The following is a 55,969-nucleotide window of genomic DNA, read 5'->3' as shown; positions in this document are numbered from 1 at the left end:
CGCCCTGCTGGTCACACTGTACAAATAAATTCAACTCAATCAGAAAGCCCGCCGTGAGTGCATCCAAAATCTTCCGCTTTTTCCTGACCATGCTGCTGCTGGCCGCCGCCCTGTGGATGGGACGCTCGGCCTGGGACCACTACATGGAATCCGCCTGGACCCGCGATGGCCGCATCAAGGCCGATGTGGTCACCATCAGCGCCGACGTCGCCGGCACCGTCACCGACGTGATGGTGCGCGATAACCAGCTGGTCAAGCAGGGCGACGTGCTGTTCGTGGTCGACAAGGCCCGCTACCAGAGCGCGCTGGTGCAGGCCAACGCCGTGCTGGCGTCGCAGCAGGTGGAGAAAGGCCGGCGCAGCAAGGAAGCCAATCGCCGCGCGGGGCTGGACAATTCCATCATCTCGGCCGAGAGCAAAGAGACGGCGGAATTCGCAGTCGGCACGGCGGCGGCGCAGTACCAGGCCGCGCTGGCGGCGCGCAACCTGGCGGAGCTGAACCTGGAACGCACGGTGGTGCGCGCGCCCGTCACCGGCTATGTCACCAACCTGAACGTGCACGCGGGCGACTTCGCCGCCGTCGGCGCGGCCAAGCTGGCGATGATCAACAGCGCCTCGTTCTATGTGGTCGGCTATTTCGAGGAGACCAAGCTGCCGCTGCTGAAGGTGAACGACGCCGTCGAAGTGCACCTGATGAGCGGCGCGGCCCAGCTGCAAGGCCATATCGAGAGCATCGCCCACGGCATCACCGACCGCGACGCCAACACCGGCCGCGAGCTGCTGGCCGACGTCAACCCGACCTTCAACTGGGTGCGGCTGGCGCAGCGGGTGCCGGTGCGCATCCACATCGACCAGCAACCGAAGGGGCTCGAACTGGTGGCCGGCACCACCTGCACGGTGGTGATCCACGGCTAAGGATATTTAGTTGTCGTTGACAACCAGAATTCAAGGATGCATTATTTGGTTGTGATTGACAACCAAATGATGCATATGCCAGTTCCAGCCGCTACGCTGCTACGTGAGATCGTCCGTCTGTATGTGCGCGACCAGCGCAAGCAGGCCAAATGTGGCGACGGCGCCTCGACCGTGCAATGCCATGTACTGACCGAATTGTTGCGGGAGGAAGGGTTGCCGCAGCAGGCGCTGGCTGAACGGCTGGGCCTGGACAAGGGCTGGATCAGCCGCGCCGTCGATACGCTGGTGACGGAGGGCTGCATCTCGAAACAAGCCAGTGAGCAGGACCGCAGAAGCGTCGTGCTGTCCCTGACGCCGGCGGGCCGGACCCGCGCCCGGCAGCTGGAACAGCAGTTGAACGATCACGCCGCGCAGTTGCTGGCACAGGTATCCCAAGACCACCACGCGCAAGTGCAAGAGTCGCTGCGACTGTTGCTGAACGCTCTAACGCTTGCGCCGACCGACCGGGCCGAGTGCGGTGCAACGGCCTTGCGGCCGGCGACCCGCCGCGACTGGCCGCAGATCAAGCGCATGCTGCTGGAAGAAGGTTTGCCGCAGGACGGGGCGCAAGAACACCTGGCGCAGTTTGTGGTCGGCGAGTCCGACGGCAAACTCGTATGCGCCGGCGGCCTCGAAGTGTACGGCGTCAACGCGCTGCTGCGGTCCGTAGTCGTCAAAGCCGGATCGCGCGACCAGGGCTGGGGCAGGCAATTGCTGACGTGTTTGACGGAACAGGCTTCCGGGCTAGGCGTCACCACCCTGTATTTGCTGACGACTACCGCAGCATCCTATTTTTCAAACCTGGGGTTCGTCGTGGTTTCCCGGAAGCGCATCCCCGATCAGTTGTATCAGTCCCACGAATTTCAAGGAGCCTGCCCCGCCAGCGCGACCGCCATGAAGATGCTTACTAGCGCGCGCCGGCGGCGTCGATGATGGCGCCGCTGACGTAGGACGATTGTGGGCTGAGCAGCCACAAGATCGTCTCGGCGATTTCCTCCGGCTGGCCGCCGCGCAGCATCGGCACGTTGGACTCCAGCCGCGCCACGCGGCCAGGGTCGCCGCCGCTGGCGTGGATATCGGTATAAATCATACCCGGGCGTACGCAGTTGACGCGAATGCCTTCGGCCGCCACTTCCTTCGACAGGCCCAGCGTCATCACGTCGATGGCGCCCTTGGACGAGGCGTAATCGATGTAGACATTCGGCGCCCCATGCCGGGCCGCGCCGGACGACAGGTTGACGATGCCGCCGCCCTGCCCGCCATCGGCGGTCGACATGCGCTTGACCGCCTCTTTGCAGCACAGGAAGTAGCTGATCACATTGGTGGTGAACACCCGCTGCAGGCGCTCCACCGACATCTCGGTCAAACGACACTGCTGCTCCAAGATGCCGACGTTGTTGACCAGCGCCGTCAGCGGCCCCAGTTCCTCGTCGATGGTCTCGAACAAACGCTGCACGTCGGCCTCCACGCTGACGTCGGCCTGCACGGCGATCGCCTCGCCGCCCTCGGCCACGATCTGCGCGCGCAGCTGCGCGGCCGCCTGCGCGTCGCGCAGGTAGTTGATGCACACCGCGTAGCCGCGCCGGCTCGCCATCAGCGCCGTCGCCGCGCCTATGCCCCGGCTGCTGCCGGTGACCAGTATCACTTGTTTCATCGTATGCCTTGTCACAGAAAAAAGCCCGCTGCTGCGGGCTGGTGTCATGCTTATTTTTCCGGGCTGACGTGGGTCAGCGCGTAGCCGACATGCTCCCACCAATGCTCGCGCGAGTGCACGGTGCGCAGGCACTTCTTGTCGAGCTCCCCCTTGAAGACGGGATCGGCGCACTGCTTGGTCATCAGCGCGTTGCGCTGGTTCTCGGCATTGCTCAACGCGATCAGCAGCCAGACGATGAAGCCCAGCGCCAGCACCGCCACGCTCCATGCCACGTGGTTGATGTAGGCCCATTCGAACAGGGTCTCGATGACCGGCGAGGATTCCTTGTAGATCTTCATGACCTCGCCCTCGGCAGCCTTGCGTTCATCGCTGATTTCTTTCATATCGTTCCTTACTTCTTGGCGGCGCGTTCCTGGGCCGACTTGGCAACCAGGCTATCCATCACCGCAAACATGGCGGCGTGCGCCTCGGGGACCGTCGCCAGGCCGTGGCCGGCGATGGCTGGCGAGGTCGTATAGTGACCATCGATCACCAGGGCCGGGGCACTGTCGAGTTTATACTGGTTTGCCACCTGCACGCCACGTTTCATCTTCGTTTGGACCGCGAAGGAGTTGAAAAATTCCAGATATTTGGCCTTGTCGACGCCATTCTTGACGACGAAGTCCAGGATGGACTGGTCGGTGTTGAGGCGGTTGTGCTCGACGTGCACGGCGTGGAAGAACTTTTCGTGCAGGCCGTTGCCCAGCGCGTTCATCGCTTCCAGCGTGAAGAAGGCCTTGGCTTGCGCATCCTCGCCCAGGTGCATGCGGCGGAACACGATCTTGTCTCCCTGCTTCTTGACCCAGCCCGCCAGCGGCGTTTCGAGCGCGTTGCAATGCGGGCAGTGGTACATGAACACTTCCAGCACTTCGACCTTCTTGCCGGTGTCCGGGCGGCTGGCCGCGTCCAGCGTGGTGAAGTCAACGCCGTTCTTGAAATCGGCGGCATGGGCGCCGGCGGCGGCGGCCATGAAGGCGGCGGTGGCAATCAGGGGGCGCAGCAGGCTCAGAAAACGCATAACAGTCCTTCAACAAGGTGAGTGGCAAACGCCGCGAGATTACCACCTTTTCCACGCTGTGCAAATGTCGGCGGAGTTAAGCCTCAGGGCCGGCGCCGGCGCGCCGTCTCCAGCCGCTCGCACAGCATGGCGACGCCGTCGGCGATGCGCGGCGTGGCGCGCACCAGCTGTTCGCCGTCCAGCATGAACAGGTTGCCGCGCTGGACCGCCAGCATGCCCTTGTACTGCTTCCAGATATTGATGCCGGATTCAGCGTCGTGCTGGTCGCCGCCGAAGATGGCTTCCGGGTTTTCCTGCAATACCGCCTCGGTGCTGACGGTGGGCGCCGGCACCTTGAGCGCGGCGAACACGTTCTGTCCGCCGCAGACGCGGATCGCGTCGCTGACGATGTGCTCACCGCTGAGGGTGAAGATCGGCTTTTCCCAGATTTGATAGAACACCCGCACCGTCGGCCGTTGCGCGTAGCTGGCCGACAGCTTGGCGATCCGCTGGCGGTAGTCCTGCGCCGCCTTGTGCGCGGCGGCCTCGGTGCCCATCAGCTGGCCCAGGCGGGTCAGACTGGTGGCCACCTGCTCCAGCTTTTGCGGATCGCTGTAGAAGATCGGGATGCCCAGGCTTTTCAGCTGCTCCAGCTGGCGCGCGGTGTTCCCGCTCTTCCACACCACCAGCAGGTCCGGGCGCAGCGCCAGCACGTGCTCCATGTCGATGGTGGCGTCGCTGCCGACCTGCGGGATGCGCTTGGCCGCTTCCGGGTAGTCGCTGTAGTTCATTACGCCGACCACGCGCTCGCCGCCACCGGCCGCGAACAGCAGCTCGGTGATGTGCGGCGCCATCGAGATGATGCGCTGCGCCGGCTTGGCGACGGCGACGCTGTTGCCGGCGTCGTCCTGCACCGTGACGGCGGCCTGCGCGCAGGCCGCCGTGCAGGCCAGCGCCAGCGCCAGTACTAGCGGCGAGGCCTGGCGAGCGGTCGTGGTCATGGCGCGCATCAGAACTCGTAGCGGGCCGACAGTTTCAGCTGGCGGCCGTCGGCGGTGTAGATGCCGCCCTGGATGCCCTTGTCGCAGCTGAAGGCTTGCGAGAAGTAGCGCTTGTCGGCCAGGTTCAGGCCCGACACCGCGAACTCCCATTGGCCCAGCTTGCGGGCATAACGCGCGTCCAACGTGGTGTAGGAAGGGATCTGCGCCGGGCACTTGTTGTCGAAGTCCGCGCCGTTGCGCTGGCTGTCGACCCACTGTGCGCCGACATCGGCGGTGTGGCCGCTGGCCAGGGTCCAGCTCAGGCGCGCGGTCAGCGTGTTCTTCGGCACCAGCACCATCTCCTTGCCGTTGTTGACGCCTTCGGTGAACTTGGCGTCCACGTGCTGGTAGTGCGCGGTCAGGTTCCAGGCGGCGTTGATGCGCTGCTCGGCGTCGATCTCGAAGCCTTCGCGGCGGGTCGGCGCCAGGTTGGTGTTGGCGTAGATCGTCGGATCGAAGAAGATCTCATTGGTCAGGTTGTGGCGGAACACGCGGCCGGTGATTTTCTGCGCGGCGGCACCATAGCTGACGCCCAGTTCCAGGTCGTGCGACTGCTGCGACAACAGCGGCTTGTTATAGTCAGGCGTCAGCGCGTTTTCATCGGAGTTGGCGACGCGGTAGCTTTGGCCGGCCTTGCCGTAGACGGTCAGGTGCGCCACCGGCACGTAACTCGCTTGCAGTTCCCACGCGTTCAGGCCTTGCGTCACCTTGTAGGCCTTGCTGCCAAAGCCGTTCAGCGGATCGCTGAAGTCTTTGTTGAATATCTCGCGGCGCACGCCGGCCGAAACGCGGCCTTCATGGGCGGCGTCGAAACGCAGTTCGTCACGGACGTACAGGGCTTTCGAGTGCTGCGTCGCATCGGCTGCGGAATACATGGCACTGGTGGTGGCGGTGCGGTTCCAGACGGTCCAGTCGAAGCCGGCCACCATCTCGTTCAGCAGGCCGCCGATCTCGCCCAGGCGACGCACGCGCGGCGAGAACTGGGTTTGCTTGCTATCGTAGGTGGTGACCGACGGCGGGCCGCCGAAGTTGTAAGCCGACTCCACCGTCTTCTTGCGGTACGACAGGTCGGCCGCCAGGTCGTAGGCGCCGATGCGGCGCTGGCCGAAGGCGGTGAGGCGGTCGCTATCGAGCTTGGCGTAATCGTCGGGCGTGCTGGCCTTGCGCGGATTGGCCTTGTAGTCGTCCTCGCTCAGCGAACCAGGAAGGCGCATGTCCTGGCGCGCGCCTTCGTAGCGGAAGCCCGCGCGGCCGGCGTTGTCGAACCATTGCGCGCCGCCGCTGAAGTGGGTGTGCTTGAATTCGTTGTTATCGCGGTAGTTGTCGGTGCGCTGGGTGTCCAGCGTGGCGTCGGCGGCGAAGCCGTCCCAGGCCTGGAAGCCGGAAACGCGCGCTTCGCCCGCGCGGAACTGGCCGCCCTCGACGAACACGCTGCCGCGGCGGCTGTTCTTTTCCGGGCGCTTGGTGACGATGTTGATCACGCCGCCGGTGGCGCCGTCGCCGTACAACACGCTGGCGCCGCCGCGCGTGATTTCGATGTGGTCCACGGTGTCGATCGGAATGGTCGACAGGATGGCGTTGCTCAGTTCATTTTCCGACAGGCGCACGCCATCCAGCACGATCACCATATTCTGGCTGCTGTTGGTGCCGAAGCCGCGCAGGTCCAGGCTGAAGTCCGGGCTGCCGTCCAGGCTTTGGCGGCCGTACACGCCGCCCACCTTGCGGATGGCGGAGTTGACGTCGTTGGCGCCGGCGCGCTGGATGTCTTCGGCCGTGATGACGACGGCGCCGATCGGCGTCAGCGCCGCGTTGGCGTCGAAGCGCGAGCCGGTGATGACGATGGGCGCGAGCACCTCGGAGATCTGGGCGGCGGCGGGAACGGCGGCGGTAAAGCACAGGGAGACGGCGGCGGCCAGCAGGCGCGGTTGGAAGGCGGAGGATTGCATGTCAGGTCATTTTCAAAAGAGACATCCGCCCGCGTCCCCGCAGGCTGGAAGTGTACGGAAGCCGCGCGGGCTTCCCCCTGTCTGGCCGATATCCGGGCTGGCAAGGCTGAACAAAGCCTCGCGTTACCGTTGCGGGGGCAGCACACCTTGGCCGTCGCGCCGTGGGCGCGGGCGGCCTTATGTTTCCCGTTTAACTGCACATGTGAGCACATGGGCAAGCACCAGAACCCCGGCATTATACGCGCGCGCCCCGGATCATTAACTTTTTAGATAGGACCTATCTACATTTCGTGCATTGATTGCAACGGCTACGGTCCTTATAGTGAGGTCATACTCATACCGGAGCTTTGCCATGAATCTGTTGCCAACCTATTTCCTGTCCCACGGCGGCGGCCCGTGGCCGTTCATGATGGACCAGGTGGGTCATCTGTACGGCCAGCTGGACGCCTCGCTGCGCGACATCCCGCGCCAGCTCGGCGTGACGCCGAAGGCGGTGCTGGTGATTACCGCGCATTGGGAGGAACGTGATTTCATGCTGTCGTCGTCGGCCAAGCCGACTATGATCTACGACTACGGCGGCTTCCCGCCGCATACCTACGAGGTGCGGTACAACGCACCGGGTTCGCCGGAGCTGGCGGCGCAGGTCCGGCAGCTGCTCGACGCGGGCGGCTTCCCGGCGCAGCTGGACGCGCAGCGCGGCTTCGACCACGGCACCTTCAGCGCCATGTACCCGATCTATCCGAATGCGGATGTGCCCATCGTGCAGCTGTCGCTCAAGCGCGGCCTCGATCCTTTGACGCATCTGGAAGTGGGCCGTTTGCTGGCGCCCTTGCGTGAGCAGGGGGTGCTGATCGTCGGCAGCGGGCTGAGTTACCACAACCTGCGCGCTTTCAACGCCCAAGGCGCGGCGGCCTCGCACGCCTTCGACGGCTGGCTGCGCGCGACCATGGCGCTGCCGCCGCAGGAGCGCGCGGCGCGCTTATTGGAATGGGAGCAGGCGCCGGCCGCGCGCATGGCGCATCCGCGCGAGGAGCATTTGCTGCCGCTGATGGTGGCCTTGGGCGCGGCGGAGAACGACGCGGCGACGGTCCCGTACCATGAAGAAGCGTTCATGGGATCGCTGGCCGTGACCAGCTTCCGCTTCGGCTAGTCCGCAGCTAGTACCAGCTCAGGTGCCGCGCTTGCCGTTGGCGTAGTCGGCGGCCTTGGCGGCGGCGATGGCGGCTTTCTCGGCGTTCTTGACGGCCATCTCGGCATCGTGCACCTCCAGCCGCCCCTTGCGGCTGGCCGGCGTCTCCAGCGAGATGCGGCCCAGGATGCCGCTGCGGTAGTCGCCCAGGAAGGTATGCGACGCCTTCTCGAAATCGAGGTCGCCGCCCTTCTGGCGGAAGCCGCGCTTGGCCGCCACGCCCTCCACCACCGCGATGCCGTCGAAGCTCTCGATGTCCTTGAAGCCGTAGCGCGCCACCAGCAGCTGCGGGTAGTACTTCAGCATCTCGTCGGCCAGGAACACCGCCACTTCCTCTTCGATCAGCGCGTTCGAGCCGATCGCGTGGCTGGCGGCCAGCATCAAGCCGTCGCTCGGCAGCGCGATCTTCGGCCACAGCATGCCCGGCGTGTCGACCAGGATGGTGTTCTTGTCCAGGTAAAGCTTCTGCTGCTGCTTGGTCACCGCCGGCTCGTCGCCGACCTTGGCCACCTTGCGCTTGAGCAGGGCGTTCATCAGCGTCGACTTGCCGACGTTGGGTATCCCCATGATCATGATGCGCAGCGGCTTGGTCGGCACGCCGCGGTGCGGCGCCAGCTGCTTGGCCAGTTCCGGCACGCGGGTGACGTCGGCCGGCTTCTTGGTGGTCATCGCGAACGCGGTCACGCCTTCCTGCGCGTTGTAATAGGCCACCCAGGCCGCCGTGGCGGCCGGATCGGCCAGGTCGATCTTGTTGAGGATCTTCAGGCACGGACGCTGGCGGAACTTGCGCAGCTCCTCCACCATCGGATTGGTGCTGGCCTCGGGCAGGCGCGCGTCGACCACCTCGATCACCAGATCGGTGTTCTCCATCTGCTCGGCCGCCTTTTTCTTGGCGGCGTTCATGTGCCCTGGGTACCATTGTATCGACATGCTCTGACCTTCAAAATCGTTCTGACAATCCGCTATTTTACCTGCTGGCTCGACTAGACTTCGGATATCATGAGGCGCTTTTCCTTTTTCCTGACCATATAAACAATATTATTTCTCCACCGGAGTGCTGAAGATGAGCATAGCTGCACCGTCCAACCCCAAGGAAATCACCGTTCGCGGGATTATCCTGGGCATACTGATTACGCTGGTCTTCACGGCGGCTCAGGTCTACCTGGGACTGAAAGTGGGTCTGACTTTCGCCACCTCGATCCCGGCGGCCGTCATCTCGATGGCGCTGCTGAGCGCCTTCAAGGATGCCACCATCCAGGAAAACAACATCGTCCAGACCATCGCCTCGGCCGCCGGCACGCTGGCCTCGGTGATCTTCGTGCTGCCTGGCCTGCTGATGATAGGCTGGTGGGCCAAGGTGCCGTTCTGGCCGACCTTCGGCGCCTGCGCCATCGGCGGCGTGTTGGGCGTGATGTACACCATGCCGCTGCGCCGCGCGCTGGTGTCGCAGTCCGACCTGCCCTACCCGGAAGGCGTGGCCGCCGCTGAAGTGCTGAAGGTCGGCATGGCCTCGCGCGCCGGCGCCGCCGAAGGCAAGGCCGGCCTGTGGGCCGTGATCTGGGGCAGCGTCGCTTCGGCGGTGTTCGCCGCCGGCGCCGCCGTCAAGCTGATGGCCGGCGAAGTGGCGATCTACTTCCGTACCGGCTCCGGAGCGACCGGCATCGGCGCATCGAGCTCGCTGGCGCTGATCGGCGCCGGCCACCTGATGGGCATCACGGTCGGCATCGCGATGCTGGCCGGCCTGGTCATCGCCTGGGGCATCATGGTGCCGTTGATGACCTCCCTGAGCCCGGCCGCCGCCGGCGTCGACGCCGCCACCCACGCGCTGGGCATCTGGTCCAAGGAAGTGCGCATGATGGGCGCCGGCGTGATTGGCATGGCCGCGATCATCACGCTGGCCGGCCTCGCCAAGCCTATCTTCGGCGGCCTGAAGTCGGCGATGGAATCGGCCCGCAAGGCCAAGCTCAATGGCGGCGTGCTCGATCGCACCGAACAGGACTTGCCGATCTTCGTGGTCGGCCTGGTCACGCTGCTGTCGATGGTGCCGGCCGGCTGGTTGCTGGCCAGCTTCCTGCAAGGCGGCCCGCTGGCGTCGTTGGCGTTCCCGCTGGTGGCGGTCGGCATCGGCTACATCCTGGTCGCCGGCATGTTCGCCGCCGCCGTCTGCGGCTACATGGCGGGCCTGATCGGTTCCTCGAATTCGCCGGTGTCCGGCATCGCCATCCTGACCATCCTCGGCGCCGCGCTGAGCGTGGGCATGGTCGGCCGCAGCATCATGGGTCCTGAAGTAGCCCAGGCGCTGATTGCCTACGCGCTGTTCGTGACCACCGTGGTGCTGGCCGTGGCCGTGATCGGCAACGACAACCTGCAAGACCTGAAGACCGGCCAGCTGGTCGACGCCACGCCGTGGAAGCAGCAGGTTGGCCTGCTGATCGGCGTGGTCGCCGGTTCGTGCGTGGTGCCACCGGTGCTGGAGCTGCTCAACCATGCGAACGGCTTTGTCGGCGCGCCCAATCTCAATTCGATCTCGGACCAGCCGCTGGCCGCGCCGCAGGCGTTGCTGATTTCGACCCTGGCCAAGGGCGTCATCGGCGGCCAGCTGCGCTGGGACCTGCTGGGCTACGGCGCGCTGGTCGGCCTGCTGCTGGTGGCGATCAACTTCGCCTTGAAGAAGTCCAGCAACGGCAAGTACTCGCTGCCGCCGCTGGGCGTGGGCCTGGCGATCTACCTGCCGAGCGCCGTGATCACGCCGGTGTGCATCGGCGCCGTGGCCGGCTACCTGTTCGACCGCGCGATGGAGCACAAGGTCGGCGGCGACACCGCCAAGCGCCTGGGCGTGCTGGTGATGTCCGGCTTCATCGTCGGCGAGAGCCTGTTCAACGTCGCGCTGGCCGGCTTGATCGTCGTCTCCGGCAAGGGCGAGCCGCTGGCCATCGCCAACTCGCTGAGCGAGGCGCAGGCCATGATCGTCGCGCTGATCCTCGGCATCGCCATGGTGTGGGGCTTGTACCGCTGGTCGGCCAGGAGCGGCCGCAACGTCGCCGCCTGATTCCGCAAGCCGCGCAACACCCAACGCCCTGCCGCCCGGCAGGGCGTTTTCATTTTAAGGGCGGATTCCATGCCGCCAGTATAGGCACCGGGTCCCAAAATCGGCGCGTGCGGCATTCGTGCTCGTTTGCTTGTCTCGTTCTGTCTCGTTTTGACTCGTTTGAACTTTGTGCGGCGCACAAGGTCTAACGAGACAGAACGAGACAAGACACGACACAACGCGCAAGGAGAACGAGCATGAATGCCGCAAGGACCTGTGAACTGCCACCCGCTGCATACTCCGAACTGGAAAATTTCCTGTGCAACAGCGGCAGCACGCTGTCGCCGCTGGAGGCGACCATCATCGCCATCCGCGAGTGGATGGAAAACAGCCGCGCGGCGGCGGCTCCGCTGCGCGGCTATCAATGGAAGCTGCTGTTCATTCCAGAAAAGAGCCGCTTGCGCATGAGCTACGAAGGCGAGTCGTACTACGCCGAAGTGGTCGACGAGGAAATCATCTTCCGGGGCGATGCCGTGTCACCGCGCCAGATGGCCGTGCAGATTGCAGGCGATGGCCGCAACGCGTGGCGCGACCTGTGGATACTGCTGCCCGGCGAAAAAAACTGGGCCAATGCCGCCCGCCTGCGCAACCAGCTGCAACAGCACGCCGCCAGGCAGCCCCTGTCCGCCGCCGACGCCATGACCGTCGCCGCGAAATCGATGAGCGATGCCCTGAACACCGCCTTAGCGCTGGTGGAACACGCCAACCATCAATCGCAAAACACGCTGGAGCGCCGTCTACCCCGCTATCGCCGCGAATACGACCAGCTGACCGACGATCACTGACAGGCAGCACGACGCAGATCTGCGCTCACAGGTCGGCCAGCGCCTTCACATGCGCCACCACGCTGCGCCCCAGCGCCGACAGGTTGTAACCGCCTTCGAGGCAGCTGACGATGCGGCCCTTGGCGTACAGCCGGGCCACCTCCATCACCTGCTGCGTCATCCACGCATAATCGGCTTCCACCAGGCCCATGCCGCCGATGTCGTCCTCGCGGTGGGCGTCGAAGCCGGCCGAGATGAAGATCATCTCCGGCTGGAACGCGTGCAGCGCCGGCAGCCATTGCTCCAGCACGATCTGGCGCACGGCGTCGCCCTTGGTGTGGGCCGGCACCGGCACGTTGACCATGTGCGCGCTGATCGGCTCCGGCTCGGAGTACGGATAAAACGGATGCTGGTAGAAGCTCACCATCAGGGCGCGCGGCTCGTCGAGCAGCGCCTCCTCGGTGCCGTTGCCGTGGTGGACGTCGAAATCGACCACCGCCACCCGCGCCAGGCCGCGCGCGTCGAGCGCGTGCTTGGCCGCCACGGCGACGTTGTTGAACAGGCAGAAGCCCATCGGCTCCACCGGCCGCGCATGGTGGCCGGGCGGACGCACCGAGCAGAAGGCGTTGGCGATCTCGCCGTCGATCACGGCGTCGGTCGCGGCCACGGCGGCGCCGGCGGCGCGCTGGGCGGCGCGCCAGCTGTAGTGGTTGAGCGAGGTGTCGCCGTCGATCGGATAGCTGTCGCCCGGCGCCGGCACGTTGTCGCGCACGATGGCGATGGCGTTGCGGCTATGGTTGCGCTCCAGGTCCGCGATCGCCACCAGCGGCGCCTCGCGGTGCTCCAGCAGGTCGTGGATGTGCGAGCCGATCAGCTGGTCGGCAATCGCTTGCAGGCGGGCGGGGGACTCGGGGTGCCACTCGCCCATGTCGTGGCGGGCGCAATCGGGATGGCTGTAAATGGCTGTGGTCATGTGGCGGATGTCTGCTGCTTGTAGGCGCTAATCTACCATAGATATCGCACAGGCCTCCAGCGCGAGATGGACAAAAAAACAATTGCCGAATATCATTGCCGATTATTTAACAACAAAGGTCATGCATGGCAGGTTATCCTTTCTTCCGCTCCCTGGCGCTGGCCTCGGCCGCGCTGCTCAGCCTTGACGGCCACGCCGCCGACGCCGCCCCGGCCGTCGCCAGCTTCTTCGACACGCCCCAGGTCAGCCAGGCGTCGCTGTCACCCAAGGGCGGCTACGTGGCCATCACCACCATGCTGGCTGGCGGCGTGCAGGCGCTGGCCGTGCGCGACACCACCGACCTGACCAAGGTGAGCGTCGTGGCCAAGACCGCCATCGAGCGCGCCGCCATCACCAGCATCCACTGGATCAACGAAAACCGCATCGGCTTCACGGTCAAGAACCTGGACAACGAATTCGAGGGCAACCTCGACGAGTTCGCCATCGACCGCAACGGCGACAACCGCGTGCACCTGATCGCCGGCAACTGGGGCCACCAGCAAAAGCAGCTCGGCAGCAATATGGTCAACCGCACCCTGACCGCCGAATACGCCTACCACGGCGTCACCCACGACGGCTCGGACGACATCCTGGTCGAGCGCTACATGTGGAACAATACCGATCTGGCGCCCGACCATTCGCGCCTGATGCGCCTCAACACCCGCACCCAGTCGCTGCGCAGCGCCTTCGAAGGCACCCAGCCGCCGGCGGTCCATGCCTGGCTCACCGACGGCAACGACGTGCCGCGCGTGGTCACCTCGCAAGTCAAGGGCCACTGCATCGCCTCCTACCGCAACGTCGACGACACCAGCTGGACCGAGATCAGCAATGGCGTCTGCTACCAGGACCAGCGTTTCGTGCCGCTGTTCTTCGACGGCGCCGACACGCTGTATGTGCGCGCCAACTACAAGGGCTACGCCGCGCTGTTCCGCTACAACCTGAAGACCATGAAGATGGACGCCGAACCCTTCGTCGAAACGCCGGGCTACGACTTCAACGGCGGCCCCGAAGTGGACCGCGTCACCAGGAAGCTGCTCGGCATCCACCTGCGCACCGACGCCGGCACCACCGCCTGGCTGGACCCGGTGATGAAGGCCGAGCAAGCCAGGATCGACGCCGCCCTGCCCGGCACCATCAACACCGTGCACTGCGCGCAGGACTGCGCCGCCAGCCCGGTGCTGCTGATCGCCTCCAACTCCGACCGCCAGCCGCTGCAATTCATCCTCTACACCCGCGCCACCGGAACCCTGGTCGGCCTGGGCGGCACCCATCCCGACCTCAAGCCGGCCGAAATGGGCCGGCGCAGCTTCCACCGCTACGCCGCGCGCGACGGCCGTTCGATCCCCGTCTACGTGACGCTGCCGGCCACCAAGGCCAGCGGGCCGCAGCCGGCCGTGGTGCTGGTGCACGGCGGCCCCATGTCACGCGGCGGCTCGTGGGAATGGGACGCCGAGGCGGCCTTCCTGGCCTCGCGCGGCTATGTCGTGATCCAGCCGGAATTCCGCGGCGGCACCGGCTTCGGCGCCGACCATTTCCGCGCCGGCTGGAAGCAATGGGGCGGCACCATGCAGGACGACCTGGCCGACGCCGCGCGCTGGGCCGCCCAGCAGGGCTGGGCCGATCCCCAGCGGGTGGCCATCATGGGCGCCAGCTACGGCGGCTACGCCACGCTGATGGGCCTGATCAAGGACCCGGCCGTGTTCCGCTGCGGCGTCGAATGGGCCGGCGTGACCGACATCAAGCTGCGCTTCACCTCCACCCAGTCGGACGCGTCGAAGGAAAACCTGGGCTACAGCATGCGCCTGCTGATCGGCGACCCCGACAACGCGGCCGACGCCGCGATGATGCGCCAGAACTCGCCGCTGCTGCGCGCCGCCGAGCTCAAGCAGCCACTGCTGATGGCGCACGGCTTGAAGGACCTGCGCGTGCCGATCGAGCACGCCAAGAGCTTCGCCGCCGCCGTCAAGGTCCACAACCCGAACGTGACCTCCATCATCTACAGCGATGAAGGCCACGGCTGGCGCCACCCGGAAAACAACATCGCCTTCTGGCAGCAGGTCGAGACCTTCCTCGACCGCAATCTGAAGCACGCCGAATAGCCGACCCGGCCGCATGGTATCGCCTGGGCAGTTTCTCGCATAGAATCTGTACAGCGCTCAACTCCCATCGATACCATGTACACAAAACTGCACGCCGTGGCCCGGCAGGTCGGCAGCATCATCGTCGGCAAGGAGCTGCACATCCGCCAGGCCCTGACCTGCCTGCTGGCCGGCGGCCACCTGCTGGTCGAGGACGTGCCTGGCGTGGGCAAGACCACCCTGGCGCACGCGCTGGCGATCTCGCTGGGGCTGCGCTTCAACCGCATCCAGTTCACCAGCGACCTGCTGCCGGCCGACGTCCACGGCATCTCCATCTACGAGCGCGAGCAGAACGGCTTCGTGTTCCACCCCGGCCCCATCTTCACCCAGGTGCTGCTGGCCGACGAGATCAACCGCGCCACGCCCAAGACCCAGTCCGGCCTGCTGGAGGCGATGGAAGAGCGCCAGGTCAGCGCCGACGGCGTCACCCGGCCGCTGCCGGAACCGTTCTTCGTCATCGCCACGCAAAACCCCACCCACCAGATCGGCACCTTCCCGCTGCCGGAATCGCAGCTGGACCGCTTCCTGATGTGTCTGTCGCTGGGCTACCCGGACGCCGCCGCCGAACGCGCGCTGCTGATGGGCGAAGACCGCCGCGTGCTGCTCAAGGCCCTGCAACCGGCGATGGCGCCGGCCGAGCTGGCCGAAGCGCAGCTGGCGCTCAAGCGCATCCACGCGGCGCCGGCGCTGATCGACTATGTGCAGGCGCTGGCCGCCGCCTCGCGCCAGAACGGCCTGTTCGCCGAGGGCATGAGCCCGCGCGCCGCCATCGCGCTGCTGCAGGCCGCGCGCGCCTGGGCCGCGCTCGAGGGCCGCGACCACGTGCTGCCGGAAGACGTGCAGGCGGTGCTGGTGCCGGTGTGCGCGCACCGGCTGCGGCCGCTGAAATCGGCGCACGGCGTGGCGCTGGCCAGCCGCGACCTGGTGCTGCAACTGCAAAAGTCGGTGCCGGTCTAGGCCGCCATGAACGGCCCGCTGCAACCGCTGCATGCGCTGTATCGGAAAGCGCGCGACAAGTGGCTGTTCCAGCTGGGCGCCAGCGAGCCGGGCGAAGTCACGCTGACGATGCGCCGCGTGTTCATCGTGCCGACCCGGCCGGGCCTGGCCTTCGCCGGCCTGTTGCTGCTGATGCTGATCGGCGCCCTCAACTACAACCTCGGCCTGGGCTTCGCGCTGACCTTCTTTGCCGGCGCCTGCGCCGTGGCCGACATGGTCCAGACCGCCAGCAACCTGGCGCGCCTACAGCTGTCGCCCGGCCGCGCGCAGGCGGTGTTCGCCGGCCAGGAGGCGCAGTTCGAACTGCAGCTGCACAACCGCAGCAAGCTCGATCGCTACGCCGTCTGGCTGGGCTTCCAGGCCGACGGCGAACCGCGCCAGGTCACAGACATCCCGGCCGGCGGCGCCAGCGCGTTGCGGCTGTCGGCCGCCACCAGCGAACGCGGCTGGCTGGAGGCGCCGCGCATCCGCCTCGTCACGCGCTTCCCGCTGGGCCTGTTCCGCGCCTGGAGCTACTGGCGGCCGGAGCTGAAGGCGCTGGTGTATCCGGCGCCCGAGTTCCCGCCGCAGCCGCTGCCGTCCAGCGGCGCCGCCAGCGAGGATGGCCACGGCACCGTGGGGCTGGATAATTTCGCCGGCATCCGCAGCTACCAGCCGGGCGACCCGATGCGCCACCTGGCCTGGCGCCAGATCGCCCGCCACGATCCGGCGCTGGGCGGGCAGCTGGTCACCAAGCATTTCGACGGCGGCGCGGTGGCCGAGCTGTGCCTCGACTTCGCCGAACTGCCCCTGTCGATGGACCTGGAGCTGAAGCTGTCGCGCATGACGCGCTGGGTGCTGGAGGCCGAGCAGCGCGCCCTGCCCTACACCTTCCGCCTCGCTCAGCACGAATACGGCCCGGCGCTGGGCGACGCCCACCAAGCCGCCTGCCTGCGCGCGCTGGCGCTGTTCGGCATGGAGGGCAAAGCATGAGCGCCGCCTTGCCGCCGCCAGCCGGCGCCGGCCCGCGCGCTCGCCTGGCGCTGCGCCTGACCCGCGACAAGTCCGACACCTTGCTGTTGCTGGCCGCCGCGCTGATGGTGCTGGCGCCTCACTTCGACCACCTGCCGCTGTGGACCAGCGCCGTGGTGTGCGGCACGCTGCTGTGGCGCGCCGCCATCACCTGGCGCGGCAAGCGCATGCCGCCTCTGTGGCTGCTGCTGCCGGTCTCAGTGGCCGCGATGGCCGGCGTCTACCGCAGCTACCACACGCTGCTGGGGCGCGACGCCGGCGTCGCCATGCTGGCGCTGCTGCTGGCCTTCAAGCTGCTGGAAATGCGCGCCAGGCGCGACCTGTTCGTGGTGATCTTCCTCAGCTTCTTCGTGCTGCTGACGAATTTCTTCTACTCGCAAACCATGCTGACCGCGCTGTGCATGGGCGCCACCCTGATCGTGCTGCTGACGGCGCAGCAATCGTTCCAGTACACCGGCGCCGTGCCGCCGCTGCTGCAGCGCCTGCGCACCGCCGCCAAGACCGCGCTGCTGGCGGCGCCGCTGGCGCTGCTGATGTTCGTCGGTTTCCCGCGCATCCAGGGGCCGCTGTGGGGACTGCCGGGCGACGCCCACAGCGGCCACACCGGCATCTCCGACAGCATGGCGCCGGGCACGCTGTCGTCGCTGGCGCAATCGGACGCGGTGGCCTTCCGCGTGCGCTTCCTCGACAAGATGCCGACGCAGGACCAACTGTACTGGCGCAGCATCGTGCTGGGCGACTACGACGGCCGCACCTGGACCCGCGTGCCGCGCCGGCGCGGTCTGCAACGCCTGGACGTGGGCATCGCCACGCGCGGCCAGCCGCTGCGCCACGAAATCACGATGGAGCCCACCAACACCCGCTGGCTGGCGGCGCTGGAACTGAGCGGCCCGACACTGTCGCTGCCCGGCTACCGCGTGCGCGACACCGACGAACTGGAATTTTTCACCAGCGAACCGGTCACGCAGCGCGTGCGCTACGACGCCCAGGCCTGGACCGTTTTCCGCGTGCAGGCCGACGAGCAGCCGCAGCGCATGGCGCGCTGGACCGAACTGCCGTCCGGCTTCAACCCGCGCACGCTGGCGCTGGCCCGCACGCTGCGCCAGACCGCGGCCCCGTCGGCCGCCGCCAACGCCCCGCTGTCCGCGCGCGAAACCGCCGGCGCCGCGCTGCAGGCGATGCAGCGCTTCCACGACGGCGGCTACGTCTACACCCTGCAACCGCCGCTGCTGGGCCGCGACGCGGTCGACGATTTCCTGTTCGGCAGCAAGGCCGGTTTCTGCGAACACTACGCCGGCGCCTTCGTGGTGCTGATGCGCGCCATGGGCGTGCCGGCGCGGGTCGTGACCGGCTACCAGGGCGGCGAACTGAATCCGGTGGACGGCTACCTGACCGTGCGCCAATCCGACGCCCACGCCTGGGCCGAATTCTGGACGCCCGGCGCCGGCTGGCGCCGCGTCGACCCGACCGCCGCCGTCGCCCCCGAACGCATCGCCCACAACTTGGCGCAGGCGCTGCCGCAGCCGTCCGGATTCGGCCTGGGCCCCTTGCTGAACCTGCAAAACGACCCCAATTCGTGGCTGGGCAAGCTGAGATTCAACTACGCCGCGTTGAATAATGCTTGGAATCAATGGGTCCTGGATTACAATCCAGAGAGGCAGCGAGGTTTCCTTGAAGAACTAAGCTCGGCCTTCGCCAACTGGCGCAGCGCACTCGGTGCGGCGCTGGTGTGCGGCCTGCTGTACGGGCTGTACTGGCGGCGGCAACAGCGGCCGCTGGCGCCGCTGGACGGGCTGTACCACCGTTTTTGCCGGCAGCAGGCGCGCCACGGTTACGCGCGCCGCCCGGACGAGGGCCCGCTCAGCTACGCCGCCCGCCTGCGCACCATGCAGGCCGGCCCCGACAAGCATGCCGCGATGGAGAAATTTTTAACACTGTACGGCGCGCTGAAGTATGGCGACGCCGGTTCCGAATCACGCTCGGCGTCGCTGACGACGCTGAAAACACTGCTACCCTTATGCCGATGAAGACTCTGATTACCGCCCTGCTGCTGGGCGCCGCCACCCTCAGCCAGGCCAGCCAGGCCGCCGCCGTCGACCCCTACGGCTACAAGCTGCCGCCCAGCATGCAGCCGAAGAAAAAAGCGCCGGCCGCCAAGAAAGGCCCGCCGCCTATCGACTACGTCGGCGAGTTCGTCAACTTCGGCGAATGGAAGGAAGTGCGCGCCTTCCTCGACGACGTCGCCAGCCGCGACGGCTTCGACCGCGCCGCCCTGAACACGCTGATGGGCCAGGTGCGCTATGTCGATTCGGCGGTGCAGCTGGTCAAGCCGGCGCCGCCGGGCAAGCCGAAGAACTGGCAAGCCTACAGCCGGCTGATCGTCGACCCGGTGCGCATCGACAACGGCGTCAAATTCTGGAACGAGAACCGCGAAGCGCTGGAGCGGGCCGAAGCCCTGTACGGCGTGCCGGCCGAAATACTGGTCGGCATCATCGGCGTGGAAACCGTGTACGGCCGCAACACCGGCCGCTTCCGCGTGGTCGACGCCCTGACCACGCTGGCCTTCTCCTATCCCGAGGCGCCGCAGCGCAGCGAGCGCATGGCCTTCTTCCGCGGCGAACTGGAAGCGACGCTGCTGTTCGCGCGCCAGAACGAGCTCGATCCGCTGTCGCTGCGCGGCTCGTTTGCCGGCGCCATCGGCATGCCGCAATTCATGCCCAGCAGCGTGATGAAATACGCGGTCGATTTCGACGGCAGCGGCAAGGTCGACCTGCTCAACTCCGGCACCGACGCCATCGGCAGCGTGGCGGCCTTCCTGGTGGCGCACGGTTGGCAGCGCGACCTCGGCGGCCCGCTGGTATACTCGGCCGCCGTGTCGCCCAACCGCGCCTGGGAAAGCATGACCAACCAGGGCCTGAGCGCCAAGTACCGCCCGCAGGAACTGGCGGCGGCGGGCGTCACCACCACGGTGCCGGTACCGGAACAGCAAACCTACGGCCTGGTGGATTTGCAGAACGGCGCCGAGCCCACCGAGTACTGGCTGGCCAACAATAATTTCTTTGCGATCACTCAATACAACCGCAGTTATTTCTATGCGATGTCGGTGGTGGAGCTGGGACGCGCCGTGCGGCTGGCGCGCGGCGGTTTGTAAGGAAGCGTAAAGTCTGTTGCCGCGCAGACTTATCGGCTGTATTGTTTAGTTGACACTTGGCAATTATTTGTACAAACTTGCAGTAGCTGCCCGGCAAACGTAAGCCGATCTACAACAAAATTAATTTATAATTAACTTTGCGTGTTCATTAAAAGTGTGCACAGGCAGCTTAGCATATCAGTGGGTGTATAATTCTCACACAATGTTGCAACCGGACAACAATAACCCATGGCAATCAGGTTTTTTTATTGCTTATGAGTATTAGAAGGCGTGTTGTTGTACAATTGTGTATATATTATGAAACTTGTTATCCCGGAATCCCGTCCGTGTGTGAATTCGTTCCTTGGTAAGGATGAACATTAACGCAGCAAAGCGAGCTCCGAGTGTTGTACTTTGCAGGACAACTTTACAGAAGGAAAAGACGAAATCATGACAAACCAAGTCGGCATAGATATGAACAACGATGCGGATGGCGATGATCTGCTGCAATACAATCCCAACCGCCTGCTCGATACCCTGATCGAGAACCTGCGTCTGAAAAACGATGCAGCCCTGTCGCGCGCATTGGAAGTGGCGCCGCCGGTCATCAGCAAAATCCGCCACCACCGCCTGCCGGTTGGCGCTTCGCTGCTGATCCGCATGCACGAAGTGAGCGACCTGAGCATTCGCGACCTGCGTTACTTGATGGGCGATCGCCGCAACAAGTTCCGCATCAGCGACAAGCAGTTCAAGCCTAAAGAAGGCGAACCAGGCGGCCAAGGCTGATTGTAGCCGTCGTCCTGTAGCGACTCCCTCCCCCTTATCCAGGGGAGAGGGAAGCAACACCTTTACGCCGGGAATACCCCGGTCGACAAGTAGCGATCGCCGCGGTCGCAAACGATGAACACGATGGTTGCGTTCTCCACCGTTTGCGATATGCGCAGCGCAATCTCGCAGGCGCCCGCCGCCGAAATTCCACAGAAGATGCCTTCCTCGGCCGCCAGACGGCGCGCCATGCGTTCGGCCGCCGCTTGCGACACCGGCTCCACCTGGTCGACCCGCGTACGATCGTAGATCTTCGGCAGATAGGCTTCCGGCCATTTGCGGATGCCCGGGATCGACGAGCCCTCTTCCGGCTCGGCGCCGATGATCTGCACGGCCGGATTCTGCTCCTTCAAATAACGCGACACGCCCATGATGGTGCCGGTGGTGCCCATGGCGCTGACGAAGTGCGTCACGCGGCCCTCGGTGTCGCGCCAGATTTCCGGGCCCGTGCCTTCGTAGTGGGCGCGCGAATTGTCGGCGTTGCCGAACTGGTCGAGGATGATGCCCTTGCCGTCCTTCTGCAATTGCTCGGCCATGTCGCGCGCGTATTCCATGCCGCCGGTCTTGGGCGTCAGCATGATCTGGGCGCCGTAGGCCGCCATGCTCTGGCGCCGTTCCACGCTCAGGTTCTCCGGCATCAGCAGCAGCATCTTGTAGCCGCGCAGCGCGGCCGCCATCGCCAGCGCGATGCCGGTGTTGCCGCTGGTCGCTTCGATCAGCGTATCGCCGGGCTTGATGTCGCCCCGTTCCTCGGCGCGCTTGAGCATCGACATGGCGGCGCGGTCCTTGACGGAACCGGCCGGATTATTGCCTTCAAGCTTGCCCAGTATGACGTTGTTACGGGCCAGCGCGTCGGCGCCTGGCAGGCGCGTCAGCTGCACCAGCGGCGTGTTGCCTATCGTATCTTCCAGAGTCTTGTAAGCCATCGTGTTCTATCTTCAGTTATTTCGCCAAAAGAGGCATTTTAATCCGAGTTCGGATTGCGCGTATGGCAAGCTGCCTGAGGTTGAAGATTTTGCACCGCGCGGCCGCCTTGCGCTAGACTTGCAACACTTCTGTCACCACTTTCATTTTCCCGGAATCGTCATGGCTACAACCCCTATGGAACTGCTTCCCGAAGACACGCCGGACGAGCCGACGCCGCTCATCGGTCTCGACCTGGAAAAGCGCCGCCACCAGATCTTCCCCGTGCTCAGCGCGGCCGACATCAAGCACATGATGCGCTTCGGCCATGTGCGCCATTTCAACGACGGCGAACTGATCTTCGAAGCCGGCAAGACCAGCTTCGGCCTGATGCTGGTGCTCAAAGGCGGCATCGAAGTCAGCCGCTACGACGGCCTGGGCAACACATCCTACATCACCACCCATACGCCGGGGCAATTCAGCGGCGAGGTGGCGCAGCTGTCGGGCCGGCCATCGCTGGGCAATGGCCTGGCGGTCGGCGCGGTCGAGGTGCTGGTGGTGCCGTCCGAGTCGCTGCGCGCGCTGCTGGTCGCGCACGCCGAGCTGGGCGAGCGCATCGTGCGCGCGCTGATCCTGCGCCGCGTCGGCCTGATCGAGCAGAACTCCGGCGGACCGGTGATCGTCGGCCCGCGCGGCCACGGCCGCATCCACACGCTGCAAAGCTTCCTGTCGGCCAACGGCCACCCGCACAGCGTGCTCGATCCGGAACTGGACCAGCAGGCCGCCGACCTGATGGCGCACTACCAGCCGAAGCCGGAAGAGCTGCCGCTGGTGGTGTGCCCGGACGGCGTGGTGAAGAAGAATCCGACGGTGGTCGACATCGGCCGCTGCCTCGGCATGCTGCCCGAGATCGACAGCGAAAAAATCTGGGACGTGATCGTGGTCGGCGCCGGTCCCGCCGGCCTGGCGACGGCGGTGTACGCGGCATCCGAAGGCTTGTCGGTGCTGGCGCTGGAAACGCGCGCCTACGGCGGCCAGGCCGCAGCCAGCGCCCGCATCGAGAACTACCTGGGCTTCCCCACCGGCGTCTCCGGCCGCGCGCTGGCGGGCCGCGCCTACGTGCAGGCGCAGAAGTTCGGCGTCGAAGTGGCGATCCCCGCCCCGGCCGGCCGCCTGGTCTGCGACACCTATCCGCTGCAAGTGGAAATGTGCGGCAGCCTGCAACGGCTGAAGGCGCGCACCGTGGTGCTGTCGTGCGGCGCGCGCTACCGCCGGCCGTCGCTGGCCAACCTGCGCCAGTTCGAGGGCAAGGGCGTGTACTACTGGGCGTCGCCGATCGAGGCCAAGCTGTGCAAGACCGAGGAGATCGTGCTGGTCGGCGGCGGCAATTCGGCCGGCCAGGCGGCGGTGTTCCTGGCGGGCCATGCCGCCAAGGTGCACATGCTGATCCGCAAGGACAGCCTGGCGTCGACCATGTCGAGCTACCTGATCGAGCGCATCCAGGCCACGCCCAACATCGAGCTGCACACCCAGACGGAGATCGTCGCGCTGGAAGGCGATGAGGATGGCTTGAAGCAGGTCCGCATCCGTGGCACGAAAAGCGGCGAGGAATGCGACTACGACGTGTGCCGCGTATTCCTGTTCATCGGCGCCGATCCGAACACGGACTGGCTCAGCGACTGCGGCGTGGACGTCGACGCCCACGGCTTCATCCGCACCGGCTTCGACGTCACCAAGGCGCAGTGCAGGGCCAACTTCTCCGACGGCGTGTACCCGCGCGACCTGCCGTCGCGCGCAGCGCTGGAGACCAGCGTGCCCGGCGTGTTCGCCATCGGCGACGTGCGCGCCAGTTCGACCAAGCGGGTCGCCGCGGCGGTGGGCGAAGGCGCGGCCGTGGTCTCGCAGATCCACGCCTTCCTGGCCAACCTGCCGGCCGACAAGGTGTTCAACTAAACCCGGCGCTACGCCCGGCCTGGCAACGCCAGCCGGGCCGGCGTCGCCGCCCGCGCGGCTGGCTGCGGCCGTTGCAAGTGGGCCGCCGCCTCCCCCTTCAAATGGAATACCTTGACGGACTGCGCCAGTGCCTGCGCATGCTCCTGCAAACTTTCCGCCGCCGCCGCCGCCTGCTCCACCAGCGCGGCGTTTTGCTGCGTGATGTCGTCCATCTGCGTCACCGCCCGGTTAACCTCGCCGATGCCGGTGCTTTGCTCCTGGCTGGCGGCGGTGATCTGCGCCATGATGTCGGCCACTTTTTGCACCGAGGCCACCAGCAGCGTCATGGTGCTGCCGGCGTCGTTCACCAGCTTGCTGCCGGCATCGACCGTTTCCACCGAAGCGCCGATCAGTTGCTTGATCTCCTTGGCCGCCGCCGCGCTGCGCTGCGCCAGGTTGCGCACCTCCGACGCCACCACCGCGAAGCCGCGCCCCTGCTCGCCCGCGCGCGCCGCTTCCACGGCGGCGTTGAGGGCCAGGATATTGGTCTGGAAAGCGATGCCGTCAATCACGCCGATGATGTCGACGATGCGGCTGGAACTGGCCTTGATCGAGCCCATCGTATCGACCACCTGCGCCACCATCGCGCCGCCCTGCACCGCCACGGTGGAAGCGTCGGCCGCGAACTGATTGGCCGAGCGCGCACTGTCGGCGTTCTGCTTGACGGTGTCGGTCAATTGTTCCATCGAACTGGCGGTCTGCTCCAGCGAACTGGCCTGGGCCTCGGTGCGCGACGACAGGTCGGCATTGCCGCGTGCGATCTCGTCGGTGGCCACCAGCATCTCGTCGGTGCTGGAGCGGATGCGGCCTATCATGCTGGTCAGGTTGGTGTTGATGGTGTTCATCGCATCCATCAGGTGACCGACCTCGTCGTCGCGCTCGATGCGGATGTCGTGGTCCAGATCGCCTGCCGCAATATTGCGCGCGGTGTCGATCGCATGGTCGAAACTGAGCTTGATATGACGGTAAATCATGAACAGGCAAACCAGCGACACGCCGACCAGCAGCGCCAGCAAGGCGATCGCGGTCCAGAACGCCATATTGGTGCTGTGGGTCGAGGCCGTGACCGCCGCGCCGGTGCGCTCGTCGAGCAGCACCAGGAATTCATTCACCGGCTGCATGATCTTGGCTTTGTTCTTGTGATACTGCTCGTCGTGCATGATCTTGCGCGCCATCTCGGGATCGGGCGGCCCAGTCTTGGTGAACTTGCCGCTGCCGTCGTCGAACAGGCCTTTGACGGCATTCATGGCGATCACCTCGGTTTTCACCAGCCCGTCCGAATTGGCCTGCGCCTCTTTCAGCTTGCCGAATTCCTCATCGGTGAAACCGGCCTGGCGCATCAACTCGGCCAGCGCGATGGTGTCGCCGTCGGGCGTCGGCTTGTCGATGCCGGCCGCGACGAAATCCCAGTAGATGCGCTCGTAGTGCTGCGGCCGCGGCTTCTTGCCGTTGCGGATGTCGAGGATGTCCAGGTATTCTTTTTCGTACTTGGGATCGCCGGTGACGACGTAGGTGCGGGCCAGCCGGGTCAGGTCGTCCGAGCTTTGCCGCAATTCGTCGGCCAGCAGATAGGAGTGGTAGCGCGCTTCGTTCGCACGGTTCAGCTCGCCTTCCTTGGTCGAGATGCGCACCAGCGCCCACAAGGTCAGACTGGACAGCGCGAGGCTGACCAGAAAGAACACGATGAAAATATTCTTGATCGAGAATTTGCTTTTCATGAAGGCTCCCAGTGATCGGTTCTCGGATCATTGTAGACCCAAGCGCACCAATCTGGCGCGTCGCACGAAACTGCAGGCAATACTGTTGCTTCCTGGTGATATTGATTGGCTAACGAAACCTATTCCGGCAGGCGCGCCCACTTCTGCATCGGCGTCGATTTCATGAAATTGATCGCCAGCGCAGTCGCTTCGGGCAAGGCCTGCTTGCGCGACGTCGCCACCACCACCCAATCCTGGTCGTCGGTCAGCGCCTGGACGAAGTGAAGGCCAAACTCAAGGTACTGAAGGTCGAACACCGTGCGCGGCGGGGGCTGCCCGTCACCGCGCGGCAAGGTTTTTGCCAACTCATAGTTCTGCTGTGAATACTGGCGGCGCAAAAAACTCAGCACCAGCAGCGCGCCTGCGTCTGGATGGGCTTTGTCGAAATAGCCGTACATGCATTCCCGTGTCGTCCTCTTCACGTCCAGTATCAGCGTCGTTTTGAACAGCGCTTCAAACTGCGCTAGCGGGAACGGCGGGCCAAGCAGCGCGCGGCATTGCGCCATGTAAGGCGTATCCTTCGGGTCGGGCGCCGGCGTCGTTTCCAGCCTGGGGCCGTCATCAAAAGCGGCGGCCACCGATTGCGCCTGCGCGCTGGCGGCGCACAACGCGGCAGCGACAAGCAAGGCGCGGCCCGGAGCCGGTATCCATGACGTCATTGCGCAGTTCTCTCCTTGATGCGTTTCAGTTGTGCCGACTGGTAGGCGCCGAAGGCGTCGTTGAACAGGCAGCGTATCAAAGGATCATCGACGATGTCGGCATCGGGCGGCGCACCGTTGATGCGCATGTACATCGACGTCAGCGACTCGCCCAGCGCCAGGCCCGCGTACAGCTTGGCGATCGGGATTTCGGTCATCCAGGTCGGCGCTTCCTCGTCGCCGGCCAGCGCGATGTCGTCGCCATGGATGCGGTAGCGGAACTGCTGCGCCACGCCCTCATGATCGTAGACCGACAGCTGCCAGATGCAGGGCGTCTCGAAGTAGCTGTCCGGCGTCAGCTCCATGTCGCGGTATTTTTCGAGCAGGCCGGTACGGCAGTAGTCCAGCGCCAGCGCGGCGTGTTCTGCGCTCAGCGGGGCGAAGTGGCGGGCGATATCGGACGTCGGCGGCGGCGTGATATCGGCATCGTACTCGTAGTCGACATCCTGCTCACCCACCGGCAACACCCACGACAGCGGCGCGGCTGGCGCCAGCCCTTGCGGTGTCAGCTCCACCGACACCGAAGGATTCAAGCGCACGACAGTTGCGCCGGGCAGCCACGCGCTGACCTCGTCGGCGAACTGGCGGTAGGTGATCGGGAACAGCGCGTGGTTGTACCAGGACCACGGCTCCTGCACGAACTGGCAGGAACTTGGCACCACGTAGCGCGGCGCCAGCGCCTGCAACTGCTCCGGCCATTCTTCCGGCAACTGCGGCACACCACCCTCCGCGCGCGACGGCGCGATAACGTCGATCTCGCGCATGGTCTGGAACGGCCACAGTACCATGTCCCACGGCGCGTAAGGCTTGAGCTGCTCCAGCGTTTCCGGGTCCATCCACGAATCGACCACGTTGAGCACATTCAGTCCGGCGGCGCGGATGTGGAACATCGAATCGACATCCGAATCCAAAGCCTTGCGCGGAATGACTTCGATCGCGCCAACCTGCACCGGCGCATCCACCTTCAACGGCAGCACGTTGACGAAGCCCAGCGCGCGTATCATCGCGAACAGTTCGTCGAACAGACAGTACAGATAGATCGGCGTATCGCGGTCGAGCAGGTCCAGGCTCTCCAGCGAACAGTGGTCGTCATGAAAATGCGAGATGAACACCGCATCCGGCTTCATCCCGCGTATCTGCGCAAGGTCGAAGCGCACGTCGGGGAAGGCATGGCAATTCCTGCTGAACGGGTTTTCAAATATGGGATCGAATGCGATCAGCATGCCATCGCATTCGAAGACATAACCTGCGTGCAGGATGCGGGAGATTTTTAGCGTCATAGAATGGGTGAGCGACAACGGGGCCGCGATGATATCGCATTCAAACCGAAACAGCGGAGAGATTGCGTATCATCCGCTTTGCCGTTTGCCGACTCCCCTGCGGCATCAATTTATTGAGAGTGAATGCTTCCAGCTCTGCCTTCAACGATTGCTGCATCGCTGGATCGTTCTCCAGCCAATCCAGGGCTTTCGTCTGCCAGTAACCAGCTCCGGAGGTATTGAAAGCCTCCCTTAACAACGATTTCGTCGGAAATTTTCGTATGCTTGCGGCATATTGAGGAAATCGGAGTTCAGCCGTCACCAAAAACTCAAGGAAATCCTGAACGCCCAATTCAAGGACCGGCAAGAGGTGCACGCACGTGAGACCCGAATCAATTGTGAGCACTTGCCCATGAGACTGCATGCACCAGCCATCGTACGCATGGACTCCAAGTTTGCGCTCACTAATTTCCAACAGCCAGCAGTAAGGCCACGCTTCATCGCCAAGGAAAAGTGAGGGCGCGCTCATTTTGCCTCCCAGGATTGATGCCGTACCGCCAGCCCCGTCATTTCCGCTAGCCACTTGGGGAGAAAATGCCGATAGAAATTAGTCCAGTTTTGGCCATAATGCCCGCTTTGCTCGTTGGTCAGAAATTCCCCGTGAGGCCCGCGCTGAAGCATGCCGCCCAGGACATAACTATGTACCGCATTGATCGAATGCGCAAGTTGTTGGTGCGGCGATCCATTGAAGCTGCATATGCTAGGCCGACCAGTCACAAATTGCCGCGCCGATGGCACATAGACAAACTCGACGCCGTTCCCTGGCGGGTAGTAACGGCACAATGCGCGGACCGAGGTTGTATCGGTAATTCCAATAATTCCCGCAGCCGGACCAGAGCCGCCGGTGACAGGCCAACCTGATGCTTTCTCCGCCATGTAGTGAGCTCAAAAAGTTCACTGTACGGCGGAGTTCTCAATCAGAGTCTGAGCAAAACGGCTTCAACGCCATTTAACGCAGCGGCGTCGGATAGCTGGCCGGGCTGGCGTTGCCGTCGTTGTCGATGGCTTGCACGCCGAAGTAGTAGTTGTCCTTCGACAGCGGCATCGTGAACTCGGTGGCCTTGCCGACGAACTGGCTGCCCTGCCATTCGGCCGACGAGGTGTCGCGCCAGACGATACGGTAGCCCGCCAGGTCCGGCTCGGCGTTGGCTTGCCATACCAGCTCGGTATCGTTCTGCAGCTTGGCGGTGCGCACCTGCACCTTGGCCGGCGCGGCCGGCGCCAGCGACAGCGAGGACAAGGCCGCCGCGTTCACCCGCGCCACCTGGGCGATGTAGTTGAAGTCGTCGTACTGCGGCAGGTCGCCGATCAGCACGCCTTTCTCGGTGCGGATGTTCTGGTGCTGGTGGTTGAAATCCTCGGCCGGCTCGGTGAAGCGCAGCGCCGCGTAGCCGCGCTCCAGGAACGGCATGTGGTCGCCGCCGCGCAGGTAACGGTCGCGGCGCTGGATGACGTTGACCTTGAACTTAGGCACATAACGCTCGCCCGCCTCCTTCACCGCCCGCGCCAGCTGGCGCGACAGCGAATCGTTCTCGCCGCCGGTCTGGATCAAGGTGCGCACGGCGTCGCTGTTTTCCTTCTGCACCGGCAAGCCTTCGGCGAACAAGCGCACTTGCGTGTTGTCGACCTTGCCGTGCTCGTCGTGCGAGCTGCCGATGATGTCATTGGTGAACATGCCGGCGATGTTCAGGTTCTTTTGCTTGGCCTGCTCGGCCCAGTGCGCCGCGCCCAGCAAGCCCTGCTCTTCCGCCGCCACCGTCATGAAGACCAGCGTGGCGTCGAATTTGTACTTGGCCATCACACAGGCCATTTCCATCACGGCGGCGGTGCCGGAGGCGTCGTCGTTGGCGCCGGGCGCGTCGCCCTTGGCGTCCATGATGTCGGTGTTGCGCGAGTCGTAGTGGCCGCTAACTACGTACATGCGGTCCACGGACGCGGGCTGCGTGCCCGGCAGGGTCGCCACCACGTTGACGATCTCGGTGGGGCGGCCGATGCGCGCGGAGACCGGCGCGATGTGGCTGTCGAACGCCACTTGCAGACGGCCGCCCTGGGCCGCGCCGCAGCGCTCCAGCTCGCTCTTGATCCAGCGCCGCGCTGCGCCGATGCCTTCAGTTTCGGAGACGGTGTCCGACATCGTGTGGCGGGTACGGAAGCCAACCAGCTTGTTGATATAGCCTTCGATGCGGGCCGGAGAAATCTCCTGGACGATCTGGTCGATCTGGGCCTGGTGGCGGGTGGTGTCGGGGGTAGCCGCGACGGCGGGCACGGCGGCCAGCACGGTCAGTGCGGACAAGATGAGCGAATTTATATGCATCTGCTGTCTCCGGTGAAATGGTCGCAATATCTTCTCACGTAACCGCGAGTAATTGACGCCCGGAAACAAATCATCAACAAAAAAACGCCGGCCTGAACACGTCCAGTACCGGCGTTTTTAAAACAGAATTACTACTTGGCAGGTGGAGCGGCTGGCGCGGAAGCGGCAGCGGCTTTGTCAGCCTTGGCGGCGGCTTTCGCTGCAGCCTTGTCGGCTTTGGCGGCTGCCTTGTCGGCGCCTTTATCGGCCTTGGCGGCCGGAGCCGCTGCGGCTGGCGCGCCGTCCAGCGGCTTGCCGTTCACTACCAGGCCAGCTTGCGACAGCTTGACGGCGCTTTTCTCGCCGATGCCCTTCACGCGCTTCTCGAAGTCCGCCCAATCCTTGAAATCGCCTTTTTTACGCTCTTCCAGGATGGCTTTCGATTTGACCGGACCGATGCCCTTGACCGAGTCCAGCGCGGCGGCGTCAGCCTTGTTGACGTCGACCTGCGCGAAAGCGAAGCCCATGGTTACGATCAGGGTCGCAACTGCCAGCAAAATTTTCTTGAACATGTCTCAATCTCCATGAAGGTGGGTGAAAAGCAAGGGCGACAACCGCGCCTTGAACTCACTTAACGGCCAGCCTCGACGACGGTTGACAGATAATCTATGAAGGTTTTGTGACATGCATCAGAAGCCGGCCATCAAGCGCTGAACAACTCCTCGCGCGTGACCGTCGCCGTGCCCAGCTTGCCGACCACGATGCCGCCGGCGCGATTGGCCGTCTGCACCGCTTCATTCCAGCCGACACCTGCGCCCAGCATGGCCGCCATGGTGGCGATCACCGTGTCGCCTGCGCCGGAGACGTCGAACACCTCGCGCGCCTGCGCCGGCATGTGGAATTGCTCGCCGTCGGTGTACAGGGTCATGCCCTCTTCCGAGCGGGTCAGCAACAGCGCATCCAGTTTCAGCTCGGTACGCAGTTGCTGCGCCTTGGCGGTCAGTTGCTCTTCGCTGTTCCAGCTGCCGACGATGCGCTTCATTTCCGACTTGTTCGGCGTCAGCACGGTGGCGCCGGCGTAGCGGGAGAAGTCATCGCCTTTCGGATCGACCATCACCACCTTGCCGGCGGCGCGCGCCGAGGCGATCATGTCGGCCACGTTGACCAGCGAACCCTTGGCATAGTCCGACAGCACGATCACGTCGTAATCGGCCAGCAGCGCCTTGAACTGCAGCAGCTTGTCGCGCAGCACGGTATCGGTCGGCGCTTCCTCGAAGTCGATGCGCACCATCTGCTGCTGGCGTCCGATCACGCGCAGCTTGATGATGGTGGAGATCGCGTCGTCGCGCTTCAGGTAGCTGTGGATGCCGCCGCTTTGCAGCATCTGCTCCACTTCGTTGCCGGCTTCGTCGGCGCCGACCACACCCAGCAGGCCGGCGCGCGCGCCCAGCGCTGCCGCGTTGCGCGCCACGTTGGCGGCGCCGCCCAAGCGTGCTTCGCGCTTCTCGATGCGGACGATGGGCACCGGCGCTTCCGGCGAAATGCGGCTGACGTCGCCGAACCAGTAACGGTCCAGCATGACATCGCCCACAACCAGGATGCGCACTTTATCCAGTGCCGGTGCTTGATAAGTCGTGACGTTGGTGCTCACAGTGGCCTCGTTAAACTCGGGTCAGGATGGAACGGCCGATGCCGTGGTATTCAAAGCCTGCTTCGGCCATCACTTCCGGCTCGAACAGGTTGCGGCCGTCGAAGATGATGGCTTGCTTCAGCGACGACTTGATGCGATCGAAGTCCGGGCTGCGGAAGGCCTTCCATTCGGTCACGATCACCAGCGCCTCGGCGGCGGTCAGCGTGTCCATCGGCGTGGTGGCGAAACGGATGCGCGCCATTTCTTCCGCGGTCAGGTCCAGCTCCAGCACGCGCTTGGCTTCCGTCATCGCGACCGGGTCGTAGACCGCCACCGTCGCGCCGCCGTCCAGCAGCTGCTTGATCAGCACGCGAGCCGGGGCTTCGCGCATGTCGTCGGTGTTCGGCTTGAAGGCCAGGCCCCAGACGGCGAAGTGCTTGCCGCTCAAATCCTCGCCAAAGCGCTTGACCACTTTCTGGCCCAGCACCAGCTTCTGCTTGTCGTTGACCGCTTCCACGGCGCGCAGGATCAGCAGGTCCTGGTCGTACTGGCGCGCGGTGCGTTCCAGCGCCTGCACGTCTTTCGGGAAGCAGGAACCACCATAGCCGGCGCCGGCGTACAGGAAGCTGTGGCCGATGCGTGGATCGGAGCCGATGCCATGACGGACCGCTTCGATGTCGGCGCCCACCTGGTCGGCCAGGTTGGCCAGTTCGTTCATGAACGAGATGCGGGTGGCCAGCATGGCGTTGGCCGCGTATTTGGTGAACTCGGCCGAACGCACGTCCATCCAGAAGGTACGCTCGTGGTTGCGGTTGAACGGCGTGTACAGCTTCTTCATCAGGCCGTGGGCCTTCTCGCCTTCCGGCGTGCTGTCGCAGCCGATGACGATGCGGTCGGGACGCATGAAGTCTTCCACCGCCGCGCCCTCTTTCAGGAACTCGGGGTTCGACACCACCGAGAACTTGGAGGCGTCACCGCGCGTGGCCAGCTCGGCCTGCACCGCAGCCTTGACGCGGTCGGCGGTGCCGACTGGCACGGTCGACTTGTCGACGATGACCTTGAACTCGGTCATGTACTTGCCGATGTTCTTGGCGGCGGCCAGCACGTATTGCAGGTCGGCCGAACCGTCTTCGTCCGGCGGCGTGCCGACGGCGATGAATTGCAGGCAGCCGTGGGCGACCGAGGCCGCAACGTCGGTGGAGAATTGTAGGCGGCCGGCGGCGCGGTTGCGCGCGACCACTTCTTCCAGGCCCGGCTCATGGATAGGGATGCCGCCGTTATTCAACAGGTCGATTTTCTTCTGGTCGACGTCGAGGCAGAAAACGTCGTTACCCAGTTCGGCGAGGCAAGCGCCGGTGACGAGGCCTACATAGCCGGTGCCGATGATGGTGATTTTCATGTTGGTGCTCTTTTTAGTTCATGACGTTGAGTTCTTCGGTGCGGCGCGGCGGGTAGGTCTCCCAACGGCTGCATCCCGGGCACTGCCAGTAGAACTGGCGCGCCTTGAAACCACAGTGGCTGCATTGATAACGCGCCAGCTTTTGCGTATAGCCGTGTACCAGGTTCTTCACCATCGACAGTTCCGGCACCAGGTTGGCCGGTGCATCCATCAGGCGCGCCTCCAGCAATTTGTCCAAGCCCAGCAGGGTCGGCGTGCGGCGCAGCTCATTGCTGACCAGCTGCTTGGCGGCGTCCACGCCGTCCAGCTCCAGCACCGCCTTGTACACCACTTCGATCAGGTCGATCGACGAAGCCTGTTCCAGATAGGATTTGAGCAGGTTGACGCCTTCCTGCGGACGGCCGACCTTGCGGTAGGCGTCCATCATGCGCTGCGCCACCAGCGCCGTATGCGGCACGCTGATTTGTTCGACGCGACGCCAGGTCAGCAGCGCGCCTTCGACATCGCCCTGCGCCAGCTGGGCGTCGCCGCTCAGCATGGTGGCGCGCACGTTGACGCGGTCCGCCTGTAGCGATTTATCCAGCAATGGCAAGGCCTCTTCGGGATGCATGTGCACCAGCGCATCCTGCGCCAGCTCGCAGTAGAACTGCGCGATTTCCTTCTGGCGCGAACCGGCGCCCGATTCCTGCAAGCCCAACGCCGCCTCGATGGCGCGCGGCCACTCCTTCTCGCGCTGGAAGATCTCCAGCAACGCGCGGCGCGCCTGCACCGCGTACTGGCCGCTGACCATGGCGTTGAAGGTTTCCTCGGCGCGGTCCAGCAGGCCGGCCTTCAGGTAGTCCATGCCCAGCTCATATTGCGCATGCTCCTTCTGCTCCTGCGGCAGGTCGGGACGCGACAGCAGGTTCTGGTGCACGCGGATGGCGCGTTCGGTCTCGCCACGGCGGCGGAACAGATTCCCCAGCGCGAAGTGCATGTCGGCCGTTTCCGGGTCCATGCGGACGATCTCGATGAAGGCGTCGATGGCCTTGTCCGGCTGCTCGTTGAGCAGGAAGTTCAGGCCTTTGAAATAACCGCGCGGCAGCGTGCGCGATTCCGACACCAGTTGACGTATGTCGACGCGCGCGGCGACCCAGCCCAGTCCGAAGAAGACCGGGATCCCCAATAACCACCAGAGTTCGAATTCCATGCTTTGTATTTTTTATTGTGCGTTTATTGAGTATTGACGCTGTCCGGCTGCGGCTGGGCGTTGGCTTGCAGCGCGGTCGATTGCAGCGTGGTGATCGTGGTTTTGTGCTTGTTCGTTTCGCGGCGGTGGCGGAACACGGTTGGCGTCAGCGCCAGCACGCCCAGGAAGGCGCCGGCCACAAAAAAGCCCAGCAGCATCAGGACCAGCGGTCCGTGCAGATCATAGTGAAGGAAGAAATGCAGATCGACTTCCTGCGTGTTCTTCAAGGCAAAGCCAAAAAACAGGACGAAAAGAACGAATCCAATAATCGTGGATATAAATTTCATTAGCCGGGTTTCCTGTTCAGTATTTCTAAAAAAAAGCGGCATCCGTAGACGCCGCTTTTATTTTAACTCATCAGACGCTTCAGTCCTCAATGATCGGTTGCCCGACCATCGCATCAACCCGCTCGCGCAATTGCTTGCCCGGCTTGAAGTGAGGCACCCGTTTTTCGGGCACCATCACTTTGTCGCCCGACTTCGGATTACGTCCGATACGCGGTGGCCGGCTATTCAGAGCAAAACTGCCAAAACCGCGGATCTCGATGCGTTGACCGGTCGCCAGGGCATTGGTCATCGCATCCAGAATGGTCTTGACGGCATACTCCGCATCTTTGGCCACCAGCTGAGAATAACGCTCAGCCAGGCGGTTGATCAATTCGGACTTAGTCATCGACTAGTTCTTAGTTCTTGTTATCGAACTTGGCTTTCAACAGCGCGCCCAGGCTGGTGGTGCCCGAAGCTGCGTTGTTGTCGGTCGCTGCCATTTTCTGCATGGCTTCCTGGGTCTCGACATTGTCTTTCGCTTTGATCGACAGCTGGATGCTGCGAGCTTTGCGATCGATGTTGATGACCAGGGCTTCAACGGAATCGCCAACCTTCAGGTGGGTACCGGCATCTTCCACGCGGTCGCGGGAGATTTCGGATGCACGCAGGTAGCCTTCAACTTCTTCGGACAGTTGGATCACGGCGCCTTTAGGCTCAACCGATTTAACGGTGCCGGTTACCAGTGCGCCTTTGTCGTTCATGGCTGCGAAGTTGTTGAATGGATCGCCTTCCAGTTGCTTAACGCCCAGGGAAACGCGCTCGCGCTCAACGTCGATGGCCAGAACGATGGCTTCCAGTTCGTCACCTTTCTTGAAGCGACGTACGGCTTCTTCGCCGGTTTCGGTCCAGGACAGGTCGGACAGGTGTACCAGGCCGTCGATGTTGCCGGCCAGGCCGATGAACACGCCGAAGTCGGTGATCGATTTGATCGCGCCACGGACTTTATCGCCCTTCTTGTGGGTAACGCCGAAGTCATCCCATGGATTTGCTTTGCACTGTTTCATGCCCAGCGAAATACGACGACGCTCTTCGTCGATTTCCAGAACCATCACTTCAACTTCGTCGCCCAGCTGGACAACTTTGTTTGGAGCGACGTTTTTGTTGGTCCAGTCCATTTCGGAAACGTGAACCAGGCCTTCGATGCCCTGTTCAACTTCAACGAACGCGCCGTAGTCGGTCAGGTTCGTTACTTTACCGAACAGACGGGTGCTTTGTGGGTAACGACGGGACAGACCGGTCCAAGGATCGTCGCCCAGTTGCTTAACGCCCAGGGACACACGGTTCTTCTCTTGATCGTACTTCAGAACCTTGGCGGTGATTTCCTGGCCAACGGTCAGCACTTCCGATGGGTGACGCACACGACGCCATGCCAGGTCGGTGATGTGCAGCAGGCCGTCGATACCGCCCAGATCCACGAACGCGCCGTAGTCGGTGATATTTTTGACGACGCCGGTAACCACGGTGCCTTCTTTCAGGGTTTCCATCAGTTTCTGACGCTCTTCGCCCATCGAAGCTTCGATGACGGCGCGGCGGGACAGAACGACGTTGTTACGCTTGCGATCCAGTTTGATCACTTTGAATTCGAGGGTCTTGCCTTCGAATGGGGTGGTGTCTTTAACTGGACGGGTGTCAACCAGGGAGCCTGGCAGGAACGCGCGGATGCCGTTGGTCAGAACGGTCAGGCCGCCCTTTACTTTACCATTGACGGTACCGACGACGATTTCGCCCGATTCCATTGCTTTTTCCAGTGCCAGCCACGAAGCCAGACGCTTGGCTTTGTCGCGCGACAGGATGGTATCGCCGAAACCGTTTTCCAGCGATTCGATCGCCACGGAAACGAAGTCGCCTACTTTGACTTCCAGTTCGCCGTGGTCGTTCTTGAATTCTTCAACAGGGATGAATGCTTCCGATTTCAGGCCGGCGTTGACGATCACGAAGTTGTGATCCAGACGAACGACTTCAGCCGAGATCACTTCGCCCGAACGCATGTCTTGACGCGACAGGGATTCTTCGAAGAGGGCTGCAAAACTTTCCATATTAGACATTGTAACTTCCAGGTTACCAACAAGGCTCGCGATATGCGACTTCAGTTGGGTTAGGGTTAATAAACGTTGCGGACATCAGAGCGACCGCAACACCAGCTATTTACCGATGGCCGCATACCACTGCAACACCTGGGCAACCGCTTCATCAGCGGTCAAATTCGAGGTGTCGAGCACATGCGCCCCCTCTGCGGGGACCAGCGGCGCGATGGTCCGGTTCGTATCCCGGTCGTCCCGCGCCTGCAAATCCATCAGTAGGTCTTCCATATTAGCAGAAATTCCTTTGCCAATCAATTGCTTATAGCGGCGTTCCGCACGGGCCGCCACACTGGCGGTCAAAAACACCTTCAACACGGCGTTCGGGAAGATCACCGAGCCCATGTCGCGGCCGTCGGCCACCACGCCCGGCGCCTTGCGGAAGCCCAGCTGCAGCCCCAGCAGCGCATGGCGCACGGCGTGGAATGTTGCAATTTTTGAAGCGGTGTTGCCGACCTCTTCGGCACGGATGGCCTCGGTGACGTTTTCGTGCGACAGGATGATGTCACCGCCCTGGAAGCTGCATTGCAGGTGCTCGGCCAGCTTGGCCAGGGCGTGCTCGTCGTTCAGGTCGGTGCCGCGGCGGATGGCCGACAGCGCCGTCAAACGGTACAGGGCACCCGAATCCAGGTAGTGGAAGCCGAGCTTATCGGCGACGCGGTGCGCGACAGTACCCTTGCCGGATGCGGTAGGGCCGTCGATGGCGATGACTGGAATTACGGAAGTTACCATTTAATCTACTTTATTTATTTTGCTATGGCGGCAAAAGCCGCGAAATACTCGGGGAAGGTTTTGCCAACGCACTTGGGATCGTTGATGCGCATGACATTGCCCTTGCGCGCGGCGCCGTCCAGCGACACCAGCGAGAAGCACATCGCCATGCGGTGATCGTCGTAGGTATCGATAGTAGCAGGCGTGATGACGGCCGGCGGCGTGACCTTGATGTAGTCGGCGCCCTCCTCCACGATCGCGCCGACCTTGCGCAGCTCGATGGCCATGGCGGCGATGCGGTCGGTTTCCTTGACGCGCCAGCTGGCGATGTTGCGCAGCGTGCTGGTGCCGTCGGCGTACAGCGCGGCGATGGCGATGGTCATGGCCGCATCGGGGATGTGGTTGAAGTCGGCGTCGATGGCTTTCAGCACGCCGTTCGATTTGGCTTCGATCCAGTTGTCGCCCATGGTGATCTGCACGCCCATCTGCTCCAGCGCGGCGGCGAAGCGCACGTCGCCCTGGATGCTGTCCTTGCCCACGCCTTCGACCCGCACCGGGCCGCCGGCGATCGCGCCGGCCGCCAGGAAGTAGGATGCCGACGAGGCGTCGCCTTCAACGTGGATGGTGCCCGGCGACTGGTAGACCTGGCCGGGCTGGATGGTGAACGACTCCCAGCCGTTCTGCTCGACCGTCACGCCGAAGCGGCGGATCAGGTTCAGCGTGATCTCGATGTAGGGCTTGGAGATCAACTCGCCGACCACGTCGATGCTGATCGCGTGTTCGCGCGCCATCAGCGGCGCCACCATCAGCAGCGCGGTCAGGAACTGGCTGGACACATCGCCGCGCACCGACAGGCGCTGCGCGTGGATCTTGCCCTGCTTGATGTGCAGCGGCGGGAAGCCCGGGTTGCCGGTGTACTCGACGTTGGTGCCGGCGGCGTTCAGGGCGTCGACCAGGTCGCCGATCGGACGCTCGTGCATGCGCGGCACGCCGTGCAGCGTGTAGTCGCCGCCGATCACGGCCAGCGCCGCGGTCAGCGGACGGATCGCGGTGCCGGCGTTGCCCATGAAGAGGTCGGCCGATTTATTCGGCAGCACGCCGGCCACGCCCTTGACGTGGTGGATGGTGCCGGTGGCGGTTTTCTCTTCGCTCCACTGCACGCCCAGCGAGCGCAGCGCGGCCAGCATGACGGCTGTGTCGTCGGAGGCCAGCAGGTCGACGATGGCGACGTCGCCCTGCGACAGCGCCGACAACAGCAGGATGCGGTTGGAGATGGATTTGGAGCCTGGCAGGCGCACCGCGCCCTGCACATGCGCGACCGTTTGCAGGTCGATATATTCGTGGGTCATGCTGATTTTCCTGATTTAGTCTGCTTGGTCTTGCGACGGCGGCGCCTCGGCCGCCTCGATCGCTGTAATCCACTGGTGGCGGGCGCGCTGGGCGTTGCTGTACACGCTCTCCAGCCCTGCCCCGTCACCGGCGGCCAGACGGGCGCGCAGGCCCGTCAATTGTGCCAGATAAGCATCCAGCTCCGTCAACAACGCCGACTGGTTGGCCAGGCTAATGTCGCGCCACATTTCGGGCGACGATCCCGCGATCCTTGTGAAATCGCGGAAGCCACTGGCCGCATACTGGAACAGTAAATCTGCATGCGGTTTGTTCGCGATGTCGTCCACCAGCGCATATGCCAGCAAATGCGGCAAATGACTTACGGCGGCAAACACCTTGTCATGTTCTTGCGGCGTCAAACGATGAATGATCGCATCGCAGGCGCGCCACGCGGCGGCCACACGCTCGACATCCACTGCCGCGTTTTCATCCAATGCCGTCAGCACCACCTTCTTGCCGACATACAGATCGTCGATCGCCGCCTCGGGACCATTGGTCTCGCGACCGGCGATCGGATGGCCCGGCACGAACTGGGCGATCTTGCCGCCCAGCGCGCGCCGCGCCGAAGCCACCACGTCGCCCTTGGTGCTGCCGGCATCGGTGACCACGGTACCCGGCTGCAAATGCGGCGCAATCGCCGCCAGAATCGCTTCGGTCTGCGCCACCGGCGCGGCCAGCAGCACCAGGTCGGCGCCGTCCAGCGCCTCGGCCATGGTGCAGCCGCCACCACCGGCGTCGGCCACGCCGATGACGTCGATGATGCCCAGTTCCTGCGCGCGCTTGAGCGAGGCGGCGGACCGCCCCATGCCGACCACGCTGCCGACGGCGCCGGCCTTTTTCAGCGACCGCGCAAACGATCCGCCGATCAGGCCTACGCCAAAGATGACGACCTTGTTCAACATTCTTACTCCGCCAGTGCCTTGGTCAGCGCCGCGATCAGCACCGCGTTTTCCTGCGGCAGGCCGATGGAAATGCGCAGCCACTCCGGCAGGCCGTAGTTACCGACCGGACGCACGATCACGCCCTGCTTCAACAGCGCCAGGTTGACGCGCGCGCCGGCCGCCACGTCGTCGCCGACCTTGACCAGCACGAAGTTGCCGTACGACGGCACGTACTGCAGGCCCAGCTTGTCGAACGCTTCGGTGAACTGCTGGTAGCCGGCGGCGTTGTTGGTGGCGCTCTGCGCCAGGAAGGCCTTGTCGTTCAGCGCCGCTATGGCCGCTGCCTGCGCCATCGAATTGACGTTGAACGGCTGGCGGATGCGGTTCATCAGGTCCGTCAGCGCCGGCTGGGCGATGCCGAAGCCCACGCGCAAACCGGCCAGGCCATAAGCCTTGGAGAAGGTGCGCGAGACCAGCAGGTTGGGATACTTCTTGACCCACGAAGCCGACTCGAACTGGTTTTCTTCCGCCAGGAATTCGTTGTAGGCCTCGTCCAGCACCACCACCACATTGGCAGGCACCTTGTCCAGGAAGGCCTGGATGTCGGCGGCCGGAATGAAGGTGCCGGTCGGGTTGTTCGGGTTGGCGATGAAGACCAGGCGGGTGTCATCCTGGATCGCGGCCAGCATGGCCGGCAGGTCATGGCCGTAGTCCTTGGCCGGCACCACGATGTGGCGCGCGCCGACGCCCTGGGTCGCCAGCGCGTACACGGCGAACGAGTACTGCGAGTACACCACTGACTGGCCGCGCTCGACGAAGGCGTGGGCGGCGATTTCCAGGATGTCGTTGCTGCCGTTGCCCAGCGTGATCCACTCGGCCGGCACGTCGTAGCGCTTGGACAGCGCGCCCTTCAGGTCGAAACCGTTGGCGTCCGGGTAGCGGCCCAGGTCCGCGGCGGCGGCGGTCATCGCCTGCACTGCCGACGGCGGCACGCCGAACGGATTCTCGTTCGACGCCAGTTTGACGATGGCCGCTTCATCGAGGCCAAATTCGCGCGCGACTTCCGCAATCGGTTTGCCGGCCTGGTAAGGAGCGATAGCGCGGACGTATTCGGGGCCGTAGTTCTTGGGCATGGTCTCTCTCTAAGTAGAAATAACGATTAAGTCAGGCTGACCGGGTAGGAACCCAGCACCTTGAAGAAGGCTGCGTTGCTTTGCAATTCGTCCAGCGCCTTGGCCACGCCGTCATCCTGCACGTGGCCTTCGACGTCGACGTAGAAGTAGTATTCCCACGTGCCGGTGCGGGCCGGGCGGGATTCGAAGCGCGTCATCGACACATTGTGCTGGGCCAGCGAACCAAGCAGGCGGTAGATGGAGCCCGCCTTGTGCGGCGCGGCCAACGCCAGCGAGGTGCGATCCTGGCCCGACGGGCCGGCCTGCAGGTGGCCGATCACGGCGAAGCGGGTGCGGTTGTGCGGATCGTCCTGGATGTTGGCCTTGACCGTGCCCAGGCTATAGCGCACGCCGGCGCGTTCGCCGGCGATCGCTGCGATGCCGTGGTCGTCGCGCGCCATGCGCGCCGCCTCGGCGTTGGACGACACGGCGCGGCGTTCGATTTCAGGGTAGTTGTTGTTCAACCAGATCTGGCACTGCGCCAGCGCCTGCGCGTGGGCGCAGATGGCGGTGATGCCGTCCATATTGCCGGTGCCGGTCAGCAGGCTGTGACGCACGGCAATCGACACTTCGCCGCTGATGGTCAGCGGCGTATGCAGCAGCAGGTCCAGCGTGCGGCCGATGGCGCCTTCGGTCGAGTTCTCGACCGGCACCACGCCGAATTCGGCGGTGCCGGCTTCGGTGGCGCGGAACACTTCGTCGATCGACGAGCAAGGCAGCACGTCGACGGCGGTGCCGAACTGCTGGTACACGGCTTGTTCGCTGTAGGTGCCGGCCGGGCCGAGGAAGGCGATGGTGACGCGCTTCTCCAGCGAGCGGCAGGCGGACATGATCTCGCGCCAGATGGTTTGCAGCTCGGTGTCGCCCATCGGGCCGGGATTGCGCTCGGCCACGCCGCGCAGCACCTGCGCCTCGCGTTCGGGCCGGAATACCGGGGCGTTGGTCTCGGCCTTGACGTGGCCGACTTGCTGCGCCACTTTGGCGCGCTGGTTCAACAGGTCGAGGATCTGGGCATCGATGGCGTCGATCTGCTCGCGCAAGGGTGTCAGTTTGTCGTTCATGATGGGTTTATTTTCCGGTGCCCGCACTGGCGGCGAATTCGTTCAAGTAGTCTACGAGCGCTTGCACGCCCTCGATAGGCATCGCGTTGTAGATCGATGCGCGCATACCGCCGACGGACTTGTGGCCCTTCAGTTGCAGCAGGCCGCGCGCTTTGGCGCCGGCCAGGAATGCTTCATTCTGACTCTCGTCCTTCAGGTAGAAAGGAACGTTCATGCGCGAGCGGCTGGTTTTCGCTACGCGGGTCTGGTAAAAATCGCTGGCGTCCAGCGCGTCGTACAGCAGCCTGGCCTTGGCGATGGCGCGCTGCTCCATCTCGGCCACGCCGCCCTGCCGCTTCAGCCACTGGAACACCAGGCCGGCGATGTAGATGCCGTAGGTGGGCGGCGTGTTGTACATCGACTCGTTGTCGGCCACCAGCTTGAAGTCGAACGCCGACGGGCAGGCCGGCAGCGCCTTGCCCAGCAGGTCTTCGCGCACGATGACGATGGTGACGCCGGCAGGGCCGATGTTCTTCTGCGCGCCGGCGAAGATCACGCCGTACTTCGAGACGTCGATGCGGCGCGACAGGATGTGCGAGGACATGTCGGCCACCAGCAGCACGCCCTCTTGCGGCGCAGGCACGCCGGCGTCGAAGTCGAACTCGATGCCGTCGATGGTCTCGTTGGTGCACATGTGCAGATAGGCGGCGCCGGGCGTGAGCTTCCACTCCGACTGCGGCGGCACCGACGTCATCGACGAGGCGGCGACGTTCACGTTGGCGTACTTGGCGGCTTCCTTGATGGATTTGCCCGACCACGAACCGGTGTGGATGAAATCGATGGTCGCTGGCTGCGGCTTGTGGCCGACGAGGTTCAGCGGGATCAGGGCGTTCTGCGACAGTCCGCCGCCCTGCATGAACAAGATCTTGTAATTGTCCGGTACTGCCAGCAGCTCGCGCAGATCGCGCTCGGCTGCCTTGTAAATCGAAATAAACTCCGGTCCGCGGTGGCTCATCTCCATGACGGACATGCCGCTGCCATGCCAGTCCAGCATTTCGGCAGCGGCTTGCGCCAGCACTTCCTTCGGCAATACGGCGGGGCCGGCGGAGAAGTTATAGATGTGAGTCACGTTGCGGTCCTTATTTTTTGACGGGTTGTTTCGGCTTCTGCTTTTGTTCCTGCTCCAGCGCCTGCGCCTGCTGGCGCTGCTCCTGCTGCTTCTGCATCAGCGGGCCCAGACGGCGCATCGCGATCGCCTGGCCGATCTGCATGCTCTCGGCGGTCAGCTTGGGCATGGTGGCCAGCATCTTGGCGCCCACCGGCGAGCGGTAGAAGGCGGCGATCTGCTTCAGTTCATCGGCGCTGTAGGTGCGGGCGTACATCGGCACCGATTCGACCAGGATCTCGTCGACCATGGTCGGATCGGTGATGGCGCCCTGCAGGGTGCTGATGGCGGCCGGCAGTTCGGCTTCCATCTTGGCCAGCGCCTGCTTCTTCTGCTCCGGCGTGGTCGTCGGGTTGTTCTTGATCGACGCCTCGGCGCCGGCGCGCATCGAAGTGCCGATGTTTTGCGACATCTGCTGCATCACGCCGGCCATCACCGAGCGCAGGTTCATCGCGTCGAACAGCTCTTGGGCGGCGGCGGTGGAGGCGGCGTCGGCTTGCGCGTAGACGGGAGCGGCGCCGATCAGGGCCAGGGAGGTTACCAGCGTTGCCAGGATTTTTTTCATTTTACGGTCTCAAAAAATAAAAATGGGGTCAGTCCTATTGTCGCATTTATCCGCGCAATAAACCTGACCCCGCTGGCCCCGGACCTGCGTCCGGGGCGGTGTGTGCTAGGACTTACTCAGCTGGAGCTTCGTCTGGCTGAGCGTCGTCCGGCTTGGCGTCAGGACCCGGCTCCAGCTCGACTTCGTCGATGTCGGTTTCCACCACGCGCTGCAGGCCGGACAGCTTGGTGCCGTCTTCGACTGCGATCAGGGTCACGCCTTGCGTGGCGCGGCCCATCTCGCGGATCTCGGACACGCGGGTGCGGATCAGCACGCCGCCGGTGGTGATCAACATGATTTCGTCGGTCGAATCGACCAGCGTCGCCGCCACTACCCGGCCGTTACGCTCGGAGGTCTGGATCGCGATCATGCCCTTGGTGCCGCGGCCGTGGCGGGTGTACTCGGTGATCGGAGTACGCTTGCCGAAGCCGTTCTCGGTCGCCGTCAGCACCGACTGCTGCTCGTTTTCCGCCACCAGCAGCGCGATCACGCGCTGGCCTTCGTCCAGGTTCATGCCGCGCACGCCGCGGGCGTTGCGGCCCATCGGACGCACGTCGTTCTCGTCGAAGCGCACCGCCTTGCCGGCGTCGGAGAACAACATCACGTCGTGCTGGCCGTCGGTCAGCGCGGCGCCGATCAGGAAGTCGCCCTCGTCCAGGTCGACCGCGATGATGCCGGCCTTGCGTGGATTGCTGAAGTCCTTCAGCGGCGTCTTCTTCACGGTGCCCAGGCTGGTCGACATGAACACGTAGTGGTCTTCAGGGAAGACGCGGTTATCGCCGGACAGCGGCAGGATAACGGTGATCTTCTCATTGTCCGCCAGCGGGAACATGTTGACGATAGGCTTGCCGCGCGAGTTGCGCGAACCTTGCGGCACTTCCCATACCTTGAGCCAGTACATGCGGCCGCGGTTGGAGAAGCACAGGATGTAGTCGTGCGTGTTGGCGATGAACAGCTGGTCGATCCAGTCTTCCTCTTTGGTCGCCATGGCCTGCTTGCCGCGTCCGCCGCGTTTCTGCGCGCGGTACTCGGTGATCGGCTGCGCCTTCATATAGCCGGTGTGCGACAGGGTCACCACCATGTCCTGCGGCGTGATCAGGTCTTCGGTGCCGAGGTCGGTCGCGTTGTGCTCGATGTTGGAGCGGCGCGGATCCTTCTGCGGGTCGCCGAACTCGTTGACCACGTGGGTCATCTCGTCGGTGATGATGGTGGTCACGCGTTCCGGCTTGGACAGGATGTCCAGCAGGTCGGCGATTTCGGCCATCACATCTTTGTATTCGTTGACGATCTTGTCCTGCTCCAGGCCGGTCAGGCGTTGCAGGCGCATCTGCAGAATCTCTTGCGCCTGGTCGTCCGACAGCTTGTACATGCCGTCCTGCTGCATGCCGTAGTGCTTAGGCAGGTGCTCGGGACGGAAGGCGTCGATGCCGCCGATGGTGGTGCCATCGGCGGTGCGGGCCAGCATCTCGCGCACCAGCGACGAATCCCACGAACGTTCCATCAGGCCGGTTTTGGCGACCGGCGGGGTCGGCGCGGCCTTGATGATGGCGATGAAGTCGTCGATGTTGGCCAGCGCAACCGCCAGGCCTTCCAGCACGTGGCCGCGCTCGCGCGCCTTGCGCAGCTCGAACACGGTGCGGCGCGTGACCACTTCGCGGCGGTGCGACAGGAAGCACTGCAGCATTTCCTTCAGGTTCAGCAGGCGCGGCTGGCCGTCGACCAGCGCCACCATGTTCATGCCGAAGGTGTCCTGCAATTGCGTTTGCTTGTACAGGTTGTTCAGCACCACTTCCGGCACTTCGCCGCGCTTGAGCTCGATGACCACGCGCATGCCCGACTTGTCGGACTCGTCGCGGATGTCGGAAATGCCTTCGAGCTTCTTGTCGCGCACGTTTTCGGCGATGCGTTCCAGCAGCGATTTCTTGTTGACCTGGTACGGCAGCTCGTCAACGATGATGGCCGTGCGGCCGCCGTCCTTGCCGTACTCTTCGTAGTGGGTCTTGGCGCGCATCACCACGCGGCCACGGCCGGTGCGGTAACCGTCGCGCACGCCGGAGACGCCGTAGATCGTGCCGCCGGTCGGGAAGTCCGGCGCCGGGATCAGTTCGATCAACTCGTCGATCGAGCAGGTCGGATTGCGCAGCACGTGCAACGCGCCGGCGATCACTTCGTGCAGATTGTGCGGCGGGATGTTGGTCGCCATGCCGACCGCGATACCGGACGAGCCGTTAATCAGCAGGTTCGGGATGCGGGTCGGCAGCACCGTCGGTTCTTTTTCCTTGCCGTCGTAGTTGGGCTGGAAATCGACGGTTTCCTTGTCGATGTCGGCCAGCAGCTCGGCGGAAATCTTGTCCAGGCGGCACTCGGTGTAACGCATCGCCGCGGCGCCGTCGCCGTCGACCGAGCCGAAGTTGCCCTGGCCGTCGACCAGCATGTAGCGCAGCGAGAAGTCCTGCGCCATACGAACCAGCGTGTCGTAAATCGACGCGTCGCCGTGCGGGTGGTACTTACCCATCGTCTCGCCCACCACACGGGCGCATTTGACGTAAGGGCGATTCCACACGTTGTTCATTTCGTGCATCGCGAAGAGGACCCGGCGGTGCACCGGCTTGAGGCCGTCGCGCACGTCCGGCAAGGCGCGGCCCACGATCACGCTCATGGCGTAATCGAGGTAGCTCTTGCGCATCTCTTCTTCGAGGGAAATAGGGATTGTTTCTTTTGCGAATTGATCCATTGGCGGGTCGACTGATCTTTGACTGTGGTTTATTAAGCAATGTATGCCGCACTTACTGCATTTCTAGCGTCGCCCCTCACTACGGACAGGCAAGCGTGCGATTTTAGCATGCGCGCACAGCAACCAGCACAATTCCGGCGCCGCCCCGCCACTACAAGGCGCGCCCACCTTGTAACGCCATGTAATATTCATGACACATTACTCAATTATTATCGATAATCACGTTGCAACAAAACAACATTTTGGTCGGAATCAAAAAGGACTCGTGTTGGTCCCTTTTTACGCCCAAACATAGCTTGTGGCAAAATGGATTAGAAGTTAATTGCTCGTTTCGCAATCGGGAGACAGGCGCGACGCCCCTGCGTGGTAGAATTCGCCCCACGTATCACTACGTCGCGCAGTTTTTCTGCGGATATCACCCCCGAAAGGAAGAAAAATATGAAAAAACTGATTTCGATGTTGGCCGTATCGGCTGCATTCGCTGGTTCGGCTATTGCACAAACCGCACCTACCGCTCCTCCATATGCTCCGGTTACCCAGGACATCAAGGCAGCAACCCCTAAGAGTGCTTACGTTCAGGATGCACGCGGCGTTATCGCCCGTGACCCGTTCGGCCTGTGCTGGCGCACCGGCTACTGGACCCCGGCTGACGCGGTTCCAGGTTGCGACCTGCCACTGTGCGTCGAGCCAGAGAAACTGGTTGACGGCAAGTGCGTCGCTCCAGTCGTTCCAGCTGCTCCAGCACCAGTAGCGCCTACCCCGGCACCGGCACCTAAGCCAGTCGCACCAGTGCCTACCGCACAAAAAGTCAGCTTCGCAGCCGACGCGTTCTTCGACTTCGACAAAGCCGTTCTGAAACCAGAAGGCAAGGCGAAACTGGACGACGTGACCTCAAAACTGGGTTCGATCAACCTGGAAGTCATCATCGCCGTCGGCCACACCGACTCCGTTGGTAGCGATGAATACAACCAGAAGCTGTCGGTACGCCGCGCTGAAGCCGTCAAAGCCTACATCATCTCCAAAGGCGTTGAAGCTAACCGCGTGTACACCGAAGGCAAAGGCGAGAAACAGCCAGTAGCAGACAACAAAACTGCTGAAGGCCGCGCCAAGAACCGTCGCGTAGAAATCGAAGTAGTCGGCACCAGCAAGTAATTGCTCGTACCGTAGCTTAAGGCCCCGCTCCGGCGGGGTTTTTTTTCGCCCGCTGCTTTAGAATAGCGGGATTAGTCTTTATGAGCTGAACCGATGAACGCCGATCCCTTAGAACTGCAAAAATTCTCCGACCTCGCCCATCGCTGGTGGGATCCGACCTCCGAGTTCCGTCCGCTGCACGAAATCAACCCGCTGCGCCTGGAATGGATCAACGCGCGCGCGCCACTGGCCGGCAAGAACGTGATCGACATCGGTTGCGGCGGCGGCATCCTGAGCGAATCGATGGCGCGCAAGGGCGCCAAGGTGACCGGCATCGACCTGTCGGAAAAAGCGCTGAAGGTGGCCGACCTGCACAGCCTGGAATCGGGCGTGGCGGTGCGCTACAAGCTGATCGCCGCCGAAGAAATGGCGGCCCAGGAAGCGGGCCAGTACGACGTCGTCACCTGCATGGAAATGCTGGAGCACGTGCCGGACCCGAGCGCCATCGTGCGCGCCGCCGCCACCCTGGTCAAGCCGGGCGGCCACGTCTTCTTCTCGACGCTGAACCGCAACCCCAAGGCCTATCTGTTCGCCATCCTGGGCGCCGAATACCTGTTGCGCATGTTGCCCAAGGGCACCCACGACTACGACAAGTTCATCACGCCGTCCGAGCTGTCGCAATACATCCGCAGCGCCGGTCTCGACGTGCAGGGTTTCAAGGGCATGGGCTACAACCCGCTGACCAAGATCTATTCCCTGAACGAAGACACCAGCGTCAACTACCTGGTCGCCACCACCCGTCCGCTGTAAAGTACCTTTATGACCCAGATCAATCCTCCGCGCGCCATCCTGTTCGACCTCGACGGCACGCTGGCCGACACCGCCCCCGACCTGGCGGCCGCCGTCAACCTGCTGCGTACCGAGCGCGGCCTGGAACCGACCGCCTACGAACTGCTGCGCCCGACCGCCTCGGCCGGCGCGCGCGGCATGATAGGCGCGGCCTTCGGCCTGAAGCCGGAGGACGAGGGCTTCATCCCGCTGCGCGACGGCTTCTTCGCCAACTACCAGGCGGCGATGGCGGTGCACAGCTCGCTGTTCCCCGGCATCGTCGAGCTGCTGGCCGGCATCGAGCAGGCCGGGTTGCAATGGGGCATAGTCACCAACAAGCCGGCCCGCTTCACCGATCCGCTGCTGCCGCAGATCGGCCTGGCGCACGCGGCCTGCGTGGTCTCGGGCGACACCACGGCGCACGCCAAGCCGCACCCGGCGCCGCTGTTCGAGGCGGCCGCCCGCCTCGGCCTGGCGCCGGAGCAATGCTGGTACGTGGGCGACGACCTGCGCGACATCCAGGCCGGCAAGGCCGCCGCCATGCCGACCATCGCCTGCGGCTGGGGCTACTGCGGCCCGGTCGAACCGCAAGGCTGGCAGGCCGACTATCTGTTTGATAGTCCTTCGCAACTATTGACACTCTTGCAAGAGTCGTTGTCCGGAAGATCCGAACTGGCCGCATAACATTGGCGATTTTGCATTTGATAACGCTAACCGTTGTATAGACGAGTCAATGGTATCGCTGCCATTTGAAGAGGCACACTAATCGGTTGTTCAAGCAGTTTAACTACGCAATAATCGGCACCGACTGCGTAGTATTACTTATTTCCTGCAAGCCACAACCTCGCTGAATGGGAAGGGAGACAGTCACCACACTATCTCAACTTTCCAATCAGGAGCATTATGACTTTTCCTGAGCTGGCTGCCATGACCTCGCAGCCTCACTCTGAGCAGTTCGCTGTCTTAGCCTCTCCCTCGTCCGAACCGGGCGCGCCGCAAAGCTGGATGGTCAGCGTGGCGAACGCCAAATTCCACTGGTATGACCTGGTGGCCGGCTTCCAGCAAGCCCCGGACATCCGCGACCCGATCGGCCGCTACCAGCGCCGCATGCAGTTCGAGCTGGAGGCGGCCGCGGCGCAGCGCCACCTGTTCTTCGCCGTGGTCCGCCCGCGCGTGCGCTTCGACATCAAGGGCACGATCCAGTGGGGCTTCTTCTCGCTCAAGCTGACGCTGCCGCTGCTGCTGGGCGCGGACGAGGCCAAGGAAAGCATCACCATCGAGCTCAAGGTGCCGTTCGCGGCCACCATGAAGAAGCCGACCGTGACGCTGACGCCGAACTTCGTCACCCTGAACTGGGGCGGCCTGGTCGAAGCGCTCTCGATCCACGACATCCTGCAAACCTACGCCCACACGCTGAAGATCCCGAGCAAGGTGGTCTACGTCGGCCAGACCCGCGACGACGACGCCCGCCTGGGCAAGGGGCGCCTGCCGGCGCTGCAAAAGCTGCACGCGCAGCACAGCAAGCATTTCGACACGCTGCTGCTGGTGCAGCAGCTGGACGTGCAGGTCAGCTGCGCCGACGGCGATCCGGCCGAGGCGCCGCACAACGCCCACCCGCTGGCGGCCGACACCTTGCTGGCCGACCGCATGGACGTGATCGAAGCGGCGCTGTCCAACTATTTCGAGGGCGCCAATCCCCGTAGCCGCAACCAGGAACAACGCCTGCTGCGCACCGCCCGCCTGACCGAAGTCCAGGCCGAGCACAACCTCGTCCAGTTCACCATCGACCTGCAATACGAGGATGCCGGGCGCTACAAATACCTGTGCTCCGAACAGGCGGCCAGCGCCAAGCGCCACCTGCTGAGCTGCCACATCGCCAACGGCCAGGCCATCACCGCCCCCATGCCGCTGCCGCCGGCGGCGAAAAACGCCAAGTCCTGATGTCCGCTTGCCGGCGCGCGCGTGCGCGCCGGCCTCCGCAGTGTTACATTGTAGAGAGAATTCACATCGTGCCAACTTGCAATATGGAAATATCTGCAGGGACGTACTATACTGTGGGCAACCAATACTTGAGACCCTGGAGCGCACGCCATGACGAGCGATTACAAAGCCATAATCGCTGATGACGACTACCCCGATCCTTCGCCGGACGAGTTGGGCGTGGGTGCATTATTCGCCGAGGCGCCGGAGCCGTTCCATGACTTGATGGCAGCGCCGGCCGAGCAGCTCGACGAGCTGCTGCCGCTGATGCCTCAACGCACCAGCGCGCCGCAAACCTGGGCGGTGACCGTGGCCGACGCCAAATTCCACTGGTACGACCTGGTGGCCGGCTTCCCCGAGATTCCCGACATCCGCGACCCGGTCGGCCGCCACCTGCGCCGCATGCAGTTCGACCTTGAAGCGACGATGGAAAAGCGGCTGATCTTCTTCGCCATCAACCGTCCGCGCGTGCGCTTCGACGCCAGCCGCAGCACCAGCTGGGGCTTCTTCTCGCTCAAGCTGACGGTGCCGATCCTGGTGGGCGCCGAGGAAAAGCGCGACAGCATCACCCTGGACCTGGAAGTGCCGTTCGCCGCCACGCTGAAGAAGCCGAGCGTGGTGGTCACCGACCGCTTCATCACCCTGAACTGGGGCGGCCTGATCGAGGCGCTGTCGATCCACGACGTGCTGCAGCACTACGAGAATGCGCTGACCTTCCAGAGCAAGGTGCAATACGTCGGCCAGACCAAGGACCCGCTGGGCCGCCTGGCGCGCGCGCGCCTGCCGGCGGTGCAGCGCATCCACCAGCAGAACAGCGACGACAACGACATGCTGCTGCTGATCCAGCGCATGAACGTGGAAGTGATCTCCGACGACGGCGACCCGGCCGAGCTGCCCGCCAACGACAACCCGGTGGCCGCCGACGTGCTGCTGAAGGACCGCATCGACGTCATCGAATGCGCGCTGATACGCTACTTCGAAGGCCCGGAGATGCACGGCCGCAGCGACAAGGAAGCCGAGATCCGCAAGCAGCGCGTGCGTCAGATCAAGGAATCCAACAAACTGGATATCTTCCGCATCGACCTGCGGCTGGACGATCCGGGCAAGTACCACGACCTGTTCTCCAAGCACGCGCCGGTGTCGCGCAACCACATCCTCGACTGCACCATCGTCGACGGCGATGTACTGGTCACGCGCGTGCAGGAAAAAACCAAGCCCTAGCCCTCCATAGTTTCAAGTTTCATACGGTCTCACCCTCCCGGTTCGGTCAACACCGACAGCTTGGTCACGCCGGAGCGCTGGATATTGGCGATGACCTTGGCCACGGCGCGATACGGCACGCCCTGGTCGGCTTGCAGGCTCAGTGCCAGATCAGGGTCCTTGGTCACCAGGCCTTTCAGCTCCGGCTCCAGCGCCGCCGGCTCCACCTCGCGCTTGTCGATGAAGATCTTGTTGCTGCCATCGATGCTGACCGTCACCGTCTTCGACGGATTTGCCGGCGTGGTGGTCGAGGTCTTGGGCAGGTTGATGCGCACCGCATTATTGAGCAGCGGCGCGGTCAGGATAAAAGTCACCAGCAGCACCAGCATCACATCCACCAGCGGAGTGATGTTGATCTCGCTGACCACGTCGCTATTGTCTCTACCGGTCGAGAAGGCCATTATGCGTATGCTCCCTGTTGCGGCGCGCTCGCCGGACGAGCCGTCTGCGGCGCGGCCTTGGTCGCGGGGCGGGTGACGCGGAAGCCGTTCTTCTGCGCCAGGTTGACGAAATCGGTGGCGTAGTTATCCAGTTCGGCGGCCGTCACCTTCAAGCGGCGCACGTAGAAGTTGAACGCGAGGACGGCGGGAACCGCCACCGCGATGCCGACACCGGTGGCGATCAGCGCCTCGCCAATCGGGCCGGCCACCACGTCGATGCTGGCGGAGCCGCTCTTGCCGATCGCGCCCAGTGCATGAATGATGCCGAACACGGTGCCGAACAAGCCGACGAACGGCGCCGTGCTGCCGATCGACGCCAGCACCGCCAGCCCGCTCTCCAGCGACTGGTACTCCTTCTGGATTTGCTGGCGCAGGTGGCGCTCCAGCAGTTCCTGCCTGTCCCAGCTGTGTTCCAGGTCGCTGCTGGCGTCGCCCGATTCGCTCACATGCAGCGCCGCGAAGCCGACGTTGGCCAGGCGTGATTTCGGACTGGCGTCGCTGGCCAGCGCGCTGGCCGCATCCAGCGTGCTGGCGCTCCAGAACTGCCTGGTAAATTGTTTATCCCGTTTCCCGAGGCGGTAGTGCTGCACGCCCTTGGCCAGTATCAGCACCCAGGTAATGACGGAGAACAGCACCAGTGCGTAAAGGGCGCCTTGAACGATAAGATCTAAGTAGTAGGAAGACATGGATAGCGCTCTCAGTTTAAAAAAGGATTAGGAAAGTTTGAAATTCAGCGGAACCTTGACCCAGCCGTCGATCGGCGTCTGGCCGCGTTTAGCCGGGTCGAAGGACCACGCCAGCACCGCCTTGACGGCCGCGTCGTCGAGGATCTTGTGGCCGCTGGATTTGTCGATGGCGACGTTATCCGGCTTGCCGGAAGCGAGTACGTGCACCTTCAACACCACCTGCCCCTGCAGGCCACGGTCCTGCGCCAGCGCCGGATAGTCGGGCGCCGGGTTGCTGCGGTAGCCAGCGTAGCCGCGCGGCTCGGTCACAGGTTCCGGTGCTGGGGGCGCCGGTGCGGCAGCGACTGGCGCCGGCGGCGCAGGCGTCGCCACCTGCACGGTGTTGGCGCTCGGTGGGCCATCGTCCACCGGCGCCTGCGCCACCACCGGCACTTGCGGCGGCGCCTTGGCCGGCGCTGGCGCCACCTTGGCCACTTGCGGCTGCACCTTCGGCGGTTCGGGCGGCGGCGGTGGTGGCGGCGCGAACTCGATCGCCAGCGGCTCGGCCACTTTCGGCGGCAGCGGGTCGATCTGGCCACCCTGCTGCAGGGCGACGATCACGCCCGCGTGCAGCAGCACCGCCACCCCGACCAGCGCAGCCAGGCCGCGCTTATTGCCCTTGCCAGCGATGGTTCCCGCTTGCGGTATCGCCACGTTCACCGGCAGTGCGGGCGCAGCCATCGGCGCAGGCCGCGCCTGGCGGCGAACTGCTGCGCGGCGCGGCGAATAATTGATGCTCTCAAAAGTCAGTGCGGTCATGAAGAGGCCCTCTCGATTGTGTGACTGAATTCATTGATAACGCTGCTCACCATCGAACAGCCCCGCTGGCGCAAGCCACCACCGCGACGGCAAACGCGATCGACAGCAGCAGCGCCGGCCAGCTGCCCTTGGCCGCCGAGGCGCCGGTGCGTACTTCTTTCCAGCCGGTGACCATCGGCTTGACCAGGTTGTCCTTCTTGATCAACAGGTAGACCAGGATCGCCACGATATGCACGACCATCACCGCCAACAGAACATAGGCCAGCTGCTTGTGCAGGCCAGTGAGACGGTTCGCCAGCCCCTCCTCCACCAAGGCGAACAGCGGCCCGGTGAAGGAGATTTCGTCATTGCCGAACAAGCCAGTCCCCGCCTGGACCGCCAGCAAGCCAAGCAAGGCGAGCACCGACAACGCGCCAAGCGGGTTGTGACCCTGCCCTTTCCAGCGGCCGCGCAGATAGGCGCGCAGCTTGGTGGCGGTCGGCAGAAAACTGAGGAAGCGCGCATGGGTGGATCCGGCAAAGCCCCACGCCAACCGGAACGCAACCAGGCCAAGAATCGCCAGCCCGGCTTTCCCATGCACTTCCATCCAGTCACCACCGACTTCGCCGCTGACGACGGCAACCGTCACCGCCAGCACCAGCGACCAGTGGAACACGCGCGTCGGCAGGTCCCATACCAGGATGCGCTTGCGCGCCGGCACGGCTGCCGCTACGGCGGCTGCTGCGGACTGCACTTCCTCATAGCTGGCGCGCTTGTTCATGATGTGCCTCAGTTAGGCGCGGCTGCCGCGACCTGCTTGGCCGGCGGGGCGATGCGAACGATCTTGCCGCCCTGCGCCTCGTAGTCTTCGGAGCCGGCGGCGCCGGCGACCTTGTAGCCCTTGGCCGTCAGCAGGTCGCCGACAGCGCCAGCGCGGTGCGCGTGGTTGGAGACGGTGACGATGACGCGGTCCTTCGGTATATAGGCCAGCTGGCTCTCAACATCCTTGGCCTGGATATTCAGGAACACCGGGAAGCTGCCCTTGGCGGTCACCTCGTCCGGACGGCGCACGTCGAGCACCACCAGCTTTTCCGGTTTCGCCAGCAGCGCGTCGACTTCGGCGCGCTCCAGCTGCTTGGTCTTGTAGGTCCACGGTTGCGGCGCTTGCTGCGCCCATGCGGATACGGTGGCGCTCAACGCCAGAACGATTGCGGCGAGTCGGATTTTTTTCATGGTGTCGATGCTTTCAAAGTGATTGAGTGGGATGTCTCCCCAGCCACTTCTGCAACTATCGTGCCAAACCTGTCGATGCGGCGCAAAGCCTGTATTGACGGGCTTTGTGGGATTTTCCGCCATGGCGCCGGTGCTGTCAGGCCACCAGAAACAGAAACAGCGCTGCTGCAAATTCAACACCCCTTCAACCCCCGCCCTGCACCGCCGTCACAAAGCCCGGAGTCGAAATTCCAGTCAGATACTGATGCTTAACCATATGCGTTAATCGTATAAACGTTTTCTCCACGATGGCACGCTACTTGCGGAATGGTGGTCAATACCAACGCCATCACCAGGAGAGCAAAACAATGAGCAAAACGCATAACGTTTTACCTAAACACTTCCGAGCGGCGCCGCTGGCTGCCGCAGTCGTTGCCGCATTGGGGCTGCTGTCGTCGGGCGCCCTGCACGCCGCCGAACCACCGACCATTGCCGAACTGCAAGCCGAAATCGCACGGCTCAAGCAGGCGTTGGCCGCGAAGGAAGGCGCAGCAACGTCAGCCGCGCAGCCGGCCCCCGAAGCCGCCCCCGCGCCGACGGTCGCCGCCGCCGAGGACGAGCCCCAAGCGCTGGGCGCCGTCACCGTGCGCGCCAAGCGCAAGATCGAACTATTGAAAGACGTGCCACTATCGGTCTCCGTGGTCACCGGAGCGGAGCTGGACCGCGAACTGGCACAAGACCTGAGCGCCATCACCAAACGCAGCGCCGGCATCCAGTTCAACCAGAACAACACGCGCGGCGCCTCGCTGTCGATACGCGGCCTGGGCAAGCGCTCCTTCACCGAAACCCAGGACCCCAGCGTCGGCATGGTGGTCGACGGCGTCAGCTACGGCTTGTCGCAACTGGCCAACTTCGATTTCTACGACGTCGATTCGGTCGACGTCACGCGTGGCCCGCAAGGGACGCTGGGCGGCAAAGGCGCCAGCTCCGGCGTGGTCAGCATCAACACCAAGCGGCCATCGTTCTACCCGAGCGCCGACTACCAGATCACCTACGGCCAGCGCGACACGCTGATGGCCAAGGCCAACCTGGGCGGCCCTATCATCGACGACCTGCTGGCCTGGCGCGGCTCCTTCCTGGTCGACCGCAGCCGCGGCTACTACACCAACAACTTCGACAGCAACTACAGCCTGTATAACAAAAACCGCGTCAGCGGCCGCACGCAATTCCTGTTCACGCCCAGCGCCGATTTCAATGCCCGCATCAGCTTCGACCTGGAGCCGCACGCGCCGCAAGTGCAGAACGGCCTGACCTTCTACAAGAATCAACCGGACCGTTTCGCCGACGGTTCGTTGACCGACCCTAGCGGCACCACCACACGCGCCAAGCTGACCGGCTACACCAACGCCAGTGGCGCCTACACGCCAGGTCGCGCATGGTTCGCCGGCCGCGATTTCAATGGTTCGCCCTACACCTACGCCAACAACTACATCGGCGACAACAACATCAACTTCAACGAGAACCAGGGGCAGACGGTCCACAACAAGGGCGGCC

The 55,969-nt window shown here is 63.9% G+C and carries 53 protein-coding genes and 1 riboswitch (2 of these 54 running past the window's edge); of the genes, 19 read left to right on the top strand and 34 right to left on the bottom strand.

The window, feature by feature from the left end; all coding sequences use genetic code 11:
• The 3 genes in view from D0T21_RS23310 to arsN2 are tightly spaced (at most 36 nt apart) and all read left to right on the top strand, a layout consistent with a single transcriptional unit that may run on beyond the window.
• On the top strand, nucleotides 1-28 hold the 3' end of the coding sequence (locus tag D0T21_RS23310) for a DUF1656 domain-containing protein (protein ID WP_116992902.1). It extends 173 nt beyond the left edge of the window; only the last 28 of its 201 coding nucleotides appear in the window; its start codon lies beyond the left edge, outside the window; it ends in the stop codon at nucleotides 26-28.
• Between the two features lie 25 nt (nucleotides 29-53).
• A complete protein-coding gene (locus D0T21_RS23305; RefSeq protein ID WP_116992901.1) occupies nucleotides 54-914 on the top strand; it encodes an efflux RND transporter periplasmic adaptor subunit in 861 nt (286 codons plus the stop codon).
• A 36-nt stretch (nucleotides 915-950) separates the two neighbouring features.
• On the top strand, nucleotides 951-1,886 hold the full coding sequence (gene arsN2, locus D0T21_RS23300) for an arsenic resistance N-acetyltransferase ArsN2 (RefSeq protein WP_116992900.1): 936 nt from the start codon (nucleotides 951-953) through the stop codon (nucleotides 1,884-1,886).
• Here arsN2 and D0T21_RS23295 read toward each other — a convergent pair.
• From D0T21_RS23295 to D0T21_RS23275, 5 genes are all read right to left on the bottom strand, one after another.
• Nucleotides 1,861-2,607 (bottom strand): SDR family oxidoreductase, encoded by a 747-nt coding sequence (locus tag D0T21_RS23295; RefSeq protein ID WP_116992899.1) that lies wholly within the window; start codon nucleotides 2,605-2,607, stop codon nucleotides 1,861-1,863. The two genes, arsN2 and D0T21_RS23295, sit on opposite strands and share 26 nt — an antisense overlap.
• 50 nt (nucleotides 2,608-2,657) lie before the next feature.
• On the bottom strand, nucleotides 2,658-2,990 hold the full coding sequence (locus D0T21_RS23290; RefSeq protein ID WP_116992898.1) for a hypothetical protein: 333 nt from the start codon (nucleotides 2,988-2,990) through the stop codon (nucleotides 2,658-2,660).
• A gap of 8 nt (nucleotides 2,991-2,998) precedes the next feature.
• Nucleotides 2,999-3,664, bottom strand: coding sequence for a thiol:disulfide interchange protein DsbA/DsbL (locus D0T21_RS23285; protein WP_116992897.1), 666 nt, complete (start codon nucleotides 3,662-3,664; stop codon nucleotides 2,999-3,001).
• 83 nt (nucleotides 3,665-3,747) lie between these two features.
• Nucleotides 3,748-4,653 (bottom strand): cobalamin-binding protein, encoded by a 906-nt coding sequence (locus D0T21_RS23280; protein WP_116994541.1) that lies wholly within the window; start codon nucleotides 4,651-4,653, stop codon nucleotides 3,748-3,750.
• Nucleotides 4,653-6,629, bottom strand: coding sequence for a TonB-dependent receptor (locus tag D0T21_RS23275; RefSeq protein WP_116992895.1), 1,977 nt, complete (start codon nucleotides 6,627-6,629; stop codon nucleotides 4,653-4,655). The genes D0T21_RS23280 and D0T21_RS23275 overlap by 1 nt, the downstream gene beginning before the upstream one ends.
• A gap of 65 nt (nucleotides 6,630-6,694) precedes the next feature.
• Nucleotides 6,695-6,870: riboswitch (cobalamin riboswitch) on the bottom strand.
• Between the two features lie 111 nt (nucleotides 6,871-6,981).
• Between D0T21_RS23275 and D0T21_RS23270 the strand changes: the two genes are divergently transcribed.
• Nucleotides 6,982-7,779, top strand: coding sequence for a class III extradiol ring-cleavage dioxygenase (locus tag D0T21_RS23270; protein ID WP_116992894.1), 798 nt, complete (start codon nucleotides 6,982-6,984; stop codon nucleotides 7,777-7,779).
• A gap of 18 nt (nucleotides 7,780-7,797) precedes the next feature.
• Here the strand turns inward: D0T21_RS23270 and ylqF are convergent, their stop codons facing one another.
• Nucleotides 7,798-8,748, bottom strand: coding sequence for a ribosome biogenesis GTPase YlqF (gene ylqF, locus D0T21_RS23265; protein ID WP_116992893.1), 951 nt, complete (start codon nucleotides 8,746-8,748; stop codon nucleotides 7,798-7,800).
• Nucleotides 8,749-8,881: 133 nt separating this feature from the next.
• Here ylqF and D0T21_RS23260 point away from each other — a divergent pair, with 133 nt between their 5' ends.
• Nucleotides 8,882-10,867, top strand: coding sequence for an OPT family oligopeptide transporter (locus tag D0T21_RS23260; RefSeq protein WP_116992892.1), 1,986 nt, complete (start codon nucleotides 8,882-8,884; stop codon nucleotides 10,865-10,867).
• 236 nt (nucleotides 10,868-11,103) lie between these two features.
• Entirely contained in the window at nucleotides 11,104-11,691 is a 588-nt protein-coding gene (locus D0T21_RS23255) for a hypothetical protein (protein WP_116992891.1), read from the top strand.
• 25 nt (nucleotides 11,692-11,716) lie between these two features.
• Here D0T21_RS23255 and D0T21_RS23250 read toward each other — a convergent pair whose 3' ends face one another.
• The gene (locus D0T21_RS23250) at nucleotides 11,717-12,643 is read right to left on the bottom strand and encodes a histone deacetylase family protein (RefSeq protein ID WP_116992890.1); all 927 of its coding nucleotides are present in this window, start codon (nucleotides 12,641-12,643) and stop codon (nucleotides 11,717-11,719) included.
• A gap of 125 nt (nucleotides 12,644-12,768) precedes the next feature.
• Here D0T21_RS23250 and D0T21_RS23245 point away from each other — a divergent pair, with 125 nt between their 5' ends.
• From D0T21_RS23245 to D0T21_RS23220, 6 genes are all read left to right on the top strand, one after another.
• Entirely contained in the window at nucleotides 12,769-14,781 is a 2,013-nt protein-coding gene (locus D0T21_RS23245) for a S9 family peptidase (RefSeq protein WP_116992889.1), read from the top strand.
• 75 nt (nucleotides 14,782-14,856) lie between these two features.
• Nucleotides 14,857-15,777 carry a MoxR family ATPase gene (locus tag D0T21_RS23240; RefSeq protein ID WP_116992888.1) on the top strand — a complete coding sequence of 307 codons (921 nt, stop codon included), beginning with the start codon at nucleotides 14,857-14,859 and terminating at the stop codon, nucleotides 15,775-15,777.
• 6 nt (nucleotides 15,778-15,783) lie between these two features.
• On the top strand, nucleotides 15,784-16,788 hold the full coding sequence (locus D0T21_RS23235; protein ID WP_116992887.1) for a DUF58 domain-containing protein: 1,005 nt from the start codon (nucleotides 15,784-15,786) through the stop codon (nucleotides 16,786-16,788).
• Complete coding sequence (locus D0T21_RS23230) at nucleotides 16,785-18,854, top strand: DUF3488 and transglutaminase-like domain-containing protein (RefSeq protein ID WP_116992886.1); 2,070 nt, start codon at nucleotides 16,785-16,787, stop codon at nucleotides 18,852-18,854. Before D0T21_RS23235 ends, D0T21_RS23230 begins: the two co-directional genes overlap by 4 nt.
• Nucleotides 18,845-19,978 carry a lytic murein transglycosylase B gene (mltB, locus tag D0T21_RS23225; protein WP_116992885.1) on the top strand — a complete coding sequence of 378 codons (1,134 nt, stop codon included), beginning with the start codon at nucleotides 18,845-18,847 and terminating at the stop codon, nucleotides 19,976-19,978. Before D0T21_RS23230 ends, mltB begins: the two co-directional genes overlap by 10 nt.
• 429 nt (nucleotides 19,979-20,407) lie before the next feature.
• Nucleotides 20,408-20,743, top strand: a complete 336-nt coding sequence (locus D0T21_RS23220; protein ID WP_008446241.1) for a hypothetical protein — start codon at nucleotides 20,408-20,410, stop codon at nucleotides 20,741-20,743.
• 62 nt (nucleotides 20,744-20,805) lie between these two features.
• Here D0T21_RS23220 and cysM read toward each other — a convergent pair whose 3' ends face one another.
• The gene (cysM, locus tag D0T21_RS23215; protein WP_116992884.1) at nucleotides 20,806-21,708 is read right to left on the bottom strand and encodes a cysteine synthase CysM; all 903 of its coding nucleotides are present in this window, start codon (nucleotides 21,706-21,708) and stop codon (nucleotides 20,806-20,808) included.
• Between the two features lie 160 nt (nucleotides 21,709-21,868).
• On the opposite strand from cysM, the gene D0T21_RS23210 reads away from it, so the two are divergent.
• Complete coding sequence (locus D0T21_RS23210) at nucleotides 21,869-23,638, top strand: cyclic nucleotide-binding domain-containing thioredoxin-disulfide reductase (RefSeq protein ID WP_116992883.1); 1,770 nt, start codon at nucleotides 21,869-21,871, stop codon at nucleotides 23,636-23,638.
• Nucleotides 23,639-23,646: 8 nt separating this feature from the next.
• Here the strand turns inward: D0T21_RS23210 and D0T21_RS23205 are convergent, their stop codons facing one another.
• The 21 genes from D0T21_RS23205 to gyrA all read right to left on the bottom strand — a co-directional run bounded on the left by D0T21_RS23205 (nucleotide 23,647) and on the right by gyrA (nucleotide 46,101).
• Nucleotides 23,647-25,395 carry a methyl-accepting chemotaxis protein gene (locus tag D0T21_RS23205; protein ID WP_116992882.1) on the bottom strand — a complete coding sequence of 583 codons (1,749 nt, stop codon included), beginning with the start codon at nucleotides 25,393-25,395 and terminating at the stop codon, nucleotides 23,647-23,649.
• A 119-nt stretch (nucleotides 25,396-25,514) separates the two neighbouring features.
• Nucleotides 25,515-26,093, bottom strand: a complete 579-nt coding sequence (locus D0T21_RS23200; protein WP_116992881.1) for a hypothetical protein — start codon at nucleotides 26,091-26,093, stop codon at nucleotides 25,515-25,517.
• A complete protein-coding gene (locus tag D0T21_RS23195; RefSeq protein WP_116992880.1) occupies nucleotides 26,090-27,412 on the bottom strand; it encodes an MBL fold metallo-hydrolase in 1,323 nt (440 codons plus the stop codon). The genes D0T21_RS23200 and D0T21_RS23195 overlap by 4 nt, the downstream gene beginning before the upstream one ends.
• Before the next feature lie 40 nt (nucleotides 27,413-27,452).
• Entirely contained in the window at nucleotides 27,453-27,920 is a 468-nt protein-coding gene (locus D0T21_RS23190; RefSeq protein WP_116992879.1) for a hypothetical protein, read from the bottom strand.
• Nucleotides 27,917-28,327 carry a polymorphic toxin type 43 domain-containing protein gene (locus D0T21_RS23185; RefSeq protein ID WP_116992878.1) on the bottom strand — a complete coding sequence of 137 codons (411 nt, stop codon included), beginning with the start codon at nucleotides 28,325-28,327 and terminating at the stop codon, nucleotides 27,917-27,919. The genes D0T21_RS23190 and D0T21_RS23185 overlap by 4 nt, the downstream gene beginning before the upstream one ends.
• A 73-nt stretch (nucleotides 28,328-28,400) precedes the next feature.
• Complete coding sequence (locus D0T21_RS23180; protein ID WP_116992877.1) at nucleotides 28,401-29,765, bottom strand: M20/M25/M40 family metallo-hydrolase; 1,365 nt, start codon at nucleotides 29,763-29,765, stop codon at nucleotides 28,401-28,403.
• Between the two features lie 131 nt (nucleotides 29,766-29,896).
• Nucleotides 29,897-30,316 (bottom strand): DUF655 domain-containing protein, encoded by a 420-nt coding sequence (locus D0T21_RS23175; protein WP_116992876.1) that lies wholly within the window; start codon nucleotides 30,314-30,316, stop codon nucleotides 29,897-29,899.
• 131 nt (nucleotides 30,317-30,447) lie between these two features.
• Nucleotides 30,448-31,395, bottom strand: coding sequence for a D-glycero-beta-D-manno-heptose-7-phosphate kinase (gene rfaE1 / locus D0T21_RS23170; RefSeq protein ID WP_116992875.1), 948 nt, complete (start codon nucleotides 31,393-31,395; stop codon nucleotides 30,448-30,450).
• Between the two features lie 10 nt (nucleotides 31,396-31,405).
• Nucleotides 31,406-32,773: a UDP-glucose/GDP-mannose dehydrogenase family protein gene (locus D0T21_RS23165; RefSeq protein WP_116992874.1), complete on the bottom strand. Its 1,368-nt coding sequence runs from the start codon at nucleotides 32,771-32,773 to the stop codon at nucleotides 31,406-31,408.
• A gap of 13 nt (nucleotides 32,774-32,786) precedes the next feature.
• Complete coding sequence (gene lapB, locus D0T21_RS23160; RefSeq protein WP_116992873.1) at nucleotides 32,787-33,962, bottom strand: lipopolysaccharide assembly protein LapB; 1,176 nt, start codon at nucleotides 33,960-33,962, stop codon at nucleotides 32,787-32,789.
• A 23-nt stretch (nucleotides 33,963-33,985) separates the two neighbouring features.
• A complete protein-coding gene (locus D0T21_RS23155) occupies nucleotides 33,986-34,288 on the bottom strand; it encodes a lipopolysaccharide assembly LapA domain-containing protein (protein ID WP_116992872.1) in 303 nt (100 codons plus the stop codon).
• Nucleotides 34,289-34,367: 79 nt separating this feature from the next.
• Entirely contained in the window at nucleotides 34,368-34,673 is a 306-nt protein-coding gene (locus tag D0T21_RS23150) for an integration host factor subunit beta (RefSeq protein ID WP_008446215.1), read from the bottom strand.
• Nucleotides 34,674-34,683: 10 nt separating this feature from the next.
• A complete protein-coding gene (gene rpsA, locus D0T21_RS23145; protein ID WP_020705490.1) occupies nucleotides 34,684-36,363 on the bottom strand; it encodes a 30S ribosomal protein S1 in 1,680 nt (559 codons plus the stop codon).
• A gap of 105 nt (nucleotides 36,364-36,468) precedes the next feature.
• Nucleotides 36,469-37,137: a (d)CMP kinase gene (gene cmk, locus D0T21_RS23140; RefSeq protein ID WP_116992871.1), complete on the bottom strand. Its 669-nt coding sequence runs from the start codon at nucleotides 37,135-37,137 to the stop codon at nucleotides 36,469-36,471.
• Between the two features lie 14 nt (nucleotides 37,138-37,151).
• On the bottom strand, nucleotides 37,152-38,465 hold the full coding sequence (aroA, locus tag D0T21_RS23135) for a 3-phosphoshikimate 1-carboxyvinyltransferase (protein ID WP_116992870.1): 1,314 nt from the start codon (nucleotides 38,463-38,465) through the stop codon (nucleotides 37,152-37,154).
• Nucleotides 38,466-38,480: 15 nt separating this feature from the next.
• Nucleotides 38,481-39,407: a prephenate dehydrogenase/arogenate dehydrogenase family protein gene (locus tag D0T21_RS23130; RefSeq protein ID WP_199538587.1), complete on the bottom strand. Its 927-nt coding sequence runs from the start codon at nucleotides 39,405-39,407 to the stop codon at nucleotides 38,481-38,483.
• A 2-nt stretch (nucleotides 39,408-39,409) separates the two neighbouring features.
• Nucleotides 39,410-40,519, bottom strand: coding sequence for a histidinol-phosphate transaminase (gene hisC / locus D0T21_RS23125; protein ID WP_116992869.1), 1,110 nt, complete (start codon nucleotides 40,517-40,519; stop codon nucleotides 39,410-39,412).
• A gap of 26 nt (nucleotides 40,520-40,545) precedes the next feature.
• Nucleotides 40,546-41,619, bottom strand: coding sequence for a prephenate dehydratase (gene pheA / locus D0T21_RS23120; RefSeq protein WP_116992868.1), 1,074 nt, complete (start codon nucleotides 41,617-41,619; stop codon nucleotides 40,546-40,548).
• 7 nt (nucleotides 41,620-41,626) lie between these two features.
• Entirely contained in the window at nucleotides 41,627-42,727 is a 1,101-nt protein-coding gene (gene serC / locus D0T21_RS23115; protein ID WP_116992867.1) for a 3-phosphoserine/phosphohydroxythreonine transaminase, read from the bottom strand.
• Nucleotides 42,728-42,737: 10 nt separating this feature from the next.
• On the bottom strand, nucleotides 42,738-43,328 hold the full coding sequence (locus tag D0T21_RS23110) for a DUF2059 domain-containing protein (RefSeq protein WP_116992866.1): 591 nt from the start codon (nucleotides 43,326-43,328) through the stop codon (nucleotides 42,738-42,740).
• Between the two features lie 112 nt (nucleotides 43,329-43,440).
• The gene (gene gyrA, locus D0T21_RS23105; protein ID WP_116992865.1) at nucleotides 43,441-46,101 is read right to left on the bottom strand and encodes a DNA gyrase subunit A; all 2,661 of its coding nucleotides are present in this window, start codon (nucleotides 46,099-46,101) and stop codon (nucleotides 43,441-43,443) included.
• Nucleotides 46,102-46,539: 438 nt separating this feature from the next.
• Here gyrA and ompA point away from each other — a divergent pair, with 438 nt between their 5' ends.
• The 5 genes from ompA (at nucleotide 46,540) to D0T21_RS23080 (ending at nucleotide 51,261) form a co-directional block, all read left to right on the top strand.
• Entirely contained in the window at nucleotides 46,540-47,253 is a 714-nt protein-coding gene (ompA, locus tag D0T21_RS23100) for an outer membrane protein OmpA (protein WP_116992864.1), read from the top strand.
• A 93-nt stretch (nucleotides 47,254-47,346) separates the two neighbouring features.
• Entirely contained in the window at nucleotides 47,347-48,042 is a 696-nt protein-coding gene (ubiG, locus tag D0T21_RS23095; protein WP_116992863.1) for a bifunctional 2-polyprenyl-6-hydroxyphenol methylase/3-demethylubiquinol 3-O-methyltransferase UbiG, read from the top strand.
• 9 nt (nucleotides 48,043-48,051) lie between these two features.
• Nucleotides 48,052-48,744 carry an HAD family hydrolase gene (locus D0T21_RS23090; RefSeq protein ID WP_116992862.1) on the top strand — a complete coding sequence of 231 codons (693 nt, stop codon included), beginning with the start codon at nucleotides 48,052-48,054 and terminating at the stop codon, nucleotides 48,742-48,744.
• 219 nt (nucleotides 48,745-48,963) lie between these two features.
• Entirely contained in the window at nucleotides 48,964-50,001 is a 1,038-nt protein-coding gene (locus tag D0T21_RS23085) for a hypothetical protein (RefSeq protein WP_229211608.1), read from the top strand.
• A gap of 150 nt (nucleotides 50,002-50,151) precedes the next feature.
• Complete coding sequence (locus D0T21_RS23080; protein WP_116992861.1) at nucleotides 50,152-51,261, top strand: hypothetical protein; 1,110 nt, start codon at nucleotides 50,152-50,154, stop codon at nucleotides 51,259-51,261.
• 29 nt (nucleotides 51,262-51,290) lie between these two features.
• Here the strand turns inward: D0T21_RS23080 and D0T21_RS23075 are convergent, their stop codons facing one another.
• The 5 genes from D0T21_RS23075 to D0T21_RS23055 are packed head-to-tail and all read right to left on the bottom strand — an operon-like array spanning nucleotide 51,291 to nucleotide 54,436.
• Entirely contained in the window at nucleotides 51,291-51,701 is a 411-nt protein-coding gene (locus tag D0T21_RS23075; RefSeq protein WP_116992860.1) for a biopolymer transporter ExbD, read from the bottom strand.
• The gene (locus D0T21_RS23070) at nucleotides 51,701-52,426 is read right to left on the bottom strand and encodes a MotA/TolQ/ExbB proton channel family protein (RefSeq protein WP_116992859.1); all 726 of its coding nucleotides are present in this window, start codon (nucleotides 52,424-52,426) and stop codon (nucleotides 51,701-51,703) included. Before D0T21_RS23070 ends, D0T21_RS23075 begins: the two co-directional genes overlap by 1 nt.
• A 27-nt stretch (nucleotides 52,427-52,453) precedes the next feature.
• The gene (locus tag D0T21_RS32290) at nucleotides 52,454-53,224 is read right to left on the bottom strand and encodes an energy transducer TonB (protein WP_199538586.1); all 771 of its coding nucleotides are present in this window, start codon (nucleotides 53,222-53,224) and stop codon (nucleotides 52,454-52,456) included.
• A 46-nt stretch (nucleotides 53,225-53,270) separates the two neighbouring features.
• On the bottom strand, nucleotides 53,271-53,984 hold the full coding sequence (locus D0T21_RS23060; protein WP_116992858.1) for a cytochrome b/b6 domain-containing protein: 714 nt from the start codon (nucleotides 53,982-53,984) through the stop codon (nucleotides 53,271-53,273).
• A gap of 8 nt (nucleotides 53,985-53,992) precedes the next feature.
• The gene (locus D0T21_RS23055; RefSeq protein ID WP_116992857.1) at nucleotides 53,993-54,436 is read right to left on the bottom strand and encodes a rhodanese-like domain-containing protein; all 444 of its coding nucleotides are present in this window, start codon (nucleotides 54,434-54,436) and stop codon (nucleotides 53,993-53,995) included.
• Nucleotides 54,437-54,783: 347 nt separating this feature from the next.
• On the opposite strand from D0T21_RS23055, the gene D0T21_RS23050 reads away from it, so the two are divergent.
• On the top strand, nucleotides 54,784-55,969 hold the 5' portion of the coding sequence (locus tag D0T21_RS23050; RefSeq protein ID WP_116992856.1) for a TonB-dependent receptor domain-containing protein. It continues 1,610 nt past the right edge of the window; only the first 1,186 of its 2,796 coding nucleotides appear in the window; the start codon lies at nucleotides 54,784-54,786; the stop codon falls past the right edge of the window.

The sequence above is a fragment of the Duganella sp. BJB476 genome (assembly GCF_003416895.1).
In the GTDB taxonomy this organism is placed as follows: domain Bacteria; phylum Pseudomonadota; class Gammaproteobacteria; order Burkholderiales; family Burkholderiaceae_D; genus Rugamonas.
Note: the sequence above shows the minus strand (reverse complement) of the source record. Positions and strands in the feature narration are given on the sequence as shown.

What these genes read in the sequence shown, in the direction of transcription:
- D0T21_RS23250 (WP_116992890.1), bottom strand. Translation starts at nt 12,643, where the DNA reads ATGACCACAGCCATTTACAGCCATCCCGATTGCGCCCGCCACGACATG.
- gyrA (WP_116992865.1), bottom strand. Translation starts at nt 46,101, where the DNA reads ATGGATCAATTCGCAAAAGAAACAATCCCTATTTCCCTCGAAGAAGAG.
- mltB (WP_116992885.1), top strand. Translation starts at nt 18,845, where the DNA reads ATGCCGATGAAGACTCTGATTACCGCCCTGCTGCTGGGCGCCGCCACC.
- D0T21_RS23190 (WP_116992879.1), bottom strand. Translation starts at nt 27,920, where the DNA reads ATGAGCGCGCCCTCACTTTTCCTTGGCGATGAAGCGTGGCCTTACTGC.
- D0T21_RS23090 (WP_116992862.1), top strand. Translation starts at nt 48,052, where the DNA reads ATGACCCAGATCAATCCTCCGCGCGCCATCCTGTTCGACCTCGACGGC.
- D0T21_RS23080 (WP_116992861.1), top strand. Translation starts at nt 50,152, where the DNA reads ATGACGAGCGATTACAAAGCCATAATCGCTGATGACGACTACCCCGAT.
- D0T21_RS23230 (WP_116992886.1), top strand. Translation starts at nt 16,785, where the DNA reads ATGAGCGCCGCCTTGCCGCCGCCAGCCGGCGCCGGCCCGCGCGCTCGC.
- ylqF (WP_116992893.1), bottom strand. Translation starts at nt 8,748, where the DNA reads ATGTCGATACAATGGTACCCAGGGCACATGAACGCCGCCAAGAAAAAG.
- D0T21_RS23275 (WP_116992895.1), bottom strand. Translation starts at nt 6,629, where the DNA reads ATGCAATCCTCCGCCTTCCAACCGCGCCTGCTGGCCGCCGCCGTCTCC.
- D0T21_RS23055 (WP_116992857.1), bottom strand. Translation starts at nt 54,436, where the DNA reads ATGAAAAAAATCCGACTCGCCGCAATCGTTCTGGCGTTGAGCGCCACC.
- D0T21_RS23235 (WP_116992887.1), top strand. Translation starts at nt 15,784, where the DNA reads ATGAACGGCCCGCTGCAACCGCTGCATGCGCTGTATCGGAAAGCGCGC.
- D0T21_RS23295 (WP_116992899.1), bottom strand. Translation starts at nt 2,607, where the DNA reads ATGAAACAAGTGATACTGGTCACCGGCAGCAGCCGGGGCATAGGCGCG.
- D0T21_RS23070 (WP_116992859.1), bottom strand. Translation starts at nt 52,426, where the DNA reads ATGTCTTCCTACTACTTAGATCTTATCGTTCAAGGCGCCCTTTACGCA.
- D0T21_RS23290 (WP_116992898.1), bottom strand. Translation starts at nt 2,990, where the DNA reads ATGAAAGAAATCAGCGATGAACGCAAGGCTGCCGAGGGCGAGGTCATG.
- D0T21_RS23220 (WP_008446241.1), top strand. Translation starts at nt 20,408, where the DNA reads ATGACAAACCAAGTCGGCATAGATATGAACAACGATGCGGATGGCGAT.
- D0T21_RS23185 (WP_116992878.1), bottom strand. Translation starts at nt 28,327, where the DNA reads ATGGCGGAGAAAGCATCAGGTTGGCCTGTCACCGGCGGCTCTGGTCCG.
- D0T21_RS23255 (WP_116992891.1), top strand. Translation starts at nt 11,104, where the DNA reads ATGAATGCCGCAAGGACCTGTGAACTGCCACCCGCTGCATACTCCGAA.
- cysM (WP_116992884.1), bottom strand. Translation starts at nt 21,708, where the DNA reads ATGGCTTACAAGACTCTGGAAGATACGATAGGCAACACGCCGCTGGTG.
- lapB (WP_116992873.1), bottom strand. Translation starts at nt 33,962, where the DNA reads ATGGAATTCGAACTCTGGTGGTTATTGGGGATCCCGGTCTTCTTCGGA.
- D0T21_RS23280 (WP_116994541.1), bottom strand. Translation starts at nt 4,653, where the DNA reads ATGCGCGCCATGACCACGACCGCTCGCCAGGCCTCGCCGCTAGTACTG.
- D0T21_RS23060 (WP_116992858.1), bottom strand. Translation starts at nt 53,984, where the DNA reads ATGAACAAGCGCGCCAGCTATGAGGAAGTGCAGTCCGCAGCAGCCGCC.
- D0T21_RS32290 (WP_199538586.1), bottom strand. Translation starts at nt 53,224, where the DNA reads ATGACCGCACTGACTTTTGAGAGCATCAATTATTCGCCGCGCCGCGCA.
- aroA (WP_116992870.1), bottom strand. Translation starts at nt 38,465, where the DNA reads ATGACCCACGAATATATCGACCTGCAAACGGTCGCGCATGTGCAGGGC.
- hisC (WP_116992869.1), bottom strand. Translation starts at nt 40,519, where the DNA reads ATGCCCAAGAACTACGGCCCCGAATACGTCCGCGCTATCGCTCCTTAC.
- D0T21_RS23260 (WP_116992892.1), top strand. Translation starts at nt 8,882, where the DNA reads ATGAGCATAGCTGCACCGTCCAACCCCAAGGAAATCACCGTTCGCGGG.
- D0T21_RS23245 (WP_116992889.1), top strand. Translation starts at nt 12,769, where the DNA reads ATGGCAGGTTATCCTTTCTTCCGCTCCCTGGCGCTGGCCTCGGCCGCG.
- D0T21_RS23205 (WP_116992882.1), bottom strand. Translation starts at nt 25,395, where the DNA reads ATGAAAAGCAAATTCTCGATCAAGAATATTTTCATCGTGTTCTTTCTG.
- D0T21_RS23240 (WP_116992888.1), top strand. Translation starts at nt 14,857, where the DNA reads ATGTACACAAAACTGCACGCCGTGGCCCGGCAGGTCGGCAGCATCATC.
- ubiG (WP_116992863.1), top strand. Translation starts at nt 47,347, where the DNA reads ATGAACGCCGATCCCTTAGAACTGCAAAAATTCTCCGACCTCGCCCAT.
- D0T21_RS23210 (WP_116992883.1), top strand. Translation starts at nt 21,869, where the DNA reads ATGGCTACAACCCCTATGGAACTGCTTCCCGAAGACACGCCGGACGAG.
- rpsA (WP_020705490.1), bottom strand. Translation starts at nt 36,363, where the DNA reads ATGGAAAGTTTTGCAGCCCTCTTCGAAGAATCCCTGTCGCGTCAAGAC.
- D0T21_RS23195 (WP_116992880.1), bottom strand. Translation starts at nt 27,412, where the DNA reads ATGACGCTAAAAATCTCCCGCATCCTGCACGCAGGTTATGTCTTCGAA.
- cmk (WP_116992871.1), bottom strand. Translation starts at nt 37,137, where the DNA reads ATGGTAACTTCCGTAATTCCAGTCATCGCCATCGACGGCCCTACCGCA.
- D0T21_RS23075 (WP_116992860.1), bottom strand. Translation starts at nt 51,701, where the DNA reads ATGGCCTTCTCGACCGGTAGAGACAATAGCGACGTGGTCAGCGAGATC.
- D0T21_RS23085 (WP_229211608.1), top strand. Translation starts at nt 48,964, where the DNA reads ATGACTTTTCCTGAGCTGGCTGCCATGACCTCGCAGCCTCACTCTGAG.
- ompA (WP_116992864.1), top strand. Translation starts at nt 46,540, where the DNA reads ATGAAAAAACTGATTTCGATGTTGGCCGTATCGGCTGCATTCGCTGGT.
- pheA (WP_116992868.1), bottom strand. Translation starts at nt 41,619, where the DNA reads ATGAACGACAAACTGACACCCTTGCGCGAGCAGATCGACGCCATCGAT.
- D0T21_RS23175 (WP_116992876.1), bottom strand. Translation starts at nt 30,316, where the DNA reads ATGTTCAAGAAAATTTTGCTGGCAGTTGCGACCCTGATCGTAACCATG.
- arsN2 (WP_116992900.1), top strand. Translation starts at nt 951, where the DNA reads ATGCATTATTTGGTTGTGATTGACAACCAAATGATGCATATGCCAGTT.
- D0T21_RS23130 (WP_199538587.1), bottom strand. Translation starts at nt 39,407, where the DNA reads ATGTTGAACAAGGTCGTCATCTTTGGCGTAGGCCTGATCGGCGGATCG.
- D0T21_RS23270 (WP_116992894.1), top strand. Translation starts at nt 6,982, where the DNA reads ATGAATCTGTTGCCAACCTATTTCCTGTCCCACGGCGGCGGCCCGTGG.
- D0T21_RS23200 (WP_116992881.1), bottom strand. Translation starts at nt 26,093, where the DNA reads ATGACGTCATGGATACCGGCTCCGGGCCGCGCCTTGCTTGTCGCTGCC.
- D0T21_RS23285 (WP_116992897.1), bottom strand. Translation starts at nt 3,664, where the DNA reads ATGCGTTTTCTGAGCCTGCTGCGCCCCCTGATTGCCACCGCCGCCTTC.
- D0T21_RS23150 (WP_008446215.1), bottom strand. Translation starts at nt 34,673, where the DNA reads ATGACTAAGTCCGAATTGATCAACCGCCTGGCTGAGCGTTATTCTCAG.
- D0T21_RS23165 (WP_116992874.1), bottom strand. Translation starts at nt 32,773, where the DNA reads ATGAAAATCACCATCATCGGCACCGGCTATGTAGGCCTCGTCACCGGC.
- D0T21_RS23110 (WP_116992866.1), bottom strand. Translation starts at nt 43,328, where the DNA reads ATGAAAAAAATCCTGGCAACGCTGGTAACCTCCCTGGCCCTGATCGGC.
- D0T21_RS23155 (WP_116992872.1), bottom strand. Translation starts at nt 34,288, where the DNA reads ATGAAATTTATATCCACGATTATTGGATTCGTTCTTTTCGTCCTGTTT.
- D0T21_RS23180 (WP_116992877.1), bottom strand. Translation starts at nt 29,765, where the DNA reads ATGCATATAAATTCGCTCATCTTGTCCGCACTGACCGTGCTGGCCGCC.